This window comes from Pseudoclavibacter helvolus, from assembly GCF_014191305.1.
GTDB lineage: Bacteria > Actinomycetota > Actinomycetes > Actinomycetales > Microbacteriaceae > Pseudoclavibacter > Pseudoclavibacter helvolus.
In genome coordinates, this window is sequence record NZ_JACHWJ010000002.1 from 56,237 (window position 1) to 113,907 (window position 57,671).

The 57,671-nt window shown below is 66.3% G+C and carries 44 protein-coding genes and 1 rRNA gene (2 of these 45 running past the window's edge); 27 read left to right on the forward strand and 18 right to left on the reverse strand.

The features are described from left to right. Nucleotides 1-103: the 3' portion of a PH domain-containing protein gene (locus FHX72_RS07260; RefSeq protein ID WP_183624117.1), read on the forward strand. Its footprint begins 641 nt before the window's first position; the window shows 103 of its 744 coding nt (coding positions 642-744); its start codon lies off the left edge, out of view; the stop codon is at nt 101-103. Here the strand turns inward: FHX72_RS07260 and FHX72_RS07265 are convergent. After that, on the reverse strand, nt 90-719 hold the full coding sequence (locus tag FHX72_RS07265; protein WP_183624119.1) for a GtrA family protein: 630 nt from the start codon (nt 717-719) through the stop codon (nt 90-92). The genes FHX72_RS07260 and FHX72_RS07265 overlap by 14 nt on opposite strands. A 164-nt stretch (nt 720-883) precedes the next feature. Here FHX72_RS07265 and FHX72_RS07270 point away from each other — a divergent pair, with 164 nt between their 5' ends. The 3 genes from FHX72_RS07270 (at nt 884) to FHX72_RS07280 (ending at nt 4,189) form a co-directional block, all read left to right on the forward strand. Next, nucleotides 884-2,086 (forward strand): 5-(carboxyamino)imidazole ribonucleotide synthase, encoded by a 1,203-nt coding sequence (locus FHX72_RS07270; RefSeq protein WP_276510480.1) that lies wholly within the window; start codon nt 884-886, stop codon nt 2,084-2,086. Nucleotides 2,087-2,192: 106 nt separating this feature from the next. Next, nucleotides 2,193-2,741, forward strand: a complete 549-nt coding sequence (gene purE / locus FHX72_RS07275) for a 5-(carboxyamino)imidazole ribonucleotide mutase (protein ID WP_068476518.1) — start codon at nt 2,193-2,195, stop codon at nt 2,739-2,741. 59 nt (nt 2,742-2,800) lie between these two features. Further along, nucleotides 2,801-4,189 (forward strand): LCP family protein, encoded by a 1,389-nt coding sequence (locus FHX72_RS07280; RefSeq protein WP_183624123.1) that lies wholly within the window; start codon nt 2,801-2,803, stop codon nt 4,187-4,189. A gap of 189 nt (nt 4,190-4,378) precedes the next feature. On the opposite strand, the gene FHX72_RS07285 is transcribed toward FHX72_RS07280, so the two are convergent. The 6 genes from FHX72_RS07285 to FHX72_RS07310 form a co-directional block, all read right to left on the reverse strand. Continuing rightward, nucleotides 4,379-5,344 carry an endonuclease domain-containing protein gene (locus FHX72_RS07285; protein ID WP_183624125.1) on the reverse strand — a complete coding sequence of 322 codons (966 nt, stop codon included), beginning with the start codon at nt 5,342-5,344 and terminating at the stop codon, nt 4,379-4,381. 305 nt (nt 5,345-5,649) lie between these two features. Then, nucleotides 5,650-6,141, reverse strand: coding sequence for a hypothetical protein (locus tag FHX72_RS07290; protein ID WP_183624127.1), 492 nt, complete (start codon nt 6,139-6,141; stop codon nt 5,650-5,652). A 253-nt stretch (nt 6,142-6,394) separates the two neighbouring features. Continuing rightward, nucleotides 6,395-7,552, reverse strand: a complete 1,158-nt coding sequence (locus FHX72_RS07295; protein WP_183624129.1) for a glycosyltransferase family 4 protein — start codon at nt 7,550-7,552, stop codon at nt 6,395-6,397. Beyond that, a complete protein-coding gene (gene rfbD / locus FHX72_RS07300) occupies nt 7,552-8,451 on the reverse strand; it encodes a dTDP-4-dehydrorhamnose reductase (RefSeq protein ID WP_338110076.1) in 900 nt (299 codons plus the stop codon). Before rfbD ends, FHX72_RS07295 begins: the two co-directional genes overlap by 1 nt. Beyond that, nucleotides 8,448-9,431 carry a dTDP-glucose 4,6-dehydratase gene (rfbB, locus tag FHX72_RS07305; protein ID WP_068484209.1) on the reverse strand — a complete coding sequence of 328 codons (984 nt, stop codon included), beginning with the start codon at nt 9,429-9,431 and terminating at the stop codon, nt 8,448-8,450. The genes rfbD and rfbB overlap by 4 nt, the downstream gene beginning before the upstream one ends. A 122-nt stretch (nt 9,432-9,553) precedes the next feature. Next, entirely contained in the window at nt 9,554-10,495 is a 942-nt protein-coding gene (locus FHX72_RS07310; RefSeq protein WP_183624131.1) for a glycosyltransferase, read from the reverse strand. Nucleotides 10,496-10,625: 130 nt separating this feature from the next. Between FHX72_RS07310 and FHX72_RS07315 the strand changes: the two genes are divergently transcribed. Together FHX72_RS07315 and rfbA are read left to right on the forward strand one after the other, a co-directional pair. After that, nucleotides 10,626-11,240 carry a dTDP-4-dehydrorhamnose 3,5-epimerase family protein gene (locus tag FHX72_RS07315; protein ID WP_068479667.1) on the forward strand — a complete coding sequence of 205 codons (615 nt, stop codon included), beginning with the start codon at nt 10,626-10,628 and terminating at the stop codon, nt 11,238-11,240. A 2-nt stretch (nt 11,241-11,242) separates the two neighbouring features. After that, complete coding sequence (gene rfbA / locus FHX72_RS07320; RefSeq protein WP_068479669.1) at nt 11,243-12,103, forward strand: glucose-1-phosphate thymidylyltransferase RfbA; 861 nt, start codon at nt 11,243-11,245, stop codon at nt 12,101-12,103. 71 nt (nt 12,104-12,174) lie between these two features. Here rfbA and FHX72_RS07325 read toward each other — a convergent pair whose 3' ends face one another. After that, a complete protein-coding gene (locus tag FHX72_RS07325; protein WP_183624133.1) occupies nt 12,175-13,218 on the reverse strand; it encodes a glycosyltransferase family 2 protein in 1,044 nt (347 codons plus the stop codon). Between the two features lie 159 nt (nt 13,219-13,377). On the opposite strand from FHX72_RS07325, the gene FHX72_RS07330 reads away from it, so the two are divergent. From FHX72_RS07330 to FHX72_RS07370, 9 genes are all read left to right on the forward strand, one after another. Next, nucleotides 13,378-15,096, forward strand: coding sequence for a rhamnan synthesis F family protein (locus FHX72_RS07330; RefSeq protein ID WP_068479673.1), 1,719 nt, complete (start codon nt 13,378-13,380; stop codon nt 15,094-15,096). A gap of 68 nt (nt 15,097-15,164) precedes the next feature. Next, nucleotides 15,165-15,797, forward strand: a complete 633-nt coding sequence (locus tag FHX72_RS07335; protein ID WP_068479675.1) for a hypothetical protein — start codon at nt 15,165-15,167, stop codon at nt 15,795-15,797. Between the two features lie 168 nt (nt 15,798-15,965). Next, entirely contained in the window at nt 15,966-17,183 is a 1,218-nt protein-coding gene (locus FHX72_RS07340) for an acyltransferase family protein (protein WP_068493722.1), read from the forward strand. Then, nucleotides 17,180-18,463 (forward strand): alginate O-acetyltransferase AlgX-related protein, encoded by a 1,284-nt coding sequence (locus FHX72_RS07345; protein ID WP_068479679.1) that lies wholly within the window; start codon nt 17,180-17,182, stop codon nt 18,461-18,463. The genes FHX72_RS07340 and FHX72_RS07345 overlap by 4 nt, the downstream gene beginning before the upstream one ends. Before the next feature lie 27 nt (nt 18,464-18,490). After that, nucleotides 18,491-19,558 (forward strand): NAD-dependent epimerase/dehydratase family protein, encoded by a 1,068-nt coding sequence (locus tag FHX72_RS07350; RefSeq protein ID WP_068479681.1) that lies wholly within the window; start codon nt 18,491-18,493, stop codon nt 19,556-19,558. A 174-nt stretch (nt 19,559-19,732) separates the two neighbouring features. Beyond that, nucleotides 19,733-21,724 (forward strand): acyltransferase family protein, encoded by a 1,992-nt coding sequence (locus FHX72_RS07355; RefSeq protein WP_338110100.1) that lies wholly within the window; start codon nt 19,733-19,735, stop codon nt 21,722-21,724. A gap of 171 nt (nt 21,725-21,895) precedes the next feature. Next, on the forward strand, nt 21,896-23,890 hold the full coding sequence (locus FHX72_RS07360) for an acyltransferase family protein (RefSeq protein WP_338110101.1): 1,995 nt from the start codon (nt 21,896-21,898) through the stop codon (nt 23,888-23,890). 120 nt (nt 23,891-24,010) lie between these two features. Continuing rightward, a complete protein-coding gene (locus FHX72_RS19625) occupies nt 24,011-25,996 on the forward strand; it encodes an acyltransferase family protein (RefSeq protein WP_338110102.1) in 1,986 nt (661 codons plus the stop codon). 275 nt (nt 25,997-26,271) lie between these two features. Continuing rightward, entirely contained in the window at nt 26,272-29,589 is a 3,318-nt protein-coding gene (locus tag FHX72_RS07370; protein WP_068477316.1) for a hypothetical protein, read from the forward strand. Between the two features lie 298 nt (nt 29,590-29,887). On the opposite strand, the gene FHX72_RS07375 is transcribed toward FHX72_RS07370, so the two are convergent. The 3 genes from FHX72_RS07375 to FHX72_RS07385 all read right to left on the reverse strand — a co-directional run bounded on the left by FHX72_RS07375 (nt 29,888) and on the right by FHX72_RS07385 (nt 33,889). Beyond that, complete coding sequence (locus FHX72_RS07375) at nt 29,888-31,090, reverse strand: ABC transporter ATP-binding protein (protein ID WP_156475534.1); 1,203 nt, start codon at nt 31,088-31,090, stop codon at nt 29,888-29,890. Then, nucleotides 31,090-31,956 (reverse strand): ABC transporter permease, encoded by an 867-nt coding sequence (locus FHX72_RS07380; RefSeq protein WP_183624141.1) that lies wholly within the window; start codon nt 31,954-31,956, stop codon nt 31,090-31,092. Before FHX72_RS07380 ends, FHX72_RS07375 begins: the two co-directional genes overlap by 1 nt. A gap of 82 nt (nt 31,957-32,038) precedes the next feature. Beyond that, nucleotides 32,039-33,889 (reverse strand): rhamnan synthesis F family protein, encoded by a 1,851-nt coding sequence (locus FHX72_RS07385; RefSeq protein ID WP_068476430.1) that lies wholly within the window; start codon nt 33,887-33,889, stop codon nt 32,039-32,041. 127 nt (nt 33,890-34,016) lie between these two features. On the opposite strand from FHX72_RS07385, the gene FHX72_RS07390 reads away from it, so the two are divergent. Beyond that, entirely contained in the window at nt 34,017-35,309 is a 1,293-nt protein-coding gene (locus FHX72_RS07390) for a glycosyltransferase family 2 protein (RefSeq protein ID WP_156475533.1), read from the forward strand. A gap of 21 nt (nt 35,310-35,330) precedes the next feature. On the opposite strand, the gene FHX72_RS07395 is transcribed toward FHX72_RS07390, so the two are convergent. Beyond that, entirely contained in the window at nt 35,331-36,188 is an 858-nt protein-coding gene (locus FHX72_RS07395; protein ID WP_068476428.1) for an NAD-dependent epimerase/dehydratase family protein, read from the reverse strand. Nucleotides 36,189-36,329: 141 nt separating this feature from the next. Here FHX72_RS07395 and FHX72_RS07400 point away from each other — a divergent pair, with 141 nt between their 5' ends. Continuing rightward, the gene (locus FHX72_RS07400) at nt 36,330-37,718 is read left to right on the forward strand and encodes a hypothetical protein (RefSeq protein ID WP_068476426.1); all 1,389 of its coding nucleotides are present in this window, start codon (nt 36,330-36,332) and stop codon (nt 37,716-37,718) included. Here the strand turns inward: FHX72_RS07400 and FHX72_RS07405 are convergent. Both FHX72_RS07405 and FHX72_RS07410 read right to left on the reverse strand, forming a co-directional pair. Then, on the reverse strand, nt 37,715-39,418 hold the full coding sequence (locus FHX72_RS07405; protein ID WP_183624143.1) for a rhamnan synthesis F family protein: 1,704 nt from the start codon (nt 39,416-39,418) through the stop codon (nt 37,715-37,717). The genes FHX72_RS07400 and FHX72_RS07405 overlap by 4 nt on opposite strands. Continuing rightward, a complete protein-coding gene (locus FHX72_RS07410) occupies nt 39,415-39,717 on the reverse strand; it encodes a coiled-coil domain-containing protein (protein ID WP_183624145.1) in 303 nt (100 codons plus the stop codon). Before FHX72_RS07410 ends, FHX72_RS07405 begins: the two co-directional genes overlap by 4 nt. Before the next feature lie 62 nt (nt 39,718-39,779). On the opposite strand from FHX72_RS07410, the gene FHX72_RS07415 reads away from it, so the two are divergent. Beyond that, entirely contained in the window at nt 39,780-41,096 is a 1,317-nt protein-coding gene (locus FHX72_RS07415; protein ID WP_183624147.1) for a hypothetical protein, read from the forward strand. Between the two features lie 5 nt (nt 41,097-41,101). Here FHX72_RS07415 and FHX72_RS19630 read toward each other — a convergent pair whose 3' ends face one another. Together FHX72_RS19630 and FHX72_RS07425 are read right to left on the reverse strand one after the other, a co-directional pair. Beyond that, the gene (locus FHX72_RS19630; RefSeq protein ID WP_183624149.1) at nt 41,102-42,574 is read right to left on the reverse strand and encodes an O-antigen ligase family protein; all 1,473 of its coding nucleotides are present in this window, start codon (nt 42,572-42,574) and stop codon (nt 41,102-41,104) included. A 78-nt stretch (nt 42,575-42,652) separates the two neighbouring features. After that, on the reverse strand, nt 42,653-43,840 hold the full coding sequence (locus tag FHX72_RS07425) for an acyl-CoA dehydrogenase family protein (RefSeq protein WP_183624151.1): 1,188 nt from the start codon (nt 43,838-43,840) through the stop codon (nt 42,653-42,655). Nucleotides 43,841-44,076: 236 nt separating this feature from the next. On the opposite strand from FHX72_RS07425, the gene manA reads away from it, so the two are divergent. From manA to FHX72_RS07445, 4 genes are all read left to right on the forward strand, one after another. Then, nucleotides 44,077-45,408 (forward strand): mannose-6-phosphate isomerase, class I, encoded by a 1,332-nt coding sequence (gene manA, locus FHX72_RS07430; RefSeq protein WP_244964106.1) that lies wholly within the window; start codon nt 44,077-44,079, stop codon nt 45,406-45,408. A 217-nt stretch (nt 45,409-45,625) separates the two neighbouring features. Further along, complete coding sequence (locus tag FHX72_RS07435; protein ID WP_068476412.1) at nt 45,626-45,943, forward strand: WhiB family transcriptional regulator; 318 nt, start codon at nt 45,626-45,628, stop codon at nt 45,941-45,943. Nucleotides 45,944-46,133: 190 nt separating this feature from the next. Next, nucleotides 46,134-49,115 carry a glycosyltransferase gene (locus FHX72_RS07440; RefSeq protein WP_183624153.1) on the forward strand — a complete coding sequence of 994 codons (2,982 nt, stop codon included), beginning with the start codon at nt 46,134-46,136 and terminating at the stop codon, nt 49,113-49,115. Beyond that, nucleotides 49,102-50,586: a DUF5719 family protein gene (locus FHX72_RS07445; protein WP_183624155.1), complete on the forward strand. Its 1,485-nt coding sequence runs from the start codon at nt 49,102-49,104 to the stop codon at nt 50,584-50,586. Before FHX72_RS07440 ends, FHX72_RS07445 begins: the two co-directional genes overlap by 14 nt. A gap of 16 nt (nt 50,587-50,602) precedes the next feature. Here FHX72_RS07445 and FHX72_RS07450 read toward each other — a convergent pair whose 3' ends face one another. Further along, nucleotides 50,603-51,064: a hypothetical protein gene (locus FHX72_RS07450; RefSeq protein WP_183624157.1), complete on the reverse strand. Its 462-nt coding sequence runs from the start codon at nt 51,062-51,064 to the stop codon at nt 50,603-50,605. 35 nt (nt 51,065-51,099) lie between these two features. Here FHX72_RS07450 and FHX72_RS07455 point away from each other — a divergent pair, with 35 nt between their 5' ends. The 3 genes from FHX72_RS07455 (at nt 51,100) to ahcY (ending at nt 54,294) form a co-directional block, all read left to right on the forward strand. Next, a complete protein-coding gene (locus FHX72_RS07455) occupies nt 51,100-51,306 on the forward strand; it encodes a DUF3499 family protein (RefSeq protein ID WP_082774968.1) in 207 nt (68 codons plus the stop codon). After that, nucleotides 51,303-52,745 (forward strand): phosphomannomutase/phosphoglucomutase, encoded by a 1,443-nt coding sequence (locus FHX72_RS07460; protein ID WP_068493315.1) that lies wholly within the window; start codon nt 51,303-51,305, stop codon nt 52,743-52,745. Before FHX72_RS07455 ends, FHX72_RS07460 begins: the two co-directional genes overlap by 4 nt. 76 nt (nt 52,746-52,821) lie before the next feature. After that, on the forward strand, nt 52,822-54,294 hold the full coding sequence (ahcY, locus tag FHX72_RS07465) for an adenosylhomocysteinase (RefSeq protein ID WP_068476405.1): 1,473 nt from the start codon (nt 52,822-52,824) through the stop codon (nt 54,292-54,294). Nucleotides 54,295-54,441: 147 nt separating this feature from the next. On the opposite strand, the gene FHX72_RS07470 is transcribed toward ahcY, so the two are convergent. Further along, complete coding sequence (locus FHX72_RS07470) at nt 54,442-55,308, reverse strand: RDD family protein (protein WP_235812567.1); 867 nt, start codon at nt 55,306-55,308, stop codon at nt 54,442-54,444. A gap of 16 nt (nt 55,309-55,324) precedes the next feature. Between FHX72_RS07470 and FHX72_RS07475 the strand changes: the two genes are divergently transcribed. Then, nucleotides 55,325-56,320 (forward strand): stage II sporulation protein M, encoded by a 996-nt coding sequence (locus tag FHX72_RS07475; RefSeq protein WP_183624159.1) that lies wholly within the window; start codon nt 55,325-55,327, stop codon nt 56,318-56,320. Nucleotides 56,321-56,958: 638 nt separating this feature from the next. Further along, a 16S ribosomal RNA gene (locus FHX72_RS07480) occupies nt 56,959-57,671 on the forward strand; it runs 807 nt beyond the window's last position.

Below are 57,671 nucleotides of genomic sequence, written 5' to 3' on the forward strand. Positions count from 1 at the left end.
AACGATCGTCATCACGTCCGTGTCCGGGCACCGCTTGCGACTCGTGGACGTGCCGAGCGCCAACAGCGTTGCCGCGTGCATCCGGGAGCTCAGCGGGCCGTGACGTCCGAGTCGTTCTTCTCCTGCATCTCGGCAACGCGCTTGGGGGAGAAGACCCAGAAGCGGTAGAGGATGAAGCGGAAGATCGCTCCAAGGCCGATGCCAACGAGGTTCGCGATGTTGTAGGCCACGAGCGAGTGGTTGTCGAGCACTGCGTTCGTGAACCAGATCGGCAGGAGTCCGATGCCGAGGCCCACGAGACTGACCCCGAAGAACTCGATGGCCTCGCGGAAGTTGTCCTGTCGTTTGTGCTGGCGGAACGTCCAGATGCGGTTGCCGATCCAGTTCGTCACGATCGCCGCGCAGGTCGAGATGACCTTGGCCCAGAGCGCTCCGTGCGCGACCTCGCTCGGGTTGAGGACCGTGAGCATCAGGATGTTGAAGAGTCCCGTGTCGACGATGAAGCCGACCCCGCCGACAAGCCCGAAGTTGATGAGCTGAGCCATCATGCCCTTCGACGCGGCGATGCGTCTGAAGACATTCGTGACCCGGCCCCAGAGCGTGCGGGACGTGCGCTGTGCAGGAAGATCGAACTCGGCCGTCTCGGCGGCGACGAAGCCGACGAAATCCTCTGGCTCAGAGTGATGCGGCTCTGCGTGCTTGTGGGAGCGATTGGTCAAGCGCTCGACCTCCATCGTGGGGCACTTGCGGGGATGAAGTTGCCGCAAGCAAGATAAAGTGTTGGGGAGTTGTGACCCTCGTCGGAGTATAGACACGTCAGAGCAAAAGGCACGGAACTGCCATAGCAACGCCCTCGGGCAGAACTCCCCTGGCGTCGAATTCGATGCGAGCGCACAGACTTCTCACGGCAGCAGACTGCCGGCAGCACTTTCGAACGGAGCGAACCATGGGTCAGGTCGTCGGCGTCATCGGAGCCGGGCAGCTCGCGCGAATGATGCTCCCACCCGCAATCGAGCTCGACGTTGATCTGCGCGTCTTCGCCGCAGGCCGCGGCGAGAGCGCAGACCGGGCGGTCACAGCCGTCGGAGACATGCACGTGCTCGAGGAGGTGCTCGAGTTCGCGCGGGGCGTGGACGTGGTTACGTTCGACCACGAGCACGTGCCCCAGGACGTGCTGCGCGGACTCGTGGATGCGGGAATCGCCGTGCGCCCAGGGCCGCACGCCCTCCAGTACGCGCAGGACAAGCTCCTCATGCGCCAGCGCCTCGCTGAACTCGGCATCCCCATCCCCGAGTGGGCCGAGGTCCGCGACGAGACGGAGCTGCAGTCCTTCATCGACGCCAACGGGGGCGTCGCGGTGCTCAAGACCCCGCGAGGCGGCTACGACGGCAAGGGGGTGCGCATCGTCCGGTCCGGCGCAGAAGGCGCCGACTGGTTCGCGGACGGCAACCCGCTGCTCGTCGAAGAGCGCGTCGACTTCCGCCGCGAGCTGGCTCAGCTCGTCGCCAGGCGTCCATCAGGCGAGATCGCATTGTGGCCGATTGTCGAGACCGTGCAGCGCGACGGTGTCTGCGCAGAGGTGCTCGCCCCGGCCCCAGGTGCGGAAGGCGCGGACGACCGCCTCGGCTACGTCGCCGCGACGATCGCACAGTCTGTCGCCCTCGGTCTCGACGTGACCGGCGTGCTGGCCGTCGAGCTCTTCGAGACGACCGACCAGCGCATCCTCGTCAACGAGCTCGCGATGCGCCCCCACAACTCGGGGCACTGGACGATCGACGGGTCCATGACTAGCCAGTTCGAGCAGCACCTCCGCGCCGTGCTCGACCTCCCGCTTGGCGACACCGGCATGACCGCGCCGCACGCCGTCATGGTCAACGTGCTCGGCGGCCCTCAGGAGGGAAGCTACGGCGACAGGTACGAGAAGGCGATGCACGAGCATCCCGACGCGAAGATCCATAGCTACGGCAAGTCCGCGCGGCCCGGGCGGAAGGTCGGCCACGTGACGGTCGCTGGCCAAGACCTCGACGACGTCACCTACCGCGCGCGCGCCGCCGCGGGTGCCTTCGACGACAACAGCGCCTCCTGAGGCGAACCGGAGGAGCCGGGGAGGCTCAGCGAAGCGCGCTCTCGAGGCGGAACCTCACCGGCCAGCCTCAGCGTTGCCTGGCGCACGCGCGTCTACGCTTGCACCCATGAGCGACCACCCCACCGCATCGCCCGCGCCTGCGCCCGTGGACGCGGCCTCGCCGACCGGGCCGCTCGTCGGCATCATCATGGGCAGCGACAGCGACTGGCGCGTCATGCACGAGGCCCGGGACGTGCTTGCCGAATTCGGCGTCCCGGTCGAGGTCGAGGTCGTCTCGGCCCACCGAACCCCCGAGAAGCTCGTCAGCTACAGCCGCGAAGCACGAGACCGCGGCATCCGCGTCATCATCGCCGGAGCCGGAGGGGCCGCACACCTCCCCGGCATGGTCGCCTCCCTCACGACGCTCCCCGTCGTCGGCGTGCCGGTGCCGCTCAAGTACCTCGACGGCATGGACTCGCTGCTCTCGATCGTGCAGATGCCTGCAGGCATCCCAGTCGCGACCGTCTCCATCGGCGGAGCCAAGAACGCGGGAATCCTCGCCGCGCGCATCCTCGCCACAGGCGATCAAGCGCTCGCGGCCAGACTCGCCGACTACAGTGACGGACTGCGCGACGCCGTCGAAGCCAAGAACGACGCCCTCAAGCAGTCGCTCTAGCCCGAGAACCCTTCGGCCAGACCGTCGCAGCTGCCCTTGCTCCTCGACCGCAGGACCCCATGACACTCACCCTCCCGCTCCGGTACCCGGACGCCAGCTCGCCGCAGCTTATGACCAGGCGCGCCTGGTGGCTGCTCATCGCGAACTTCTTCCTGCCAGGGACCGCGCAGGTGCTCGCCGGGAACCGCAAGCTCGGGCGCTTCATGCTGTCCCTCTGGCTCGGCGGAATCGCGGCGATCCTCGTCCTGGTGATCCTCGCCTTGGTGCTCCGCGGGCCCCTGCTGTTCGTGTTCTCCACGACGCTCGGCATCACGCTTGTGCACCTGGTGCTGCTCTTCTACGTCGCCATGTGGGTCGTCAGCGGTCTTGATGCGCTCCGCCTCGTCCGCATCATCAAGCTCGAGCAGGTTGCGCGCCCGCTTATCGCCATCGTCGGCGTGGTGCTCGTCACCGTGCCGCTCGTCTTCGCCGCCGTCACCTCGCAGATCGCCAACCAGGGCAAATCCGCCATCGAAGGCCTGTTCGGCGGTGCCTCGAACGGCATCCAGCTCCCCGCGGACGGCCAGCTCAACATCATGATGCTCGGCGGTGACCGCGGCGACGACCGAGAGGGCCTCCGCCCCGACTCCATCAGCGTCATGAGCTTCAACGCGTTCACCGGCAAGCTCACCACCATCGGCCTCCCACGCGCCATGGAGAGCTTCCCGTTCTCCGAGGGCCCCATGCAGGACCTCTACCCGAACCTCTACGAGGGCTGCGCCGTCGACGCCTGCTACCTCAACTCCGTCTACACGGAGGCGACGATTTCCGAAGACGGCGGCTACGCCGATGCCGCAGAGCATGGCTCAGAGCCAGGCATCGAAGCGATGCGCGACGCCGTCGAAGGCATTACCGGGCTGAGCATCCAGTACTACGTGCTCGTCGATATGGCCGGGTTCACCGAGCTCATCGACGCCCTCGGCGGCGTCGACATCAACGTCACCGAACGCGTCGGCATCGGCATCAACGATGACGGGTCACCCGGATGGGCGCCCGCGACGGAGTACATCGAGGTCGGGCAGCAGCACATGGACGGCTCGACGGCGCTCTGGTACGCCAGGTCCCGCTACGAGACCACCGACTTCGCGCGCATGGAGCGCCAGCGGCAGCTGCAGGAGGCCATGGTCGCGACCATGACCCCGGGCAATCTGCTCGGCAAGATCGGTCCGGTCACGGATGCGCTCGAGAAGGTCGTCCAGACCGACATTCCCGAGGGCATGATCGGCTACGTCGGCGACCTGCTCCTGAAGTCGCGCAGCGGCAACAGCGTGCGCCTCGACATCGTGCCGCCCAACTTCGACCAGGGCAACCCCGACATCCCGGGCATCCACGCCGCGGTCCAGGACGCGATCGCCTCCGACCCGCCTGAGACGACCCCGGCCCCCGAGGAAACCGCCCCCGCCGAGTAGCGCCGCGCCCGCCCGGCTCGCCGCCCCCCGCGCGCGCCCGCGCAGTCTCAGGATGGGTTCGACGCTTCGGGATGGCTTGCAAGCCATCCCGAAGCTTGCAAGCCATCCCGAGTCGAAGCCGCGGGCGACAGCGAAGCGATTTTGGGCGCGAAGCGACTCTGGGCACCAAGCCGCGGGGAAGCCGTTGCATTAGGACGCGCGGCTGCGTCGCAGTGCCGTGCGCAGCTGTGAAAAGAATGCGGTCGGGTTGGCGAGGTCTCGGTTGGTGACGCGGATCACCGTCCAACCAGCTTGCTGGAGACGATTGATCCTGGCGAGGTCTTCCATCGCCTGCTTCTTCTCCCAGTGGTACTCGCCGTCATATTCGACCGCGACTTTCGCCTCGGGATAGGCGAGATCAACGCGTCCGACGAATGCGCCCCCGTCGAGTACGCGATACCCGACTGCTGGTTCTCGGAAACCTGCATCGAGGATCAGGAGCCGGGTGAGCGTCTCCATGGGGGATTCGGCTCCGGGGCGGATCAACGTGAGGGCTGCCCGCATCCGGGTCGCGCCGACGGTGCGCCCCCAGGAATCGGCCACGGCTTGCAGCTCGACGAGTTCGGCGAGCGGCGGAACGGGGTCGTAGGGATTCTCGGAGACCGTTGGGTCGTATGGCCGGTTGATGCCCCTGTAGCTGCGGGAGGAGGTCACAAGCGCGTCGCCGACGGTGACGAGCTCTCGAGCCGTCAGCACGCGCGCGAGGAGGGCCCAAGTGAGTGGAGGAGTTGCGAGTGAGACCCCGAACTCCATCGTTCTGGCCCAGTTCGAAGCCTGGATGCTCCTCGCCCGGATGCCGGCCCCTCGCGGCTTGTTGCGGCCGGACGGAACGACGATGTGCACTGTCGTCTCGGCATCGAAGCGACGTGTGAGCGGGAGGCCCCAGAGGCGCGCGGCGGTCGTGTCGCCGAGTGCATGCCAGTCGCGCATTCGTGGGGAGAAGGCACGGGCGTAGTCGACTGCCGACTCGACTGGACGAGTCGTGAAGACACCGCGGTGTGGCCGCCCGTAGTCGCCGCCGTAGAGTTCGCGCGCACTGATGCCGGCGTTCTGGCCGTCGCGTGTCGTGAACGCATGCATTCGTGCATCCGCGCGGTCGTGTTCCTGCGATTCCATGTCCGCCACAGTAGGGATCCATGAGTGAGTGACCGGGACTTATCCACAGGTGGCAGGTGCCACGTGTCGAGCGCATGTGCCCGGTCGCAGCATCCGCTAGCGCAACTCGCTGACGGTCGCCACTCAAGAGCCTGATCTCGGGATGGGTTTCACGCTTCGGGATGGCTTGCAAGCCATCCCGAAGCGTGAAACCCATCCCGAAAAGTCGGGCGGGTGGCGGCGACGCGGAGGGGCGACGCGGAGTGGCGGAGTGGCGGAGGGGCGACATGGAGGGGCGGCGGGCGTCGAGACGGCGCGCAGCGGCGTCAGAGGCCGCGAGGGGCGAAGAACGCGAGCCAAAGGAAGAGAAGGCCCGCGACGGCGAGCAGGATCGCCAGGGTGCGACGGTAGTCCCACGTGGCGGCCTTGGAGTAGAAGCCGACGACGCGCGCCGTGACCGACGGGATCTTCGTCCAGATCCAGGCGAGTGCGAGGAACGGAGCGGCCAACGCGACGAGGAAGACCGCGTAGGCGGCGATGCGCAGCAGGTCGTCAGGCGTGAGGCCGTGGATGAGACGACCGGTGAGGTACATGATCGGGAGCGTCGTGAAGCCGACGCACGCCCCGAGCCCCAGCAGGAAATACGCGGTACCGGATGCGCGGGGCTTCGACGGCGCCTTGGCCTTCTTAGGAAATTCCAGGATGCGCGCACGCCAGACAAGCACCACCGCGGCGGAGACCAGGAAGATGATGCCGACGACGAGGTCGATCGTCCGGTTGAGGAGCGCCGCGTCGAGGCTCCCGCGGAACCTGGTCACGAGTCGTGGGGTCGAAGCTCCGGAAGACGAGTAGGAGCGTCGTGGTGCCGACCGCGAGCCCGAGGAGCATCCACGCGAGCCGCTTGGAGACGTCGACGTTGCGGGCGAGCACGTCACCGGTCGCGGCGTAGAGGGCTGGGTTGAGACCCATGGCGAGGCCGAACCCGCACAGCGTGAGGAGCGAGGTTCCCCAGCGCAGCACTTCGTCCAACGTCACTCCAAGTCTCGCGCCGGGACAGCCTCGCTGGTGCGCCTAGAGGTCGGCGTGGAAGTTCCAGATCTGGTCTGCCGAGATCTCCCACGAGAACATTCCGCCGCGGTCCTTGCCTGCCAGGCGCAGTCGGCGCTCGAGATCGCTGTCGGCGAGGACTCCCGCGATGGCGCCCGCGAGACGCTCAGGGTAGCCGGCGTCGGCGATGCCGTCGCCTCGCTCGACGACGAGGGTCGCGTCGAGTCCTACCTCGACAAGCGCCGGGTCGTCGGAGGTGATGACCGGGGTGCCGAACTTGAAGGCCTCGATGATGGGCAGGCCGAATCCGGCGCTGAGGCTCGGCACGACGAGGGCGCTGGCGCGCTGCAGTGCGACGGCGAGCTGCTCATCGGTGATGACGCCAACGGCGACGACACGTTCGCTTTCGATTCCGGACTCGCTGACCAGTGCGTCGAGGGTGACCTCGCCGCGTTCGGTCGGGCCGACGACGACGAGCTTGACGCCGTCGAGGCCCTTGTCGCCGAGCGCCTTGAGGAGCTGGGCGAGGCCGTGGCGCTTGTGCAGCGACGCGAGCGTGATGATGTACTCGTCAGGCAGGCCGAGGGACTCTGCGATGGCGTCCCCTGCCTCCTCTGAACCCGGGAGTTGGATGCTGGCTGCCGCGGCCGGGCTCATGACTCGCACGCGGTCGCCGAAGTCGTAGTGCTCGATGACCTGGTCAGCGACGGCATTGGTGGGCACGACGATCCCGCTTGCGTAGCGGAACGCCCGGCGCAGGAGCGCCTTGTGATGCTTGGTCGTGTGCGCGCTGACGAGCTCTGGGTGCGTGAACGCCGTCATGTCGTGCCAGGTGACCACGGTCTGGTCGATGCCCTGGCTCAGCGAGATGTCGCGCATCGGCGCGAGCGGCGTGAAGCTGTGGATGAACCCGCCGCCGACGGAGTTCGTCAGCAGCCCGCGGGACCAAGAGGACTCGAGGCGCTCCGGGCGGAGCGGAGCTTGAACGACGCTGCTGAGCCCGGGGACGCGCTCCTCGAGGAGGGCGACCTCCTCGCGTGAGCGCTTGGGGATGATCGCCTCCACGTCGCAGCCGCGGGGCGCGCGCGTGATGAGCTGACGCCCAAGCTCTTCGCTGTAGCGCCTGGTTCCGCCTGGGCGCTCGTCGGCGGCGCGATCGAGCAGGACACGAAGGGTAACCATCAGGTGTTGAGGACTCCTTGGGCGGCGGCGTCTTCGAGTGCTTCGAGCCAGGGCCGCATGGGTGGAACCCCCGCGTTCGTCCAGGCGTCGTGGCCGAGGACGGAGTACGCGGGGCGAGGGGCCGGACGCACAAAGGCGGTGCTGTCCGTCTTCTTCACGTTCTCGGGATCGAAACCCGCGAGGCGGAAGATCTCTCGGGCGAAGTCGTACCAGGACGCGACCCCAGCGTTGGTGCCGTGGTACGTGCCCGCGGGCGCGTTCGCGTCGACAAGCGCGACGATCTGCGCCGCGAGATCCGCCGAGTACGTTGGCTGGCCGAGCTGGTCCGACACCACGGACACTTCCGGCTTGCTCGCCGCGAGGCGCGCCATGGTCTTCGCGAAGTTCGGGCCGTCCGCGCCGTACAGCCACGCGGTGCGCACGATGTACGACGCGTCTGGCAGGGCGTCACGCACTGCCGTCTCGCCGGCCGCTTTCGTGCGCCCGTACGCCGAGATCGGGTCGTGCCCGGCATCTTCCGCGTACGGCGAGGTCGCGTCGCCTCGGAACACGTAGTCCGTGGACACGTGCACAAGCCGCGCCCCGTGCCTCGCGGCAGCCGCGGCGAGCACGCCGGGCCCGGTCGCGTTCACCGCGAACGCGGCCTGCTCGTCGGTCTCCGCGCCGTCCACGTTCGTGTACGCGGCAGCGTTGATGACGACGTCCATCCCCGCCACGGCGGCATCCACCGCAGCAGCGTCGGTGATATCGAGCGCAGCGCGACCAAGAGCCGTGACTTCCCGGCCCGCGAGGGCACGCTGAAGGTCACGGCCGAGCATCCCGGATGCACCCGTGATCAGGAACCGCGCGGCGACCGCAGGTGCGGCCGCCGCGGCGGGGACAGACGTCGATTCGGTCACAGGGCAGCGCGCTCCTTCAGCGGCTCCCACCAGGTGCGGTTGTCGCGGTACCACTGCACCACGTCAGCCAGACCCTGCTCGAACGGAACCTTCGGCTCGTAGCCAAGCTCACGCTGGATCTTCGAGATGTCCACCGAGTAGCGCAGGTCGTGGCCGAGGCGGTCCTGCACGCGGTCCACGTACGACCAGTCCTTGCCGGTCGCGTCGAGCAGCAGCTGCGTGAGCTCCTTGTTCGTGAGCTCCGTGCCGCCACCGATGTTGTAGATCTCGCCAGCCTTGCCACCGACGAGCACCATCGCGATACCGCGGCAGTGGTCGTCCACGTGCAGCCAGTCGCGAATGTTGTTGCCTTCGCCGTACAGCGGGACATGCTTGTCATCGATGAGGTTCGTGACGAACAGCGGGATGACCTTCTCGGGGAAGTGGTACGGGCCGTAGTTGTTCGAGCAGCGCGTGATCGACACGTTCAGGCCGTGCGTGCGGTGGTACGAACGCGCGATGAGGTCGGACGACGCCTTGGATGCCGAGTACGGCGAGTTCGGCTCGAGCGGGAACGTCTCGCTCCAGCTGCCCTCCTCGATCGACCCGTAGACCTCGTCGGTCGAGACGTGCACGAACCGAGGCAGCTCGTGACGAAGCGCCGCGTCGAGCAGCTTCTGCGTGCCGACGACGTTCGTCTCGATGAACACGGACGCGTCGCGCACGGAACGGTCGACGTGCGACTCGGCCGCGAAGTGGACAACCGCATCCACCTTCGGGATCCACTCGTCGAGCACGACGTCATCCGTGATGTCGCCCTCCACGAACGTGAAGCGCTCGGAGTCGGAGACTGGCGCGAGGTTCTCGAGGTTCCCCGAGTAGGTCAGCTTGTCCAGGACAACGACCTCGACGCCCTCCAGACCCTCGTACTGGTCCTGGAGCGCGCGGCGCACGAAGTTCGAGCCGATGAAGCCGGCCCCGCCGGTCACGAGAAGTTTCATACCTGTCCTGTTCAATCGTCGGCCGGGCTGTGCCGATGGAAATTTGCCGATGGTTGTGTGGTTCGAGAGGCGCGGGCTGACCCGCGCACAGTCGGAGCTACTCTAGCGCGGCCCCAACCGTGCTACCACAGTCGTGCAGTGATGAGCGTGGCGAGGGCGGCGCGGTCGCGGGGGCGGCGCCGGAGCTGGCGCCAGCGCCGCACGAGCCGCAGCGCGTCCCGATAAGTGAATTCCGCGAGGATCTCGTGCAGCCACTGCAGCCTCGGCAGCTCGTCAGCGGAGGCGACGTGGATGCACGCCTCGACGGTCAGCTGCACCTGCCCGCGGTGCCACCGGTTCGAGGTGAGCTTGAGGCGCTTCCAGGCCTGTGAGAGGCCGGTGTTGGCGCCGACGGCGTTGGCGACGTGCTGGCGGTAGTCGACCGTCGACTCGCCGTCGATGACCCAGCGGAGGCCGGCGGAGCGGGCGAGCGCGTAGATGAGCCAGTCGTGGGCGAAGGCCTCGCGCGCGGGGGAGTGTGGGTTGTCGAGCTGTTCCGCGACGAGACGCGCGAAGCGCTGAGTGAGGAGGAACGTCGAGCCAGGGCCAGGGGTCTCGAAGAGGTGATCGACGAGGCGCTGCGGGTAGTCCTTCTTGATGAGGATGCGAGTGCCGTCCTCCGAGAAGGCGGTCACGTTCGAGGAGATGCCGTCTGCGCGACCCTCGGCGAGCAGTCGAATGTGGCGCTCGAGTTTGGCTGGCATCCACACGTCGTCCTGGTCGGCGAATCCGACGTAGTCGTACTCTGCGATGGGAATCGTCGTGAGGAGGCGGAAGAAGTTGGGTGCGGGTGCGCCGAAGGTCTCCGGCGGCAGGATCGTGATGCGCGCGTCGGCATCCGCTCGCTCGGCGAGGAGTTCGAGGGTGCCGTCGGTCGATCCGTCGTCGGAGACGAAGATGTGGAGGTCGGCACCCGCCTGGTCGAGGATCGAGTCGATCTGCTCGTCGAGGTAGGTCCTGCCCATGTGCGTCGCGAGGAGGACGGCGACGCGCGGCAGCGTGCGCGGCTCTGCCTGTGTGTGCATCCCGTCGTTCCTTACTCTCTGTGCGAGCACTCTCTGTGCGAGTCGTTCGCGGCGAGGCTTCGCCAGCCATCCAGTATGGCCGAGTGGGTCGGAGAGCGTTCGCATTCCTCGCCGCACTAGACTTCTCGGCATGGAGATTCGCGAACTCAGCATCCCAGACAGTTACGAGATCACGCCGAAGCAGTTCGGCGACGACCGTGGCGTGTTCCTGGAGTGGTATCGCTTCGACAAGCTCGCAGAAGCTGTCGGGCACTCGATTGACCTCAAGCAGGCGAACACCTCGGTGTCGACGCGCGGCGTGGTGCGTGGCATCCACTTCGCGGACATTCCGCCGAGCCAGTCCAAGTACGTGACGTGCACGCGCGGCGCTGTCCTCGACTTCGTCATCGACATCCGCACGGGCTCGCCGAAGTTCGGCGAGTGGGACTCGGTGCGTCTTGATGACGTCGACCGCAAGGCCATCTACCTGTCGGAGGGCCTCGGCCACGCGTTCGTCGCGTTGACCGACGACGCCACGGTCAGCTACCTCGTCACCGACACGTACCACGCAGAGCGTGAGCACGGCATCAACCCGCTCGACAAGGACGTCGACCTCCGCTTCCCGGAGGAAGCCGGCGAGCTGCTGCTCTCCCCGAAGGACACGGATGCTCCCTCGCTGGCCGAGGCAGCCGCATCCGGTCTACTCCCCAGCTGGGAAGAGGCTCGCGCCTACTACGCCGAGCTCAGCGCGAAGGCGGGTGCGTAGCCATGAAGGGAATCATTCTTGCTGGCGGTTCCGGCACGCGTCTGTGGCCCATCACCAAGGGCATCTCAAAGCAGCTCATGCCCATCTACGACAAGCCGATGATCTACTACCCGCTGTCGACGCTCATGATGGCGGACATCCGCGAGGTGCTGATCATCACGACCCCCGAGTACAACGACCAGTTCCGCGCCCTGCTCGGCGACGGCTCGCAGTTCGGGATGCGCATCGAGTACGCCGTGCAGCCCTCCCCGGACGGGCTCGCTCAGGCGTTCATCATCGGTGAGGAGTTCATCGGGGACGACTCGGTCGCGCTCGTGCTCGGCGACAACATCTTCCACGGCTCCGGCCTCGGCTCGTCGCTGCGCGGCAACAACGTGCTCGACGGTGGCCTGATCTTCGCGTACCACGTGTCGAACCCGGTCGCGTACGGCGTCGTGGAGTTCGACGAGAACAACAAGGCCGTGTCGATCGAGGAGAAGCCGGAGGTGCCGAAGTCGAACTACGCGGTGCCCGGTCTGTACTTCTACGACAACGACGTGGTCGAGATCGCGAAGAACGTCGAGCCTTCCGCGCGCGGCGAGCTCGAGATCTCGAGCGTCAACTCGGCATACCTGGACGCGGGCAAGCTGCAGGTGCAGGTCCTCGACCGTGGCACGGCGTGGCTCGACACGGGCACGTTCGAGTCGATGATGCAGGCGAGCGAGTACGTGCGGGTCATCGAGGACCGCCAGGGCTTCAAGATCGGCTGCATCGAGGAGATCGCCTGGCGCGCCGGGTGGATCAACGACGAGGAGTTCGCGGCGCTCGCGAAGCCGCTTCAGAAGAGCGGATACGGACGCTACATGCAGGGACTCCTCGCGTAGGGAGCCCCGCGTGATGACGAAGGCCGTGACTCGATCGAGTCACGGCCTTCGTCGTTCGCTCAGCCTGCGATTCAGTCGCTGTCGCGTTCCTTCAGCGACTGGAAGAGGTCGCGTGCGATGTCGTAGCTGCCTCGCGAGTAGGTCGCATAGCGTCCGCGCAGCGTCCATTTGAGGATGCGGGGGAGACGGCGGATGCGCGAGGTGGGCAGCTGGAGCCGTTGCCGTTCGTGGGCGACCTTGCGCCTCACGTGGGCTTCCTGTTCTGGTGTGCCGCCGAGCTCGCTGACGCGCTTGAGGAGGGCGACGGTGCGGCGGTAGCGGCGCAGCTGGTCGGCGGAGCCGTCCTTGGTCGCCTGCGCGATCTTGACCTGGAGCGTCGGTGCAGTCTGCCCGATCTGGTTGTCGCTGTGCTGCCGGTAGTCGATGAGGGGTTCCTTCACGACGCGCAGCCCGTTGACGAGGGCCGCCGTCGTCGCGAGCCACTCGTCGTGGATCCATGGTTCCGGGGCGTTCCCCGCCCGGAAGACGAGGGAGGCGCGGAGCATCATGGTCGCGCCGGTGACGAAGTTGCGGGCGGTGAGGGCCTCGAGCTGCCGCCCGTTCTCGTAGTCGCGCCACTCGGTCGCCGTGATCTCGAGCGAGTCGAGGAGGGTGCCGCCGATGGGTTCTCCGTCCTCGTCGACGAGGAGCGCATCGGAGTGGGCGAGCAGCGCCTGGTCGTCGCCGACGAGGGCCGCGAGGAGGTGCTCGACCTTCTTGGGGTGCCAGACGTCGTCTTGGTCGCTCGTCGCGAGGTAGTCCGTTCGAGCCTCGCCGAGCGCGAATTCGAAGTTCCCGCTCACGCGAAGCGGCTTGTCTCGCGTGTAGATGCGATAGGCCCGGTCTGAGTCCTCCAATAGGCGGCGCGCGAGCTCGACGGTCCCGTCCTGCGAAGCGTCGTCGGAGATGATGACCTCAGCTACCGGGTGGCTCTGCGACAGGATGCTGAGCAGCTGCTGCTCGAGGAACCTCTCGCCGTTGTAGGTGCACACGACCGCGGTGACGGCGGCGTCGCCGAGCTGCTGCTCGCGTGCATCCTCTGGTCGGCGTTCGGCAACAAGTCGCGAAGCTGGCATCGGGTCTCCCTTTCTTCGGCGGGGCGCGGAGGCCGGGCTTCCTTCGGCGGGGCGCGTGCGCCTGGTGCTAGCTTGGCACGAGTCTGCACGCGCTCAGGTGCAGTTCGCTTGGTGCGTACCTGAAGGGGGAACGGCAGGCCTCGTTGGCTGCCTACGAGCATGAACCGACTCATCATCTACTTGCTGTTTGACAAGGCGGGCATCGCCGATTCTGGGGTGCTGCGGGCTCTGCGTGGGCTTCGCCCGCACGCGAGTGAGCTTTTTGTTGTGGTGAACGGTTCGGTGACGGACGAGTCAAGAGCGTCGCTCGACTCGGTCGCCGATTCGGTGTTTGAGCGCCCGAACGAGGGCTTCGACGTCGGCGGTTATCGTGCCGCCCTCGACGAGATCGGCGCTGAGCGGCTTGCCTCGTTCGACGAGGTTGTGCTGGTGAACTACACGTTCTTGGGCCCTATGACCTCCTTCGACGAGACGTTCAGCTGGGCGGATGCTGCCGGCTACGACGTGTGGGGCCTGACCGAGCACGGCGAGCTCACGCCAAACCCGTACACCTTCAGCGGTTCCTTGCCCGCGCACCTGCAGTCGCACTGGCTTGCGGTCAGGCGCTCGGTGATCGTGAGCGACGCGTGGCGCGAGTACTGGGCATCCATGCCGCAGATTCGCTCGTACGACGACTCGGTCCGGCACCACGAGGCCCGCTTTTCGCCGTTTTTTGCGGAGCGCGGCTTCTCGAAGGGGGCGCAGTTCCCGGCGGGCAACTTCAGTGTTGACGGCAGGGTCATCGCGAATCCGAGCATGGAGGCGCCGGTGATGCTGCTGGAGGCCGGGGCTCCGATCGTGAAGCGGCGCCTGTTTGCCCACAACCCAGTTGAGCTTGACCACCGGGGCGTTTCGCCGCGCGACGTGGCCCTCGAGGTTGAGCGCCGCGGCTTCCCGGCTGGTGTGTTGGTCGAGAGCACAAGCCGGTTTGCGCCGAGCCGGGTGCTGGCGGCCGGCGTCGGAGCTGGCCCGCGCGTGCTCCGTCGGGCCTCGACCGCGGTCACCCACGATTGGCGCCGCGACGAGGGCAGTGACGACGAGGTCGCGACCATCTCGGGACTGCACGTGCGCATCGTGCGCGGTGGTTTTTGGCCGAGGCTCATCGCGGGGGACTCGCGGGTACAAAGCGCCGATTTGGTCCTGGTCGAGTCTGACGAGGCCGCTTCGCTGGCAGAAGTGCCACCGAGCGCCGCCATGCTGGCGCGGCAGCGCGGCAGGCGGGTCATCTTCGAGCGCGCGGAGCCGCTCGCGTGGGAGTTCGCTGACCACCAGACGCTTGGCATGTTGGTGCCCGTCGCACCCCCGGTTGGCACGGGCCTGCTCGCGGATGGCTGGCGGGGGAGCCGCAAGAGGGTCGCCGAGCTGGCTGCCGTGCTTGGTGTGGATGCGCCGCTCGACACCAACACCCCCGTCGCGCCGTTTGCCGGGTTTGCGGCGTACCGAGTGGATGCGCTCCAGCACCTCGCGCGGGCGTGCGAGGTGCACGGGGTCGCGGAGCTGGAAGAGAAGTTCCCGGACGGGGAGCTGGCGAGGCTCCTCGACCTGCTTGCCAGCCGTGTTGTCTTCGACGCGGGGTTCGCCGTCTCGGAGGCGGAGACCGCCGACGGGCTCGCGAGCGACTACGCGCTGCTTGCCGCGAAGTTTGAGGACCTGGTGGCTCAGTTTGGGGACGACCCGCGCGGGCCGCACCGCCGCTTTGCTGGGGTCAGGGCGCGGAGCGGAGCCGAGTGGATGCTGTTCAGCAGGTTCATGGTGAAGTTACGCCGGTTCCCCGCCCTCGAGCGGGGCATTCGGCGCCTGGCCGCCCAGTCGAAGCTGCTGATCGCGCGCTTCCGCTGAGACCAGCGGCGCGGCATCGATGAGCGCAAACGCGGGCCGGGTACCGTGTCTGCGACTGGAGGTGGCTGATGACTGGTGGCGAAACACCGCTTGGCGGCAAGTACGACCCTGACGAGCTCGAGGAACTGGAGAGTCAGGCCGAGCGCCGTGGCGCCGGTCGCGGGTTGGTCATTGGCCTTCTGATTGCCGCGGCCGTTGCGATCGCCGCGATCGTGTTTGTGCTTATGAACCCGCTTGGCCAGCAGGCGCCGCCGGACAACACCACCCCGGTGACGACGCTGCCGCAGGCGACTGAGGTCGCCGTCCCGGAGACCCTGATTGTCACCGCCACGCCGGTGCCAACCGTGACGGTGACCGAGACCACGACGGCGCAGCCAAGCGAGCCTGCTGGCGAACCCGCCGTGCAGGTTTCCCTGAGTCGTGTGTACTGGGTGCCAGACCAGAGCGTCATCTCGGCGGCCGCGCTGGTGTCGACGACGGAGCCAGGCGGCACGTGCACGCTGGTCCTCCGAAACGGGCCGGAGACGTTTATCGCGACGGCGGCTGTCACGGCCCCCACCTCCGCGGACACCGAGGCGTCGAGCTGCATCGTCAACCTGCGCGACCCGGCGATCCAGGCGGGCGACTGGGAAGCCGTCATGCAGTACGAGGGTCCAGAGGGTGACGGATTCAGCGAGCCAATGACGGTGACGGTCGGCTGACCTCACGGGGCCTCACGCGCATCCGCCGTGAAGGTCAGGCCTGAGGTCACGCTGGAAGCCCAGATCAGCGGCCCAGGCTTCTGCTGACGGAGTCGAGTTACGATACTGTGCGGCGCGGACCCACGCGCTTCGCTGTCGTGACCACTTTCCGACTCTCCCGAGGACCCCATGCCGCTGATGCTCGATAAGGCGTTCGACCCTCGGGCGAACAGCATCGGGTTTCTGCGCTGGCTGCTCGCGTTTGCCGTGATCTTCGCGCACGCCGGTCCGCTTGGCGGCTTCTACGGCGGCCACGACCTCGGTACGCAGGTGTCGTCCGAGCAGTCCATCGGCGGCGTTGCCGTCGCTGGTTTCTTCTTCTTTTCCGGCTATCTGATCACGCAGAGCAGGCGCGGGAAGTCCACGATCTTCCGCTTCTTCTGGCGTCGTGTGCTGCGCATCTTCCCTGCGTTCTGGCTGGCGCTGCTGACGACGGCCTTTGTGCTGGCGCCAATCGCGTGGTTCCAAGAAGCAGGCACGATGGATGGCTTCTGGAACGCCACCTCGCAGTCTCCGTACACGTACTTCCTCAACAACATGTGGCTCGATCTTGGGCAGCGCAACATCGCTGGCATGGGCGGCTCCCTGCCGCTGGGACAGCTGGGCGGCTTCGACTGGAACGGCTCGGCCTGGACACTCATGTACGAGTTCCGCGCCTACATCATGGTCGGCGTACTTGGGCTGTTTGGCGTTTTCTCGAACCGCATCGTCGGCGGCATCATCGCGGTTGGCATCATCGGGGTCAACTTCCTCACGTGGAGCGGCTGGGTGGACATGCTGTCGATCAGCCCGTTCCTCACGAACCCGTTTATGCCGATGTTCTTCGCCCCGTTTGCGTTTGGGATGCTGTTCGCGCTGTTCGGGGACAAGATCCCGATCGACGACCGGCTCGCCGTGCTTGCGGTCTGCGTCGCGGCGTTTACGTACGCGTCCGGCGGCTGGAACATGTGGGGTCAGTACTTCCTCATGTACTTCCTCATGTGGTTTGCCATCCGCACCCCGCGCCTCAACCGGTGGGAGAAGCACGGCGACCTCTCCTACGGCATCTACATTTTTGCGTGGCCGCTCATGCAGTTTGGCGCCTACTTCGGGCTCCAGGACGCCGGCTGGTTTGTGTACCACCTGGTCATCGCGATCGCGGCGCATATCTGCGCGTACCTCTCCTGGCACCTGATCGAGAGCCCGGCCATGAGCCTGAAGAACTGGACTCCGAAGTGGCTCGCGTGGCTGCTCGCGAAGGGGAAACCGCGTGTTGACGCGGTGAAGCGCAGGCTCGTGAACCCCGCGTATTCGTCGTCGAACTTCGCGGCACGTCTCCGCTCCGAGAACGATGGGGCGGGCGCGTGACCGCCGTTGGCCCAGGGGGCCTGCGCCCAGACGACGGCTTCACCGAGCCCAAGTCGGAGGACGGGCGCCGCACGTGGGCCCAGCGCTGGCATCGTGTGCGCCTGGTTCCGCTGATCCTCTTGGTTGTTGCCGCGCTGATCGCAACCATCACGGGCGTCGTCACGGCTCGGGATGCTGCCAAACAGGTTGTGCCGCCCGGTGCCGTGCAGGAAACGCAGACGGCGCAGCCCGTGACCGTTGAGACCTCCGCGACCCCAGCATCCACAACCTCGACTGCCGACGTGTGCGCGCCGAAGCCCGTTGACGTCGTGACCGGTTCGCCGTGGACGGGCGAGGCGAGGGAGGCGAGCGAGGCCGTCTACTCCGCCGAGCTCGCGAAGCTCGAGACCCCGCGGGTCGCGGTTGCCGGCGACGACAACTGGATGTTCTGGGGCGACATCGAGGCCAACAACTTCTCGCAGTCGCTCGGGCGGTCGTTCCTCAGCGCCGATGAGGCCGACGAGTGGGCCGGCTACTTCACCGAGCTGCGCGGCGAGCTCGACGAGCGGGACATCGACCTCGTGATCCAGGTGGTGCCTGCTGACTGGTCGGTGTACCCGGAGATGCTGCCGGATTGGGCCGAGGAGTTGCGCGGGCCCACAACGCTTGAATACTTGATCACCTCGTATCCGGAGCTGCCCATCATGGACATGCGGCAGGCGCTTCGCGACGCGAAGTCTGGTGGCCCCGTCTACGCGCCTGGCAACAGCCACTGGAGTCCCTACGGCGCAGCGATCGGCTGGGAGCAGCTGGCGGCGTGCCTCGGCTCCGTCGATGAAAAGTACGCGTCATTGAGCCCACTCGAGTTCTCGGAACTGGAACCGGTTCCCGCCGATGACTCGCAGCCAGAGCCGGGGCTTGCGCTCAGCGAAGCTCCCGTCGATTGGGCGCAGCCGGTGCTGCAGTCGCCGGCATCCAAGATGCTCCTGACCTCCGGCGACGGCACGGTGGTCGAAACAACAACGGCCGAGCGGCTCGACATGCTGGAGCTCCCCGCCATGACCGAAACCCTGGACCCGCAGTCCGAGGCGACGGCGCTCATCGTGCGCGACAGCCAGGGCAACAGCATCGGCCCCGCCTGGCAGGCGGGCTTCGCTTCGACGAAGCAGATCGGCCATAATCTTGGCTCGGCGGGCCCGCCCGCCGATATCGTTGCGGAAGCCGATGAGTTTCAGCCAGACGTTGTGGTCTTCGAGATCACCGAGCGCTACCTCAATTGGATTCCAACGCTCCCCGAGTGATCTCGGGGCGGACAGAGAAGGACACCCATGTCGACTTGCCTGATCACCGGCGGCGCCGGATTCATCGGAACCGCACTCTCCACGCGACTGCCGGAGCACTTCGACCGCGTGGTCGCCTCCGACAACCTGCACCCGCAAATTCACCCGAGCGCTGAGCGCCCGGCCGCACTTGATGAGCGCGTCGAGTTTGTGCAGGGCGACGTGACGGTGCCCGCCGATTGGGACAGGCTGCTGGCCGACGTGAAGCCAGACGTGGTCATCCACCTCGCCGCGGAAACGGGCACGGGGCAGTCGCTCCTCGAGGCGAGCCGCCACGCACGAGTGAACGTTGTTGGGACCACCGAGATGCTCGACGCCTTTGTGCGTGCGGATGCGCTCCCCAAGAAGATCGTGCTGACCTCGAGCCGCGCGGTGTACGGCGAGGGCGCGTGGGCCGACGACGAGGGGGCCGTGAGCTACCCGGGTCAGCGTTCGGCGGCGATGCTCGAGCGCGGGGAGTGGGACTTCCCCGGGCTGTCGGCGCTCCCGTTCCTCTCGTCGCGGGTTGAGCCGCGCCCGACCAGCGTGTACGGGGCCACGAAGCTCGCGCAGGAGCACATCCTGAGCTCGTGGTGCCTCTCGCTTGGGGTGACTCCGGTGCTGTTCCGGCTGCAGAACGTCTACGGGCCTGGCCAGTCGCTCATCAACCCGTACACGGGCATCGTCTCGTTTTTTGCCCAGCAGGCGAAGGCTGGCAAGACCATCCCGGTCTACGAGGACGGCGAGATCGTGCGCGACTTTGTTTTCATCGACGACGTCGCGGACGCGCTGGTTTCCGGGGTGCTGACGTCAGGCGAAAACAAGCACGCGTACGACATCGGCTCGGGTGAGGGCACCAGCGTGTTGGCGTTGGCGCAGCTCATCGCCAACTTCTACGGCGCACCGGCGCCGGTGATCAACGGGAAGTTCCGCAACGGAGACGTGCGTCACGCGTCCTGCGACATCGCGGAGGCCGAAGAGGCCTTGTCGTGGCAGCCGAAGGTGATGGTGGATGCGGGAGTGCGCCAGCTGTGCACGTGGATCGATGCGCAGGAGGGGTCCCCGGCGCTCAGCTGAGGCGGGTGCCGCGCCGCGGCCTCGCACGAGTGAACCGGTCAGTAGCATGGTGCCGTGCCAGATCTCTCCAAAGTCGCTCCTGTGACGAACACCTCTTTGGCGACCTCGGGCACAGCGGTGACCACGAAGGGCTCGTCGAACGCGGGCGCCAGAACGCAGCGCCTTGATATTCAGGTGTTGCGTGCGGTCGCGGTTGGTGCGGTGTTGTTGTATCACTTGTGGCCGAATCGGTTTACGGGTGGCTATGTCGGCGTTGACATTTTCTTTGTGATCTCTGGCTTTTTGATCACGGCGCACTTGTTGCGGCATGCGCAGGATCACGGTCGGATTTCGTTGGCGAAGTTCTGGGCGAACCGGAGCCGGCGCTTGTTGCCGATGGCGTGTGTTGTGCTGGTGTTGACGGCGGTCGCGTCGGTGGTGTGGTTGCCGGCGTCGAGTTGGGGGCCTGCGCTTCGGGGCGTGTTGGCGTCGACGTTTTATGTGCAGAACTGGAACCTTGCTGGCGAGTCGGTCAGTTACTTGGCGCGGGATTACATCGTTGGTCCGACGCAGCATTTCTGGTCGTTGTCGGTGGAGGAGCAGTTCTACATCCTCTGGCCGCTGCTGTTTGCGGCGTCGACGTGGGTTGCGGTGCGTGCGTTGCGCCGCAGGCCGCCGGTTGGTTCGAGCGAGGCTCGCGCGCACGTCACGCGGGTGGTGTTGGTTCGCCGGTACGCGCTCCTCGCGGTTGCCGCGGTTTTTGTTGCGTCGTTGGCGTATTCGTTGTGGGTGACGGCGGCTGAGCCGTCGCTGTCCTATTTCTCGACGTTCTCGCGGGCGTGGGAGTTCGCGGCCGGTGCGCTGTTGGCGGTGCTGCCTGGGAAGTTCGGGGCGGATGCGTCGAAGTTGACCTCGCTCCCGACGCGCGTGGTGGCGTCTTGGCTTGGCTACGCGATGCTGGGCGCGACGATCATGCTCCTCCCGGAGGGTGTCTCGTTCCCGGGAGCGACGGCCCTGCTTCCTGTCGTTGGTACCGTGCTGGTGATTTGGGCGGGGGATGTCCGTGGCGCGTTCACGCCAGCGCTCGTCTCGCGGATCCGCCCCGTCACGTACCTCGGCGACATCTCGTACTCGGTATACCTCTGGCACTGGCCGATCATCGTGATCCTGCCCTACGCGCTGGAGCGCAACTTCGCGACGGTTGACAAGCTGATCGTGATTGCCGCATCCATCGGCCTGGCCGCCCTCAGCAAGCCCCTCATCGAAGACCGGTTCCGCCAGGGCATGCGCTGGACCGCCACCTCGTGGCGCGGCTTTGTGCCCGGGGTTGTTGGCATGGTGGTGTCCGGGGCCGTCGCCGCCACCGCGCTGTTTGTGCTCGTGCCACCTGCGCCAGACGCCGATGACGTCTCCGAGGTCATCGCGAGCGCAGACAAGGCCACCGACCCCACCCTGCCGCTGACGCCGGACCTCTCCGTGCGGGCCGACGACCGCACGGAGATGTACGACTGCTTCGACTACTACAACGAGGGCCTCGAGCGCTGCGAGTACGGAGTGGAGGACTCCGAGGTTCGGATCGCGCTGATCGGGGACTCGCACGCGGCGCACTTCATCCCGGCCCTCATCGACATGGTGGATGCGCAGGGCTGGGCCCTGACGACCTACGTGGGTATGAACTGCGACGCCGGTCCAACTCCGCTGTGCGCCGGGGCGCAGGACACAATCGCTGGGCTGCAGTCCGGGGACTACGACCTGGTACTGGTCGGGGCCTTCCGCAACTCGGCGAGGGAGCCGGCGGAGGTCGAGGCGTACTGGACGTCGTTGGTTGAGATGGGCATGCCGCTGGTGCCGATTGTGGACGTGCCCTTCAACCCGGAGTCCACCTTCGACTGCCTGGACGAGAGTGGCGGCGACCCCCTCAAGGCAAACACGTGCGAAACGTCGCTGCAGGAGGCACTGGAAACGCACCCCGACCGGTCAAAGCCCATCGCGGACAAGCTGGGGCTGCCGGTCATCGACCTCACGGCGAGCTTCTGCACGGCGGAAGCGTGCCAGATTGTCATCGGTAACACGATTGTGTACCAGGACTCGACGAGCTCACACATGACCACAACGTTCTCGAAGACGCTGGCCGAAGACCTCACGGCGCAGGTGACGGCGCTGCTGGTCCGCGAAGGCGTACTTTAAGGCGACATTCGGATCGCGAGATCGTGCGCGGCGATTCTCGTGAAGAGTGAAGCGCACATTGAAGGCGCCTACCTCTACTGTTGTGCTGTGCCGGAGATTGTCGAACCTCACACGCAACGCCCGCTGGAGGAGGCTTCCCCGGGGCGTCGCCGCGTGCGCCTTGATATCCAGGTGTTGCGTGCCGTCGCCGTTGGTGCGGTGTTGTTGTATCACTTGTGGCCGAATCGGTTTACGGGTGGCTATGTCGGTGTCGATATTTTCTTTGTGATCTCTGGCTTCTTGATCACGGCGCACTTGTTGCGGCACGCGCAGGATCACGGCCGGATTTCGTTGGCGAAGTTCTGGGCGAACCGGAGCCGGCGCTTGCTGCCGATGGCGTGTGTTGTGTTGGTTTTGACGGCGGTGGCGTCGGTGGTGTGGTTGCCAGCGTCGAGCTGGGGTCCGGCGCTTCGTGGTGTGTTGGCGTCGACGTTCTACGTGCAGAACTGGAACCTCGCTGGCGAGTCGGTCAGCTACCTGGCGCGTGACTACATCGTTGGTCCGACGCAGCATTTCTGGTCGTTGTCTGTGGAGGAGCAGTTCTACATCCTCTGGCCGCTGCTGTTTGTCCTGACGACGGCGCTTGCGGTCCGCGCGATCCGCCGTCGCGGGAGCGCGGAGAGCCGGGGCACGGCCCTGGCCCACGTCTCGCAGGTGGTGGGGGTGCGCCGCGCCGCAGCGGTCGCCGTTGCCCTCATCTTCGTCGCCTCGTTGGCCTACTCGTTGTGGGTCACGGCCGCGGAGCCGTCACTGTCCTATTTCTCGACGTTCTCTCGGGCGTGGGAGTTCGCGGCCGGCGCGCTCTTGGCGGTGCTGCCAGGCAAGTTCGGGGCGGATGCGTCAGAGCTCACGAAGCTCCCCACCCGCGCTGTGGCGTCGTGGCTTGGCTACGCCATGCTGGGCGCGACGATCGTGCTGCTCCCCGTCGGGGTGCCCTTCCCCGGCGCAACGGCGGCGCTGCCCGTTGTTGGCACCATGCTCGTGATCTGGGCTGGGGATGTTCGTGGCGCCTTCACGCCGGCGCTCCTGTCGCGGGTCCGTCCCGTCACGTACCTCGGCGACATCTCGTACTCGGTGTATCTCTGGCACTGGCCGATCATCGTGATCCTGCCGTACGCGCTCGAGCGCAGCTTTACGACGGTTGACAAGCTGGTGGTGATTGCCGCATCCGTTGGCCTGGCCGCCCTCAGCAAGCCGCTCATTGAGGACCGGTTCCGCCAGGGCATGCGCTGGACCGCTACCTCGTGGCGCGGCTTTGTGCCCGGGGTTGTTGGCATGGTTGCGGCCGCCGCGGTCGCAGCAACCGCGTTGGTGATGGTTGTGCCCCCGGCCCCTGACCCGGATGGCGTTTCCGAAGAAATCGTGAGTGCCGCGAAGGAGACAGACCCCACCCTGCCGCTGATGCCCGACCTGGCGGTCAGGGCCGAAGACCGGGCCGGGATGTACGACTGCTTTGATACGGCGAATTCGGGCATGGTGCCCTGCCAGTACGGGCCAAAGGGGGCGGATGTCCGCATCGCGCTCATCGGCGACTCGCACGCGGCCCACTTTGTTCCGGCCCTGACCGACATGGCCGAGATCGAGGGGTGGTCGCTGACGACGTACCTCGGCATGAACTGCGACGCAGGGCCAACGCCGTTCTGCGTTGGTGGCGAGGACACCATCGCGGCGCTCGAGGAGAACAACTACGACCTTGTCTTGGTGGGAGCGTTCCGTTTCTCGGGCGGCAAGCCGGAGACGGTCGAGTCGTACTGGACCCGCCTTGTTGAACTTGGCCTGCCCCTCGTGCCGATTGTTGACGTGCCCTTCAACCCCGAGACCGCACACACGTGCCTCGACGAGAGTGACGGCGACCCGCTGGCGGCCAACAAGTGCGAGATCTCGCTGAAGGACGCGTTTGAGGTGCATCCAGACCGGTCGAAGCCCATCGCCGACAAGCTTGGGCTGCCGGTCATCGACCTCACGTCGCATTTCTGCACGGCCGAGGCCTGCCAGGCAGTCGTGGGCAACACGATCGTGTACCAGGACTCCCCAAGCTCGCACCTCACAACAACGTTCTCGCGAACCCTCGCGGAGGACTTTGGCGTGCAGATCTCGAAGATCCTCGAGGAGCGGGGGATCGGCTGAGGATGCTCGGGCCCTCCCGCGACTTAGCATGATGGCGTGCCAGGTACTCGGAGGAGCTCAACCTCGCCCGCAGTGGGCGGCGTGAACGGCTCCCGTGCACCCATCCGCCTTGATATTCAGGTGTTGCGTGCGGTCGCGGTTGGTGCGGTGTTGTTGTATCACTTGTGGCCGAATCGGTTTACGGGTGGCTATGTCGGCGTTGACATTTTCTTTGTGATCTCTGGCTTTTTGATCACGGCGCACTTGTTGCGGCATGCGCAGGATCACGGTCGGATTTCGTTGGCGAAGTTCTGGGCGAACCGGAGCCGGCGCTTGTTGCCGATGGCGTGTGTTGTGCTGGTGTTGACGGCGGTCGCGTCGGTGGTGTGGTTGCCGGCGTCGAGTTGGGGGCCTGCGCTTCGGGGCGTGTTGGCGTCGACGTTTTATGTGCAGAACTGGAACCTTGCTGGCGAGTCGGTCAGTTACTTGGCGCGGGATTACATCGTTGGTCCGACGCAGCATTTCTGGTCGTTGTCGGTGGAGGAGCAGTTCTACATCCTCTGGCCGCTGCTGTTTGCGGCGTCGACGTGGGTTGCGGTGCGTGCGTTGCGCCGCAGGCCGCCGGTTGGTTCGAGCGAGGCTCGCGCGCACGTCACGCGGGTGGTGTTGGTTCGCCGGTACGCGCTCCTCGCGGTTGCCGCGGTTTTTGTTGCGTCGTTGGCGTATTCGTTGTGGGTGACGGCGGCTGAGCCGTCGCTGTCCTATTTCTCGACGTTCTCGCGGGCGTGGGAGTTCGCGGCCGGTGCGCTGTTGGCGGTGCTGCCTGGGAAGTTCGGGGCGGATGCGTCGAAGTTGACCTCGCTCCCGACGCGCGTGGTGGCGTCTTGGCTTGGCTACGCGATGCTGGGCGCGACGATCATGCTCCTCCCGGAGGGTGTCTCGTTCCCGGGAGCGACGGCGCTGCTACCAGTTGTCGGGACCATGCTCGTCATCTGGGCGGGGGATGTGCGGGGCGCCGTCTCGCCAGCACTCCTGGGCCGGGTGAAGCCCATCGTTTACCTCGGCGACATTTCCTACTCGGTGTACCTCTGGCACTGGCCGATCATCGTGATCCTGCCCTACGCCCTCGGGCGAGGCTTCACGACGGTTGACAAGCTCGTCGTGATTGCCGCATCCATCGGCCTGGCCGCCCTTAGCAAGCCCCTCGTCGAGGACCGGTTCCGCCGGGCGTCGCGGCGCTCAGCTGCAACGTGGCGCGGGTACGTGCCTGGTGCGATCGGGATGCTCGCGGCCGGCTCCGTCGCCGCGGCGTCCCTACTCCTCTTTGTTCCCACCCCGCCTGACTCGGACGGCGCCTCCACGGTCCTGACCGGACCCGACATGGCAACCGACCCCAACGCCCCGCTGGTCCCCGGCCTGTCTGTGCGTACGGAAGACAAGGGCGGCATGTATGACTGCTTCGCCCCCTCCCACGGGCCCCTCGAACGCTGCGACTACGGCAACCCAGACGGCGAGGTGCGGATTGCCCTCATCGGCGACTCGCACGCGGCCCACCTCATCCCCGGCCTGATTGAGGCGGTGGATGCGCGCGGCTGGTCGCTCTCGACGTTTGTGGGTATGCGCTGCGATGAGGGACCGGCCGAGCTGTGCGCAGGCGCGCCCGCCACCATCGACGCGTTGCTGTCGGAGGACTTCGACCTCGTGCTTGCGGGGGGCTACCGGGCGTCCGACAGCCCGATCGAGAACGTCGAGGCGTACTGGTCGTCGCTGGTTGAGCAGGGAGTGCGGCTTGTGCCGGTTGTGGATGTGCCGCTCATCCCCGAATCCGTGTACGCATGCCTGGATGCGAGCGGCGGCGACCCGCTGGTCGCCAATCGGTGCGAGATCTCGTTCGCCGACGGTCTCGAGGCGCATCCAGACCGCGCAACCCTCCTCGCCGACCGGCTTGGCCTTTCGACGATCGACGTGACGGACCAGCTGTGCACCGCGGAGGTGTGCCAGGCGGTTGTTGGCAACCTGGTCGTGTACCAGGACTCCCCAAGCTCGCACCTCACAGCGACCTTCTCCAGGGCGCTGGCGGGGGAGTTCGGCTCGCAGATGGACGAGCTGCTGCAGGCAACCAACTGACGCGCTGACCGCCATTACCCCCTGGTTCGCAATTTCCCGGGTATTTCTTTTTGCGGCGTGTCGCGTGTTGCGTGTGCTGGTGGTCGCGCCGCCTGCCCCGCAATGGCGGGGGAGGAGCTCCCCGCCGGTGGGTCGATGTTACTTATGTGACTCATGTGAAAGTTGGGACAGGTGTGGAGTTCCGTGACGCATGTATGCATACTTGGAAACTGCTGAGCCTTCTCGGTGTACTCCGTGAATGCCCAGTGCCCAGTCGACCGACGTGTTGGGAACTCATGTTTCGCCGTACTCTTGCCATTTTTGCTACCGCAGCGGTAGCAGCCTCCGGGCTGCTCGGGCTGCAACTCATCGCCTCGAACCCGACCACGGGCGGCATCGAAGCTGCTTCTGCGGCCGACGCCAGCGCGTTCGACCCGGGCAACCTCATCAGCGATGAGAACTTCTACAACGGCAATGCGCTGTCGTCCGCCGAGGTTCAGCAGTTCCTCGTCTCGCGCAACAGCTCGTCGTCGTCGACGGCGCTGCGCAACTACACGCAGGCAACCCCCAACATGCCGGGCACGCAGTACTGCTCGGCCTACTCGGGTGCCGGTGGCGGCGAGTCCGCGGCGGACATCATCGCCAAGGTCGGGCAGGCCTGCAACTTCAGCCAGAAGGCAATGTTGGTGCTCCTCGAGAAGGAGCAGAGCCTCGTTTCGATGTCCAGCCCGACTCTCGGTCGGCTCGCGGCTGCGACCGGATTCGGCTGCCCTGACACCGCACCCTGCGACCAGAGCTACGGCGGCTTCTTCTACCAGGTCTACAACGCGGCTCGGCAGTTCCAGTACTACAAGGCCAACCCGTACAGCTTCAACCACATCCCGTTCGCGACGAACAACGTGCTGTACAACCCCAACTTCTCCTGCGGCTCGTCCGCAGTGCAGATCTCGAACTACGCGACGGCCGGTCTCTACAACTACACGCCGTACCAGCCCAACCAGGCTGCACTGAACAACATGTACGGCGAGGGCGATGGATGCTCCGCGTACGGTAACCGCAACTTCTGGAGCATGTACACCGACTGGTTCGGTGACCCGAAGGGTGCCGTGAGCGTGCCGTGGCTGGTGAAGGCCGAGGGTGACTCGCAGGTCTACTTCCTCTCAGAGGAAGTCCGCTACCCGGTGAGCGCATCCAAGGTTGCTGACTTCGCCTACGCACTCGGCGCCGTCTCGACGGTTCCGTCCTCGACCTTCGACGGCTACTCGACCGGCGTGAGCGTCGGCGAGATCCTGGTTGGCCCAGGCGGGCAGCCCTACTACATCGACGATGGGGTGTTCCGGAAGGTGCGCAACTGGGTTGTCGCAGCAGACTTCGGTTACCCACAGGGTTCCGACCTCGCGAAGATCACCCAGGAGCAGCTTGACCGCTTCAAGAACGGCGGACCGCTCGAGAAGTTTGTGCAGAACCGTAGCGGCCAGATGTTCTTCATCGAAGGCACCACCAAGCGCGAGGTCGCGGACATCGCGCAGCTCGGCACCGAGGGTTACTACATCGGAACGACGAAGCTCAAGGACGACAAGATCGACTTCCTGACCGAGGGGGAGCCGCTGCTCAGCCCAGGCGCTGTTGTCGAGAACCTCGAGGGCACCTCAAAGGTTGTGCTCGACGAGAAGTTTGTGGCGCACCCGGTTCCCGCGGCGCTCACCAACTTCAACGCGTTTGAGCCGACCGGCACCTTCGGTGCGGCCTTCGACAGCCTCACCGAAGGGGAGCCACTCTCCGCAGAGCCCCTCGTGACCGACGGCTCCTCGTACTACGTCCAGACGGACGGCGGACTCCTCGGGGTTCCCGCCTCCACCTACGGCGCGTCGAAGTTCGTGACTGTCTCGCCCGAGATCCTCGGGGTGCTTGGCAAGAACGGCGCCGTCTACGGTGCACACTTCGTGCAGGAGGAAGACTCCTCGAAGTACAACCTCGTGGTGGGCGGCGAACGCGTCGAATTCTCCTCGAAGGCAGACGTTGAGGCCGAGGCCAGCAAGCGCGGCATCTCCGACACCGTCTACACGGTGCTGGAAGGCACGCTCGAGGGCATCGACACCGGCAACGGCATCACCAACGGTGCGCTCCTCAAGAGCCCAAGCAGCGACGACCTGTACGTCCTCGACGGCGCTCACCTGACGAGCATCGCGTCACTGGAACTGGCGAAGGACATGGGCTTCGGCTCGGCGCCCTCCGTTATCACGCAGGCCTCGTTCGACCGCATCCCGGTCAGCGACACGGTGATCACCTCGAACGCCGTCCGCTGCGGCGACACCGCCTACATCTCGACGAAGGGGCAGGCGCACGCGCTCACCCCTGAGCTCGAAGCGAGCTACGGCCTCGAGTTCACCTCGATCTCGAGCCAGCTCTGTGGGGTGCTCCCCGTCTCCGGCGATGACATGACTGAGTTCATCCGCGCCGCCAACGGCAAGATCTTCCTGGTCTTCGAGGGCGAGCGACGCCACATCCCGTCAGACGAGCTCCTCGACGCACTTGGCGCACGGGAACGCGGCATCATCGCCGTCTCGGACAACTTCGCGGCGAGCACCAAGCGTGGCGAGCAGTTGACCGAGGTGCCTGCCGGCTACGGCACGCCGACGGCAACGCCGACGCCAACCGCGACACCAACGCCGACGGCTACAGCGACCGCTACACCGACGCCAACGGCCACACCAACGCAGACGGCAACGCCGGAGCCAACAACTTCGGTTGAGCCAACGGTCTCCGTCGAGCCGACGCCAACGTCGACGGCCACACCAACTGGCACGCCAGAGCCAACGGAGACGGTTGCTCCAGAGCCAGCGGTGCCGCTCACCGCAGGTGAGGTCATCACGAACCGCGCCGGTACCGGCACGTGGGTTGTGAACGGTGACCAGCTGCTGCAGGTTGGCTCTCCCGAGGTTGCCGCCCAGCTTGGCCTCGACATCAGCAACCCGCGCAGCGTGCCAAACGCAAACTTCGCGGAGTTCGGTGAGAAGACAGCACCGCTGTACACCTCGGCAGTGACGGTCGGCGGCGTCTCGTACATCGGAGTCGACGGGGAGCTTGTGCCCTTCGCGACACCGGAGCACGCCGCGGCGTTTGGCCTCGAGTTTGCACTCATCTCTCCCGAGGTTGGTGCGGGACTCACCGTCTCGGCCACCGCAGAGCCCATCACCGACCGGGTCTTTGGCCCTGACGGCAAGCTCTACCTCGTGAAGGACGGCGTGCTGCACCCGATCGACCCGTCGCTCGCCTCGCCGACCGTGACGCCCACTTCCACCGAGGAAGCGGAGCCCACGACGGAGGAGCCAGCTCCGACGGAGACGACGCCGGCCGAGAGCGCCCCGGCGCCCGAGAGCACGGTCGGTGTCGACGGCAACCCGACGGCACGCCCGGACGCAACCGAGTCGGCTTCGGCCGAACCCACGGAAACGCCGGCCGAGACGCCAAACGAGACCCCAGCTGAGTCTCCAGCCGCCACGGCTGACGACGAGGCCGAGGCTGAGCCGACGCCGACCAGCGAGCCGACAACGTTCACCCTGTCCCGTGAGCTCTTCTCCACGTTCCGCATCGGAGAGCCTGTCGCCGGCTAGCCGGTGACGGCCAGGCGCTCAGGCGCCAGGCAGCACACGCAGAACGACCCCCGCTTCGGCGGGGGTCGTTCTGCGTTCGCCCGCGCTGCGTTCGCCCGTTCTGCGTTTGCCCGCGCTGCCGCCGACGCAGACCTGGGCCTCGCGCATCCGTTCCCTGTCATCCGGATGCGCAACCCCCAAGTCTGCAGAAGACGCCACAGGCGGCCGGGCTCCGTGAGCGGCCTGCCAGCGGATGCGCTCGGCTAACGCAGAAGGACCCCGCCGCGGCGGGGTCCTTCTGGTGTAAAGCGCTAGTGACTTACTGGCCTGGGAGCTTCGCGATGACGTGTGAGTCCATGGCGAGGAGTCCCTCGAGCGCAAACGGGTTACCGAAGTGCACGGCAAACCGGTACGAGCCGGTGAGGCTGTCGATGGGAGTAGTGCTGTTGTCGCGCCACACTTCGGCGTTCAGCACGTACTCGCCTGGTGCAAGCGCGAGGCCCTCCAGGTGGAAGTCCATGTGGCCCTGACCCGGCTGGACGGTCTCCGGCTGCCAGCCGAGCTGCTTGATCGACGTGCTCCAGATGCGGACGCCCTCAAGCGTCTCGATCGCGAGCTTGAAGTTGGGGCGCTCGACCATCTTGCGTGCCTCGAAGTTGAGGCGCACAACGGGCGATTCGCCCGTCTTGACCTCGTTCTTCGAGACGCCCTCGGCGCTCAGCATCTCAATGCTGTCGATGTAAAGCTCGCCGCTGCCGTGGCGCTGCCCGCCGCCGTCGATCGTCTCCGTGACGTTGCCAGAGTCGCGGTACTTGTCGACGATGGCCGTTGCTGGGCCAACCTCCTGCAGCTCCCCGTACTCGAGCCAGGCGGCGCGGTCGCAGAACTCTCGCATGCCTTCCAGGCCGTGCGAGACAACAACAACGGTGCGTCCGCTTGCCTTGAAGTCGGTGAACTTCTCGCGGCACTTCGCCTGGAAGTCCATGTCGCCGACGGCGAGGACTTCGTCGACGAGGAGCACGTCGGGTTCCGTGTGGATCGACACGGCGAAGCCGAGGCGCACGTACATTCCGCTCGAGTAGTTCTTGACCGGCTGGTCGATGAACTTCTCGATGCCGGAGAAGTCAACGATCGAGTCGAAGCGCTGGTCGATCTGCTGCTTGGACATGCCAAGGATCGCGCCGTTCAAGTACACGTTCTCGCGCCCCGTCAGCTCTGGGTGGAACCCGGAACCAACCTCAAGCATGGCGGCGATGCGCCCGCGGGTCGTGATGCTGCCAGACGTGGGGGTGAGGATGCCCGCGATGCACTTCAGGAGGGTTGACTTCCCGGAGCCGTTGCGGCCCATGAGTCCGAAGGTGCCACCTTCCGGCACCTCAAACGAGACGTCGTCGAGGGCCTTGAATTCCTCGTACAGCGCCCGTCGTCCCTTAAGCACGGTCGCCTTGAGCGACTGGTTCCGGTCCTTGTAGATACGGAACGACTTCGAGATGTTGTTGACGTCGACTGCTGTGCCGGCCATTAGAGCTCCTCCACGATGTTCTTCGAGAAACGCCTGAAGACGAGGATGCCGATTGCAAGCATCACAACAGCCCAAGCGCCGATGTACAGCCAGTCGGCCAGTTCGGGCACCTTGTAGTCGTAAATGATGTTCCTGATGGCCTCGAGCATGCGCGCCGTCGGGTTCAGTTCGAAGATTTTGAGCAGCGGGAACCGCTCGCCGAACGGGCGGAAGCCGTCGTCGAAGAGCTTCTGCTCCGCACCGGCGACCATCGTGAGCGGGAACATGACACCGGATGCGTAGAGCCACAGCTGCGTGAGGATGCCCCACAGGTGCTCGATGTCGCGGAAGTAGATGACGGTCACCGACAGGATGAGCCCAAGACCGAGCACAAACATGATGATGAGCACGATCAACGGAAATATGAGTGGGAAGTACATGAGCCCGCGGAAGCTACCGACAAAGCACATGATGAGCGTGATGACGGTGATCTCGATCAGGTAGGTGAAGGCGTTGGCCAACATCTTCGAGAGCGGAAGCACCCAGCGAGGGAAGTAGACCTTGCGGAGCAGGTCAGCGCTACTGAGCAGCGACCCCATGCCTCCGTTGACGCAGTTGGAGATGAAGCCCCAGCTGACGACGCCGATACCGATCCAGAGCGGGAAGAAGTGCACGCCCGAGTTGATGCCCGGTGCTGCAGTGATGTTGAAGAGCAGGCCGAAGACCAGCGAGAAGGTCGCGATCTGAGCGAGCGGGTTGATCAGCGACCACAGACGACCGAGCACGGAACGCTTGTATTCCGAGCGGATCTCTCGCAGCGTCAGGTTGATCAGCAAGTTGAAGGTGAGTCCGAAGTTCGGAGACCCCACCTGAACGGCCTTTGACATTGTCCTCCGCACGCTTATGAAACTTGCCCCGGCCAGGGGCTGGCCAAGACTAACACCCGCTTCGCGCGGGGCTTCTGTAGGGCTAGCCGCGGTTGCGGATGGCCCGTGCGACGCCTCGCAGTCGGCTGTAAGCGGGGCGGAGAGCGTCGGCGAGGCCTGGGTTCTTCGTCAGGATCGACGACTTGACCCTGCCGAGCGGCGAAGATGCCTGGCTCTCGAGGTACTTGCGCACGAGTGCCACCTGTACCGGGAAATAGCCGGGCACATCCGCCGTGATCTCCTGCAGCTTGTACTCGAGCATGGTGTGCGAGATTTCAGCATTATGGATGGTCATAACCGTGCGCAGGTGGAAACCCTCGCTCACGGCCGAGTAGCCGAGGAGGCGCTCGAGGACGTGGGGGAGCCCACCGTCTTCGTAGCCGCCTTCGTCAGGGAACTCGTCCCAGTGGAATCCGGCCTGGACAAGCGGTTTGAGGGCCTCGGGCCGCGCGATGAACATGGAGCCGAACGGCGCGAGGGGGCTTGTGTCGTCGAAGGTCACGCGCATCCCGAGCTTCGCGGCGAGCTCCTTGGCCGGGTCGAGGTTCGCAAACCAGGCACGCCCGACTGTCGGGAAGCCGATGTGGATCATCGGCGGGAAGACCATGCCAAGCGTCGGATGCTTGACAAAGAGGCGCAGCAGGTTGGTCGTGTAGCCGGGCGAGTTGAGCAGGTTCTCGAACAGGTGCTCTTTGAAGTGCCTGCTCGAGTTGAAGCCGTTCTGCGGGCTCTTCTTCGAGTGGATCTTCACGACGATGTCGTAGCGGTCTGACTCGAGGACGTCGCGGCAGGTGATGAGGAACGCCGAGATGTCGCGGCCGCGGTTCGACGCGACGACCCGCACGTCGTCGTCTGGGCGGCCAAGCTGCTCGAGGCGGGCCCGGATATACGCCTGCTTCTCCTCTGAGGCGGTTGTCACGACGAGGTCGTAACCGCCGGGAATGGTGTCGGCCCGTTCGACGATCTCGTCGATCATCTCTTCGTAGTAGACGTGCGCGACGACGACGACGCGCAGCCCGCTCGGATCCTCACCGCCGAGGTCGACGTCGGGCATGATCTCCATGAGCCCGGCGTTCGCGTTCAGGACGCGTGGCTTCGCCGTGGAGGCGATGTCCTGCCAGAGCAGGTCGACGGGGTAGCCCTTCGCTTCCAGGAGGTCGAGCACGCGTTTGCCGATGATGGCGTTGTGGTCGAGGTAGACGGGGTCGTGGAAGAAGAAGCGTCGCTTCACGATGGGGCAGCCGTCGGCGATGAGGACGTCGGCAAGGTTGAAGATGGGGTGCTGGTCGCCGTACTTGGCGGCGGAGTACGCGACCCAGGAGCTGAATCCGGCGTCCTCGAAGTACTTCGTGAAGCGGGACTCGTGCTGGAGGATCGAATCGTCATAGCTGACGATCGGCGGCATCTCGTCCCAGTAGGTCCGCCACGCCTCTGACGTGAACATGTGCCGACGGACACCGATCCAGTGCGACTGGATGTGGCGGGGCATGACGCCTGAGTAGGTGATGGGGTTCGGGACAACCTCTGCGTGGTCCGTGATTCCCCAGAAGTCTGCCCTGGTGTCTTCTGCCTCCGCGAAGAGCGCATCGAAGGAGCCGATGGGCCCATAGAAGGTGTAGTTCGCGAGGATGAGCTCGTCGTAGTCGCGCAGCCTTGCCTCGCCGAACTCCCGGAGGGCGTCGCGGTAAGCCCAGACGTCGTAGCCCACGTTCTGGCGTTCCCAGACCGTGTCGGCGATCTGCTCGAGTCGGTATCTGGAGTCGGTCGTCAGCGGCGAGTTCGAGACCACGAAGACGTGGTCGACATGCTTCCGCAGCTCGCGCAGGCAGTGCTCGACGTAGCCGCCGACGTGTCCCTTGGAGTCGTAGACGAGATAAAACGCAACTCGACGCATGAAGTGGGCGTCCTCTTCTTCTCAGCTTTCAGCAGGACCGGCGAGGCGCCAGTCGATGCTGATGGATGCCCGTGCGCTGTGCCTGGGCTGACATCCGATGGTACTCGCCGCGCGGTAGCCTTGCCCCATGAAGATCGTCATGACCATGATGGTGCGCGACGAGGCCGACATTATCGCGGCCGTCGTGGAGCACTCCCTCGCCCAGGGCATCGACCACCTGATCGTGACCGACAACGCTTCAGTTGATGGCACGCGGGAGATCCTGGAACGCTACGAGGAACGCGGCGTGCTGACCCTGCTCCACGATGCGGAGCACAAGAAGCAGCAGGCGCAGGTCGTCACCCGCATGGCCAGGTCGGCGTTCACCGACCTCGGCGCGGATTGGGTCATCAACGGGGACGCGGATGAGTTCGTCTTCGCGGTCGACCGGTCGATCACGATCCGGCAGGCGCTCGAGCACTATGACCCGAGCATCCGCATGTTCACGGTGCCCGTGACCAACATGGTCGGCTCGTTCGGCCGCACGGGGAGCGGGCTCAGGCGGTTGCGGTTCCGCGACGAGCGCGAGCTCGCGGAGCTCAACGGGGTCGGCGTCTTCGCGCATCCGACTCCCAACGCTATCCACGTCGGTGATGCGGAGGTTGAGGTCGCGCACGGCAACCACTTCGTCTCGATCGAGCCGGGCGGCTCGGTCCCTGAGGGGTTCGAGCTCGAGGTCCTGCACGTGCCGTGGCGATCGTGGACGCAGTTCGAGCGCAAGACCGTGTCGATGGCCCTCGGCTTCGAGGCCAACCCGGGGTTGCGCCCGAGCGCGAACCACCATGGCATGCGCGATTGGCGTCGCCACAAGGGTGGGGTGCTCGAGGCGTTCTTCGCGCTTCGCATGCCGCTGTCCTCTGAGCTGGCGGTGAGCGCCTACGTCGAGGACGACTCGATCGTGCGTTCCCTCGAGGGCCTCGGCGAGGACGCGGTCGTCCCCGACCTCGTGCGTGGCGCGCTCGCGGACGCGAACGACGACGTCTACTCAGATGATGCGCTGACGGCTCTGCGGGAGACGGCGGAGCTGTTCCGCCGTTTCGACGACGCGATCCACGAAGAGGTGCGCACCCTCCGCGTCGAGGTTGATGAGCGGAACACGACGCTCTACAACAAGGACCGGGAGCTCAGCGCGCTCTGGATCAGGTACGGCGAGTTGCAGCAGCGACTCGCGGCGGCCGATGCGCACGTCGCGGCGCTCCTCGAGCGTGAAGACCGGACTGCCGCGGCCGAGCACAGCGCCGCTGACGCTCGCGCTCAGACGCTTCGCCTCGAGGGCGAGCTGGCGGGAGTCAAGGGCCAGCTCCAGGCGTTGCAGGGCTCGAGAGGGGTTGCGCTGGAGCGTCGCGCCCGAATCGCGGCCAAGCGCGTGCTCCGTCGCTGACGGGCACGCGCCTGGCGCGGCTCAGCTGCGCGGTGAGCGCGCCATGAGGTCGAGGATGTCCGTCGCGTCGCCGTAGATCTCCTTGGAGTCGTACGGGCGGTCGGGGAAGGCCCCGTACTGGAGCGCGATGTCCAGGTTGTTCTCGCTGATGAACCGCTCGACGTGCTCGCCCAGCGAGACGGGCACGCCGGAGCCGACGTTCACGACGCCGCGCAGTTCATCCTGCAGTGCTGCAGTGGCGATCTGCCTGCCCAGCTCTTCGACGTGGATGAAGTCGAACTTCGCCTTGCCTGAGGTGAAGGGGAACTCCGTCTTCCCTGCATCAGCGGCCTCGAGGAGCTTGGTGAAGATCGACTGGTTGTTCCGGTCGTCGCCGTAGATGTAGTAGGCGCGAAGCCACTGCAGCGTGACCTTGTCGCTGAACGCGAGGAACGACGACTTGCGAAGCGCGTCTTTGGCGATGCCGTAGAGCGACAGCGGGTTCGTCGGAGTCTCGGCGGTGATCGCGCCTTCGTGCCTCCCGACCTCGTGCATCGTCCCGAGCACGGCGAGGCGCTTCGTGCCAGCTTCGACGGAGGCGTTCAAGAACCTGAAGTGCTCGGAGAGCTTGAGCATGTGCACGGGGGAGTTATGGGCGAAGCCCGCTTCCCATGCGAGGTGGATGACGGCGTCTGGCGCCGGGTCGAGGATGCTGGAGAACTCCGCGCCAGCGGCGAGAAGATCGAGCTCGACGACCTGTGCGCCGGCGGGAACCCGCCCTGCTCCACCGGGTCGGACCACTGCGGTCACGTCAGCACCGGCAAGCAGCAGCGCCTGCACGACATGACGTCCGATGTACCCGCCTGCCCCCGTGACGAGCACTCGTTCGCGTTGTGTCATCTCGTTCCTTTCCAGAGAAGTGCCCAGCCTAACGGGAGAGGCCAGCCTCACGTGTGAGGCTGGCGGGGAGGCTGACGCTGCGTGAGCGAGGGCCATGGCAGGATGACTCGGGCGCAGGGGTCGTTCGGCGGAGGGAAAAGCGTGAAAGCACTCGAAGAGGCAGCGAGTCCTCGCGTGGACGGCGAAGTGCTGGTTCGCCGGCGGCTGCCCTCGGTGATGAGGAACGAGTGGCTCTGGAGCGCGGTCGTGCTCGTCGTCGTGACGGTTGCCACGTGGCTCCGCGTCTCGCCAGAGGATCAAGACGTGGTGTGGGCGGAAGACGGCCTCATCTTCCTCGTCGAGCAGCTCGACCTCGGCACGCTCGGCGCGCTGTTCCAGCCGTACGCCGGCTACCAGCATTTCCTGCCGAGGCTCTTCGCCGCGGGTATCGTCGAGTTCGTCCCGCTCGAGTACTTCAACAGGGCCGTCTTCGCGGCGTGCGCGGTCTTCGCCGGCCTCGTGGCCGCTGGCGTGTTCCGGCTCACGCGTGACATTCTGCGCTGGCTTCCTGCCCGTTTCTTCATGGCCCTCGTGACGGTCGTCGTGCCATTGCTCAGTCTCGAGATCATCGGCAACCTCGCCGATCTGCACACGTACTGCCTGTGGCTGGCGGCGTGGATCGCCGTGGCGAAGGTGCGGACCAAGGGCGAGGGGGTGTTCTGGGCCGCCGTCATGCTGATCGCCTGCTTGACCGAGGTCCAAGCGCTGCTGCTCATCCCGGTGCTGCTCGTTCGGCTCTTCTGGGACAGGAGCTTCCAGACGCTCGCCGTCATCGTCGGCGCGTTCATCGGCGTCGGGGCGCAGCTCGCGACGTGGGTGGGGTTCCCGCGGCCGATGCCCTCCGACGCAGTCATCACCGCGTGGGACGTCGTCGTCGCCTGGCTCGTCAATGCGGTGATGCCGATCTGGAACGGCTCGAGCTCGTCCAACACGGCATTGCTCGCAGAGCACGGCGTCGGCGTCGCGTTCCTGGCGCTGCTGCCGTTCGCGGTGGCGGCCCTCACGGTGCTCGTGTTCGGGCGAGGTCCACAGCGCTTCGCGCTCATCGTGCTGCTGTTCGTCTCGGCGGGGACGTTCGGCGGGTCGCTCATGCTGAATCCGGTCGAGCTGTTCCAGTACGGCAGCTACTCGGGCGACGAGTGGCTCTCGGTGCCGGTCAACTTGCGCTACGGCGCGGCCGCGGCGCTCTTCGTCCTGGCGACCATCCCGTTCGCGGCGTCGGTGCTCGTGACCCGTTTCAGCGCGAATGCCCCGGTCGTCGCGCGATCGCTTGCGTGGGCCGGGATGCTCGCGACGTTCGTGTTCGTCGGCCTGCAGGGCCCTGAGGTCGGGTCGGCGAAGACCGCCACCGACCTGTGGGAGCCACAGGTGCGGTCGGCACGCGAGCAGTGCGCGATCACCCCTAACGGGGCGGCCGAGTTCGAGGCCGCACCAGGGGTGCGGCTCTTCGAGCTCGACTGCGCCGACGTCATGGCTCGGGCTGGCGGCTAGCGGAGCGCGCGCATCCGCTTCACGAGGGACATCGCGGTTGCACCCTCAGCCTGACCGGCCGCATCGCTGATGGTGCGAAGCAGCGTCATGGACAGCGAGAGCAGGTACTTCGCGAGACGAGGCGTCACGACGATGCGCGGAGTGAAGCCGGAGCTCTGCACCGCGAGGGCGACGAGCTTCTGCCAGTCGTCTTGGGAGAGCTTCCTGAAAGTCCCGTACGGCGCTGCCGCCACGAGCGCTCCGAACTGGTGCAGGGCTTCCGTGCGCACGATCGAGATACCGCCTGGCCCCTGCACGGTTGGTGTGGAGCGGGAGAACGGGGCAGTGATGCCGAGCGCGTCGGCAAGCGTCTCGAAGTCGCTCGTCGTATCGCGCCATTCGAGGCCGAGTTCCTGGAAGTACTCGCTGTGCAGGACGGGGGGCGCGACGAGCATGCCGAGCTCTGGGGTGCGACGGAACGCATCGATCGCGTCGTTGGGCGTCGGCAGGTCGAACGCTGACTCGACGAGGGCACGAGCATCGCGGAGCGCTGCGGCGTAGTAAGGCGTGTGGAAGTTGTCGGGGCCGAGCACAAGCGTGACGCCTTCCGCGATGTGAGGCATCGCCTCCGTCCAGTGGTGCTGGGCCTCGAGCGCGTGCACGGGTTCGTCGACGAAGTGGCCTCTCGCCTCACCGAGACGAGTCCGGGGCCCGCACACGTAGACCTGGGCGTCGGTGAACGCGAGCGCCTGCTGCAGGCGCTCGGAGAAGCGCTCACCGAGCGGCACGAGCGCGGCGTAGCGTTCGACCTCCGGCTGGGCGCCCGTTGTCATCTCCCAGTCGTGCAGCGTCGTCGAGACCATGTACTGGTTCATGCTGCGGTTCATGTGAGTACGCAGCTGCCGCATGTCGAACCGGCCGGACGTCTCGAGGTAGTCGAGCAAGCGGCGGGCGTTGAGGCTCGACGACTCCTCGATGATGGAGGGAACCCCGGCGAAGAGCGTCTTGCGCTTGAAGATGGGGCAGTTGCGGTCCCGCACGAGCTCAAGGGCGTAGGTGTTGAGCGGGTACAGCGTGTCCGACTCGAGATCGCTGGTATCGACGTACGGTGCCCACGTGAATCCCAGACGTTCGAAGAACCAGGTGAACTTCGCCTCGTGCTTGGCGACGGCATGCGCGTAGTCGGGGATCGCCGGAAGCTCGTCCCAGTACTGCTGGAAGGGTTCGGAGAGGAACATCGAGCGACGCACCGCGATGAAGTGCGACTGCAGGTGGATGGGGAGCGTCGGTGTCTCGAGCGACCCGAACGGGTCGAACGGTGCTGCATGGTGCACGGTGATGCCCCAGAAGTCGAGGTCACGCGAGTCCATGGTGTCGAACATCAGCTTGAGGTCGGCGACTGGTCCGACGATCGTGAAGTTGAACATCACGAACTCGTCGAACTCGGCCAAGCCGGCCCAGCCGATGGAGTCGATGCCGGTCTTGTAGGCCCAGGAGTCGAAGCCCTCGTTCTCGCGCACGATGAGGTCGGTCTCGGGTCGCGAGCGAAACAGCTCGGCTCCGGCTTCGTCGAGTTCGCCGTTGACGACGACGATGAGCTTGTCGAAGTGGCGTTGCATGCCGTCGAGCAGTGTCGTGACGTATTCGTCGACGACGCCTTCTTCGTCGAAGAAGAAGAAGATCCCGAGCCGTCGAGGTGACCTCAGATCGCTGAGCTTCACTTGGCTCCTCCGAGGATGCGGCGGGGAATCGATAGGGCTGCTCGGACGAGGCGCTTCGGGATCGAGAGGAGGCGCCGAGCCTTGCCGCGAACGCGCGTGAGCGTGCTGGGGCGGAGCCGCAGGTGATGGTGTGCGTCGTCGAGCGAGTGCTGCAGCGAGATGTTGCGGGCCTTCAGCGCTGCGAGCTCTGACTTCTCGTCGGCGCGCTCGCGAGCGAGGACGTCGAGGCGCTCGCGGAGCTCCTCGTTGTCCTTGCGGATGGTCTCGAGGTCATATTCTTCTGCTGCACTGCTAGGCATGCCCAGAGTTTAGTGGTCCGCCGGGTGGGGCCCGAGCAACGCGCAGCGGTAGATTCGACCGTATGAGGGACCGGTTCTGGATGCTCGCCGTGTTCGCGGTCGCCTTCGTCGTCGCCTGGTTCAGGGTCCCCAGCGGGAGCACGGAAGTGCTGTGGGCTGAGGACGGCGACACGTTCCTGCGGGAGCAGCTCGAACTGGGGAGTATCCAGGCGCTCTTCCATCCCTACGCCGGGTATCAGCACTTCCTGCCGCGTATCCTCTCGGTCGTCGCAGCCGAGCTTGTGCCGCTCGAGCGGTTCGGGGTGGTCGTCTCGCTGTTGAGCCTGCTTGTGGCCGCGCTCGTGTGTGCTGGCACGTTCCGCCTGGCCATGGGAATCGTCACGTGGTTGCCGGCGCGCGTTGGCGTTGCGCTCACGCCGCTGCTCGTCCCGCTCGTCAGCCGAGAGGTGCTCGGCGACCTCGCCAACCTGCACACCTACTGCCTGTGGCTTGTTGTGTGGATCTTCCTCTCCAGAACGGACACCAGTCGCTGGGAACGAGCCCTCTGGGCTGTGGTCACGCTCGCCTGCTTCCTGACGGAGGTGCAGGCGTTGGTTGCGCTCCCCATCCTGCTTGTTCGGCTGTTCTGGGATCGCAGCCGCGGCACGCTGCTCATTCTTGGTGCAGCGCTTGTCGGGGCGGCGGGCCAGCTGGCCACGTGGATGCTCAACCCCCGCCCCGAGTACAACGCGCCCCACGGTCCCATCTCGCTCGCGGACATCGTCGTCGGCTGGGCCGCCACGACCGTGCTGCCGATGTGGAGCGGGGACACCGCGCGGAACGCTGAGTTGCTCGGCGAGCACGGCATCGCCATCCTGATGCTGGCCGTCGTTCCGTTCGCGCTCGCGGTGACTGTCGTGCTCGTGTTCGGGAGGACCTCGGATCGCGTGGCGCTGCCGGTGCTGCTTGTGGTGGCCGCGGCAGCGTTCGGCGGGTCGATGCTCGTCAACTCGCTGACGATCTTCCAGTACGCCGGGTTCTCCGGCGATGGCTGGGCGACTGCGCAGCTCGGCAATCGCTACGGGGCCGCTGCAGGCATCTTCGCCCTCGCGAGCCTCCCGTTCGCCGCGTCGGTGATCGTCGAACGCTGGGGAAGGCGCGCGCCCCGGGCCTCGCGCGTCGTTGCGAGTGCGGTGCTGCTGGGCGTTGGCGCGGTCGTGGCCCTGCAGTGGGGCGCTGTGCCAACGGACCGCCTCGCGGCCGAACCCTGGGAGGCCCAGTACCGTGACGCGGTCGCCGCGTGCTCGGCTGAGCCCGCGGGGGAGCGCACCTTCGCGGTCGCTCCCGGCAAATCGTTTGCGCTCGCCTGCGAGCACCTGCTGCGCTCAGCGGGGAAGTAGGCGCGTCAGAGTCCCTCGAGCTTGTTGCGCTCGATGATGGGAAGGGGGCCGGTCTTGGTGGAGATCGTGCGCCTCGGGAGCGCCGGGAGGTCCTGGATGCGCAGCTTCGAGTAGATCGCCAGGTAGCAGAGCAGGAGCCAGTTGCCCTCGACGAGCAGGCGTGACTCCGTGAGCGACTGCACGGTGAGCGCCACCATGAGCAGGAACGCGAGCATGGCGGTCGGCGGGAAGTCGCGGGGTCCGCTCGCGTCGGTCTGCGGCCGGTCGACCGCGAGCCACCAGGTGCGGATGAGGGTCGACAGCACGATGCCGACGAAGAAGAAGGCGCCGATGAGGCCGGTCTGCATCCACACATCGAGGTAGGCGTTGTGGGCCTGGAGGAAGTGCACACCGTCGACGACGAGTAGGCCCTTGAACGGCTCCACCCAGGGAGCCCAGTAGCTGATCCACCCCATGCCCGTGAGCCAGTGCTCGCTGCCGAGGCGGCCGACCTCAGCCCAGATGTCGCCGCGGCCAGACATGTCGCTCGAGCGGTTGATCAGCCCGAAGAGCTGCGTGTTGAACTGCAGCACGATCCAGCCCATCACGAGCATGACCGCGAAGACAGCCCCGTACATCCCCCATCGCTGTGCGTTGCTGAGTGGTCTGGCGATGAAGACGAGGGCGACGGCGAGCAGCACGACCGCGCAGCCGACGAAGACCGTGGCGGACTTGCAGAGGAGGATCGCGATGAGGCCGAGGACGATCCAGGTGATCGCCGGCCAGCGCTTCATCTGCTTGGCGTACCACTGGACAGCGACCGCGATGACGCAGAGGAGGGCAGCCATCGCGAGCAGGTTGCGGTTGCCGAGGATGCCTTGGATCGCGCTGCCGGCGAAGATGTGCCCCTGGCTCCAGAGGAACGCAGCAGGCACAGTCTCGGCGGTGGCGCCCGGAATGCCGGTGACGCGCTCGAGCTGTCCCGGGATGAGCAGGGCGAGCGGCAGCACTCCGCCAGGGAAGAAGATGGCCACCAGGACCTCGAACGCCAGCGAGAGTCCGAGGATCCAGCGCATCGCCGCGCTGAAGGCGCGCAGGAACTGCGGCTTCGTGAGGGAGACCGCGAGGGCGAGCGCCACGAGCGCGGTCACGAGCTGGATGCCGAAGCCCAGGAGCGATTCGGGCCGGTACACGGACCAGATGATCGAGAGGGCGCACCAGGCGACGAACGCGATCAACGCGGAGGGCAGATGCATGATCTTGGGCAGCGGCTTCTTGCTGGCGAGGAGCCAGATGGCCCCGGCGACGATGATCGCGACGATGACGCCGAACCCGTACCAGGTCAGCAGGTTCCGCCAGAAGTCGCCTGCAAACGCCGTAAAGAACGTGAAGGTCGCGAAGGCGGTGAGGCCCGGGCTCCCTGGAACCCGAGCGGCGAGACTGCGCCAGGGGGCGCGTGCGGTCTCGGCAGAGTCTGCGGGGATTCGGGTGGAGCTCACCGGCCTATTCTCGCTCACTCGCGCGAGTCCCCGGTTCTTCGTCTCGGAATACGGGGTCTGCGTGGGGCAGGGGGAGCGTCACACGAAGGCCGCATGGCCCGTGATCGACCTGCCCACGATGAGGGTGTTCATCTCCCTCGTTCCCTCGTACGAGTAGATGGCCTCCGCGTCCGCGAAGAAACGGCCGACCCCGTAGTCGGCGACGATCCCGTTTCCTCCGCACACCTCTCGCGCAAGCGCGACGACCTGACGCATGTTGCTCGTCGCGACCGCCTTCGCGAGCGCGGAGTGCTCGTCCCTCTGCGCATCAGCGTCCCCGAGCTGCGAGATGCGAACGCAGAGGGTGATGCTGGAAGTGATGAGCCCGAGTGCGTCGACGAGACGCTCCTGGATGAGCTGACGAGCGGCGATGGGCCCGCCGAACTGCATCCGCTCCTTGGCGTAGGCGAGCGCGGCCTCGTAGGCTCCGACGGCGATCCCCGTTGCGAGCCAGGCGACCTCGGCCCTGGTCTGGCGAAGCACGCGGGCGGTGTCCTTGAAAGTGTTGGCGTGCTCCAGCTTCGCGTCGGCGGGGACGCGCACGTCGTTGAGGGTGATGTCGGCGTTCTGCACGATGCGCAGCGAGACCTTGCGTTCGATCTTCGTCGCGGTGAAGCCGGGGAGCGAGGTGTCGACCACAAACCCCTTGACCTGCCCGTCCGCGACGTCTTTCGCCCAGATCACGACGATGTCGGCGAAGGTCGCGTTTCCGATCCACCGCTTCGCGCCGTTGAGCACCCACTCGTCGCCCACCAGCTCGGCGGTCGTGGTGAGCCCCCTGGCGGAGTCGCTGCCGGAGCCGGGCTCGGTCAGGCCGAAGGCGCCGACGATCTCGCCGGAAGCAAGCGCTGGCAGCCACCGCTCGCGCTGCGCGGCTGAGCCGCACAGCCCGATCGCGCCGAGGGCCAGGCCGTTCTGCACGCCGACGTAGGTAGCGACGCTGGCATCCACGCGAGCGAGCTCGAGGGCGGTCCACCCCCGGAAGACCGCGGAGTTCACAAACGGGCGGGTCTCCTCGAATGCCAGGCCGACGACTCTGGCGGAGGCGAGGCCCGCGACGATCTCGCGCGGGAAGGTCGCCGCCTCCCAGTGCTCGTCGATGACGGGGCGCACGTCACGCTCGAGATAGCTGCGGAGGTCGGTGATCAGGCCCTTCTCCTCGGGGGTGAGGTCTGCCTCGAGCCCCGTGAAGTCGCCTGGCAGCAGCTGAAACTCGTTGTGGTCCATGACCGTCCTGTTCCGATTCGCGCGGGTGATGGGCGCTCCGTGATCGTCAGGCCGGCGACATTGCCTCTGGCGACGATGAGGGCGCTCCGCGAGCCTACGAACTCGCGACCGGGATGCGCCAGCGGCTTGGCAGAATCCGTGAATTCGGGCCCCCACTCCGGGCAGGCCGTTGTATCTGCCCTGCAGTTCCGCCAGCCACTCCCACAGTCGCACCGAGATTCGGTAGCCTTCGCGTGATGTTTCTGCCACTGAAGAATGCGCCCCGTGACTACGCCTGGGGTGCCCCCGGTTCGATCTCGCAGTTGCTCGGCACCACGGGCGCCTGCACCCTCGACGACGCCGATTGGGACGGGGTGCCACAGGCCGAGCTCTGGCTTGGCGCGCACCCTGGCGCCCCCAGCCGCATCGTCGAGCCTGAAGCCGCCGGTGGTGCGACGACCCTCGACGCCTGGATCGCGCAGGAGCCAGTGGCCACGCTCGGGCGATACGCCATGGGCCTGCGCGAGGGTGACGGGCCGAGGCTGCCGTACCTCCTCAAGGTGCTCTCCGCCGCGGCTCCCCTGTCGCTCCAAGTGCATCCGACGCTGACGGATGCGCGTCTCGGGTTCGACCGCGAGAACGCGGCGGGCGTCCCGCTCGGTGCGCCCGAGCGCAATTACAAGGACCCGCTCCACAAGCCCGAGATGCTCTTGGCGCTCAGCGAGACGATGGATGCGCTTGCGGGTTTCCGAGACTTCGCCGAGGTCGCGGCCGTGGTCGGCGACTTCGCACTGCGCGCATCCGCGGACGAGGCGCACCCGGAGTCGGGCCGCGCGGCGCTCGCGGACTTCACGGCACGAGTCGCTGCGCTCTCCACTGGGGAAGACCTGCGTGCGCTCGTCACCTCGCTCCTCGAGGGCGGCGAGTCCGTCGATGAACTCGTCGTGGCGGTGTCGAGGGTTGCGCTTGCGGGCGGTGAGCCCGGCGACCCGACCGAGCGCTTCGCCCGAGAACGCGGCATCATCGCGACGCTGGCGCGCATGTATCCGGGAGACCCCGGGATCGCGCTTGCGCTCCTGCTCAACCACATCACCATCCGCAGGGGCGAGGCGATCTTCCTCCCTGCGGGGAACATGCACGCCTACGTGCGCGGGCTCGGCATCGAGATCATGGCGGCATCGGACAACGTGCTCCGCGGGGGTCTCACGCCGAAGCACATCGACATTCCCGAGCTTCTGGCGCGGCTCGACTTTGCGCCCGTGCCGCCGCCGTACATCGCGGCCACGCGCATCCAGGAGGGCGTGGAGGAGTACAGGCCGGAGATCCCGGACTTCCGCCTCGTGAGGGTCGTTGCCGGCGAGGAGGAGACGGTCAAGACCATCCACCTCGACGGCCCGACGATGTTGCTGTGCCTTCAGGGGGAAGCCCAGCTCGAGGGCGCCAAGTCGACGGCGACCATCACGGCGGGTGAGTCCGTCTTCGTGACCCCGGACGAACTGCCGGTGCGGGTCATCGGCTCGGTCGACCTCTTCGCTGCTGGCCCGGGTCTCGACAGGCGCGACACGGTGCCGATGCGACACGCCGACTAGCTGGGAATTTCTGTCACGCCGGATTCGAGGGGCTCCACCCCGGCCCGGCGGGGGATCCTCTGCGACACGCCGCCGCGAATCGCGCGCGGCTTCTCCGAAAAGTCTCAAGACCGGGCTTAGTGTTGAGGGCTTCCGACTTGACGCGGGGTGAATTACAACGATGTAATGATTCCGACGCGCGGGCAGGTGCCCGCAAGCAACGTGGGGAGAACGTGATATGGCAATTCCAGGGAGGAACCCCTCGGTTCCCGAAGACTGGTATGTCGACCCGGTCAACCTCGGCGTCCCCGGAGTTCGCAGGAATGTCGGCGACGACAACCCGCTCGCCTGGCAGGCAGACGCGCTGTGCGCGCAGGTCGACCCAGAGGCCTTCTTCCCGGAGAAGGGCGGATCGACGCGCGACGCGAAGCGGATCTGCGACTCGTGCGAGGTTCGGAGCGACTGCCTCGAGTACGCGCTGTCGAACGACGAGCGCTTCGGTATCTGGGGTGGGTTGAGCGAGCGAGAGCGGCGCAAACTGCGCAAGATGGCATAAGCAGTGGGACGCCCGGCCAGGAGGCCGGGCGCAGCAAGCAGACGGGGCCTCGTCGCGACTTCGGTCGGGCGGGGCCCTTCGTGCACCATGCTGGATGCGGTCCGACGCTCGGCCGTGGGGCGCGGTGCGTGTTCGCGGCTTGCCGCCCGCAATGCGACAACGCCCGGGGGAGCCGAATACCATTCGTTCAATGCGTCCTGGAGTCACCGCAATCCTTGTCGCGCGAGATGCGTCGCGCGCGCTCGAGCGCACCATCGCCGCGCTCGAGAGCTCTTCGCGCGTCCCAGACCGCGTCATCATGGTGAACCTCGCGTCGAAGGACTCCACGCTCGACGTCATGCGCGCGGCAGGGCCAGACATCCTGCTGACGCTCGAGACCGACACGACCTTTGGTGGTGCCGTCGCCGAGGCGGTGACTGTGCTCGAGGAACAGGGCCTCCAGGCTGAGGGGGACTGGCTCTGGCTGCTGGCGGCCGATAACGCTCCCGAACACGATGCCCTCGAGCAGCTCCTCGCAACCGCGGAGCGGAACCCGTCCCTCGAGGTGACGGGCCCGAAGCTCGTTCGAAGCGACGACGCGGCGACGCTCGTGGAGTTCGGCCAGTCGATGCTGCAGAACGGCGAGAGCCTTCGCCTCCGCGAGGACGAGCTGGACCAAGGGCAGTTCGACCAAGATTCCGACGTGCTCGGCGTCGCGGCCGGCGGGATGCTCGTCCGCCGCGAGCCATGGCTGGCGCTCGACGGCTTCGACCCTGGGCTTCCCGCGGTGGACGATGCGCTCGACTTCTGCACGCGCGTGTGGCTTGCCGGCGGTCGCGTGCTGCTGACGCCGTCCGCTCGGGTCGCCTGTGACCCTGAGGCCCCCGGTACCGCCGCGATGAACCCCGGCATGAGTGCATCCGCGGTCGATGCCGCGCGTGACACCGCACGGGTGCACCGCAGCCTCACGAAGACCCCGGCGGCTGCCTTTGCCGTGCTCCGGGTGCTGCTCATTCCGATCGCGCTCCTAAAGGGCATCTGGCATCTCGTCAGGAAGCGCCCTGGGCGTATCCTCGCCGAGCTCCGTTCCGCGTCTCGCGTGACCTTCGGCAAGACGGGGGCTGCCCGCTCGCGGGCGCAGTTCGCGAAGACGAGGACGGAGCCCTGGACCGTCATCGAGCCGCTGCTCGTGAGCGCCGAGGAAAACCAGAAGACGCTTGGCCTGCAGCGCGAGGAGCTCCGCGCGCTCACGCACGAGGAACGCGAACGCTACTCGCTCGTCGGCTCTGGCGGGCTCTGGGTGCTGCTCATCTCGACGGTCCTCGGTCTCGGTCTTGCTCTGCCGCTCATCGGACAGTCGACGCTTTCCGGCGGTGGCCTGCTGCCCCTCACGGACTCGATCGGAACGCTCTGGGGGAGGACGGGCTACGGCGTCCGCGACGTGGGTGACGGTGCCTTCGGCGTCGCGGATCCCTTCACGTACGTGCTCGCCGTGCTCGGCACGCTCACCTTCTGGTACCCGAGCCTGAGCATCGTGCTCGTCTGGCTGTTCGCGCTGCCCCTCGCGGCCATGGGCGCATGGCTCCTGATGGCGCGTCTGACCAACAGGGCCGGGCTCCGCGCGTTCGCGGCCTTTGCGTGGATGCTCGCACCCCCGCTGCTCGTGGCCCTCGCGGAGGGCAGGGTTGCTGCGGTCATCGCACACCTCGTTCTGCCCTGGCTTATCTTCTCCGCGCTAAGCGCTTCGAGGAACTGGTCTCGTGCGGCGGCCACCGGCCTACTCGCGGCCGTCGCGATCGCATCGGCGCCGCTCCTGGCCGTGCCCCTGGCGGTTGTCTGGCTCGTGTGGCTCGTCATCGGCGGTCCAGGCTTCGTGCAGCGACTTCTGACGGCGGCGCCGACGCTGGTGCTCTTCGCACCTCTCGCGGTCGCGCAGTGGAACCGAGGACGACCGCTCGCGCTGTTCGCGGACCCGGGCGTTCCGCTGGCGAGCACCGCGCCCGACGCCTGGCAGCTGCTCCTCGGATTCCCCAGCTCCCTTGTCGCTGATCCCAGCTGGGCCGGTGGGCTTCTGGACGCCTACCCCGCCGTGCCGTTCGCCGCGGCTGGCCTCCTGGTGCCGCTCTTCCTGCTGGCTGTCCTCGCCCCCGGGTCTCGGAACTGGCGAGCCGCGCTGTTCGGCCTCCAGCTCCTCCTGCTCGGTTTCGTGACTGCTGCTGCGGCGACCCGGTTCGGCTTCGCCCATGTCGGCGTCGAGAGCATCTCTCTCTGGCCGGGCAGTGCGCAATCGCTCATGTGGCTCGGCGCCGTCATCGCGGCGGCAGCGATGCTCGCCGCCCTTCGCCCACGCGCCTCGCAGATCTCGGCCGGGATCGCGCTCGCCGGAATCATTCTCGTAGCGGCCCTGCCTGCAACCGCGATGCTGCGCGGAGACGCGCTCGTCGGCGCGGGCGACGGCCGATCGCTGCCAGCCATCGTCGACGCGCAGGGGCGAGCGTCTGACGAGGTCGGCACCCTGGTCATCGTGCCGCTCGCGAGCGGCGCCGTCGAAGTCAGGCTCGAACGAGGCACCGGCGACAGCCTCGACTCTCAGTCGACGCTGCGCACGACGAGCGTGGGGTTCTCCGCGGGTGACCAGCGGCTGGCCGAGCTCGCCGTGAACTTCGCGTCAGACTCGCTGTTCCGACCGACGGAGGAGCTGCACGCACTGGGCATTTCCTACCTGCTTGTGCCTGAAGGGGCCAGCGACGCCGCCACTATGGAAGGCCGGGTCGTCTCCACGCTCTCCGCCAACTCCGGTCTGCGTCCGGCCGGTTCGACGGAGTTCGGCACGCTGTGGCAGGTCGTCGGGCCGACCCTCGAGCCGACCGATCCAAGCGTGGCCGGCCCCCTAGATACCGCGAACACGGGAACGACGCTCGGGCGCTCGATGCTCATCGTCCAGGGAGTGCTTCTCGCGCTGACGCTCCTCACTGCCCTGCCAACGGGTGGCCTCAACGCCAGGGCGGCCGACGTGCGGCGTCGAGAGCGGACGATCGGACGTCCCTGGTACGACCTCGACGGCGACGGTGCAGGCGGTGACGAGCGCGTGCTGAGACGCGATGTGACGTCGCTCACGGTCGATGACTTCGAAGCAGACGACGATGACGTGCTCGGCACGGGTGCACGAGGAGGCGACCATGACGCTCGATGAGTCGAAGGTGATCGCCGAGGCTCGCGCAGCAGACGACGCGGCCCGCGAGGCGCCAGGCAAGCGGCGGGGCAGGCGGCCCGTCTGGCGCGTGCTGAGTGTGGGCGCCGCGATCGTCGCCGTCGGCGGAGTCGTCGCAGCAGTGCAGCTTGCGCCGGAGGGTGCTGTCTCGAGTCCCGCGAACTCCGTGCTCGTGAGCCCGGTGGCGAGCGCGCAGGACCGAGTGTGCCCAGGCCCGCTCACGCTGCTCGGGCTCGCCACCGACGACCCGACGCTTCCCTCGACGCTCGGAACCACGAGCATCCGCCTCGCTGGCGACCAGGATGAGCTCGAAGTTGCCCCCGTCGTGGAGTCGACGCCTGCGGCCGACGAGCAGCAGGCGCTCGCCCCAGTTCGCTTCGCCGTTCCCGGACTCACGGGGGAGGGTGCGCCGACCGTGTTCGCCGCCGCGCAGACGCTTGAGTTGAACCAGCCCTCCGCCGCTGGCTTCGCGGCAACAGCGTGCCGCATGCCTTCTGCTGAGCAGTGGCTTGTCGGGGGAAGCACTGCCGAGGGCAGCAGCACGCAGCTGGTCATCGTGAATCCCGCAGCTCGGCAGGCGGAGGTCCGAGTCACGGTCACCACTGCGGACGGCACGGTGCAGGCGCCGACGATCCGCGAGATCGTCGTGCCGGCGAGCAGCCGCGAGATCGTGAGCCTCGAGGGGGTCGCGCCGGACCGGGGGGACCTCGTCGTGCAGGTCGAGGCCGTCTCAGGCAGCGTCATCTCGACGCTGCACCAGACGCGCACCTCCGGAGCCACGCCGAGTGGTATCGAGATCGTCGGTGCCCAGGATGCACCGAGCACCTCGCTCTCGATCGTCGGGGTCCCGTCGACAAGCACCGCTTCCGAGGCGGAGGGCACCCTCGTACTCGAGCGCGGAGCGATGCTCCGAGTCCTTGCCCCCGGCGATGAGGAGACGGAGCTCGCCGTCGAGGTCCGCGACGCCGCTGGCGTCGCCCTCGAGCCGATCTCGCTGACGATCCAGGGCGGTCGAACCACGGAGATCCCGCTCACCGGCTACCCGATCGGCCAGTACACGCTGCAGATCGAAGCGAGCCACCCGGTCGTGGCAGCGGTGCAGACGACGGCGACAGCAACATCATCAGACCTGGCCTGGTACCTGCCCGTGCCCGCGTTGAGCGGCAGCCAGGTCGTCGCCGTGCCGAATGGCCCTTCGCCCAAGCTGCAGCTCGCCGACGCTGATGGCGTCGAGAAGACCGCGACCCTGGTGGCGGACGACGGCACGGAGACGGTCGTCACGATCCCGGCCCACGGCACGGCATCCGTCGACGTCGAGGCGTCACGCGAGTACAGGCTCGAAGGGCTCGACCGAGTCTCGGTCCAGCTCGCCTACGCGGGCGACGGGCAGCTCGCGGCCATCCCGAGCTATGCGAGCAACCCGCTCGCCGAGGTCATCACCGTCTACCGCTAGTCGCGCGAGGCGACCGTCACTCGTCGCCGAATCGCTCCGGTGCGATGTCCCACGGGTCTGATCCGAGTAGCTCGGCGACCGCCTGCAGCACGCACCGCTCTACGAGCATCCGGTAGTGCACCGGGTCCTCGCAGTGCAGTCGCGCGAGTCGGTCGATCGCGACGCGGTACAGGATGATGCGGTTGGGCGCCTCGACGTGCCAGCGGTCCATGCCGTCGGCGTGCTGCAGCGTCTTCGGAACGTTCGCGATATCGACCTGCACGTTCGCGAGCCGCTCCGGGTTGGCGGCGCGCAGGTAATTCATGGCGTCGGCGACGTGGTTCTCGAACCTGACGACACGACCCGTCAGCATCGGCAGGTATGGTCCCGCGACGCTCGAGCGGATGCCCCTGCCGTGCCTTCCGCGGGCGAGGCCACGTTCAGGGCGCGCCTGCCTCCTGGCATTCTCGGACTTCTTCTCCCGGCGGCGACGTGGCATGCCTGCGAGTTTACGCCCGGCGTAGACTTGCGCCGATGTCCAATCGACCATGCTCACGAGTCGCGTGCACCCGCAAAGCGGAGTACACGCTGACCTTCGACTACGAGGACAAGCTCGCCGTCATCGGCCCGCTTGCGATCGCAGCCGAACCGCACAGCTACGACCTGTGCGCGCGCCACGCAGAACGCTCGACCCCTCCGCAGGGGTGGAGCATGATGCGTCCGGTAGTTTTGGGTTCATGACTTCTGTGGCTATCGCACCCGCTTCGACTGACGAGCGGGGTTCTCTCTCTAGTGTCGTGAAGAGCTACGACGTTCGGGGGCTCGTGGGCAGCGAGCTCACCGAGACGCTCGTGACGGCACTCGGCGCCGGTTTTGTCGACGAATTCGCTCTCGCCGGGCAGACGGTGGTCGTGGGCCACGACATGCGGGACTCCTCACCAGGGTTCGCGGCGGCGTTCGCCCGGGGTGCAACAACGCGGGGCGCCAACGTGACCCACATCGGCCTGTGCTCAACCGATGAGGACTACTTCGCGTCGGGCCGCTACGACGCGGCGGCCGCGATGTTCACGGCGAGCCACAACCCGGCCGCCTACAACGGCATCAAGCTCTCGCTCGCCGGCGCCAAAGCCCTCAGCTTCGACACGGGTCTCTCCGCGATCCGTGACCGTGCCGCGGCGTTCCTGGACGATGGCATCGCGGCCGTCGAGCAGCCGGGCGAAGAGCAGCGCATCGACGTGCTCGCCGACTACGCCGCCTACCTGCGCGAGCTCGTCGACCTGTCGAGCATCCGGCCGCTGAAGATCGTCGTAGACGCGGGCAACGGGATGGGCGGGCTCACGGTTCCCGCTGTGCTCGGTGAGGCGGCGGGTCTCGGCGCGTTGCCGCTCGAGATCGTGCCCATGTACTTCGAGCTCGACGGCACGTTCCCCAACCATGAGGCGAACCCGCTCGACCCCAAGAACCTTGTCGACCTGCAGGCGGCCGTCGTCGAGCACGGCGCCGACCTCGGACTCGCCTTCGACGGCGACGCCGACCGCTGCTTCCTGATCGACGAGCTTGGCGAGCCCGTCTCGCCGAGCGCGGTCACGGCGATCGTCGCTCGCCGCGAGATCGCTCGCGTCCGTGCGGCGGGCGAGACCGAGCCAACGATCCTCCACAACCTCATCGTCTCCCGTCACGTGCCGGAGGCCATCAGCGCGGAAGGCGCGAAGGCTGTCCGCACGAAGGTCGGCCACTCGCTCATCAAGGCGCAGATGGCGACGACAAACGCGGTCTTCGGCGGCGAGCACTCGGCGCACTACTACTTCCGTGATTTCTGGAGTGCAGACAACGGCATGCTCGCCGCGATGCACGTGCTCGCCGCCGTCGGCGGGTCCGACAAGCAGCTCTCTGAGATCGGTGGGCTCGAGAACCCGTACTTCGCCTCAGGCGAGATCAACTCGACGGTGGCGGATGTCCCCGCCGCGCTCGCGCGCATCGTCGATGCCTTCGCGGGCACAGCCGAGTTCGATGAGTTCGACGGGCTCACGGCTCGCGGTGCAGACGAGACCGGCTTCTGGTGGTTCAACGTGCGAGCGTCCAACACGGAACCGCTCCTGCGCCTGAACGCCGAGGCCAAGGACGAGGCCCGCCTGCAGTCGCTCCGCGACCAGGTCCTCTCCCTCATCCGAGCGGAGTAGCCGCCGGAGTGCGGCCCGTTTCTCGCGGGCCGTCGCAGCAGCATCCACCAACCCCCGTAGCAAGGAAGCAGCAGTCATGGCATCTCCGTCAGGTATCGAGCTCTCCACCGAGCGTCCGTTTGTCGTCGCCGATCTTGCGCTCGCGCCTTCTGGCCGACACCAGATCCGCCTGGCGGAGATCGAGATGCCTGGCCTCATGGCGCTTCGCGCGCAGTACGCAGGACAGAACCCGCTGGCTGGTGCGCGCATCGCCGGCTCGCTGCACATGACAGTGCAGACGGCCGTGCTCATCGAGACGCTCACCGACCTCGGTGCGGAAGTTCGCTGGGCGAGCTGCAACATCTTCTCCACCCAGGACGAAGCCGCCGCAGCAGTCGCGGTCGGTCCGGATGGGACGGTCGAAGACCCGAAGGGCGTGCCCGTATTCGCCTGGAAGGGCGAGTCGCTCGAGGAGTACTGGTGGTGCACCTCGCGCATCTTCGATTGGAGCGCCGAGGGCGCGGTCGGCCCCAACCTCATCCTCGATGACGGCGGCGACGCGACCATGCTGGTGCACCTCGGTCGTGAAGCAGAGATCGCGGGAGCCGTTCGCGAGGCGAACGAAGACGACAGCACGGAGATGCGCGTTGTCCTCGACACCATTCGCGAGTCGCTCGCCCACGACACCGGCCACTTCACCCGCATCGCCGAGGAGGTTCGCGGCGTCACGGAAGAAACGACGACCGGCGTCCACCGCCTGTACGAGCTTGCCGAGCGCGGCGAGCTGCAGTTCACGGCCATCAACGTCAACGACTCGGTGACGAAGTCGAAGTTCGACAACACCTACGGCATCCGCCATTCGCTGCCGGACGGGCTGAACCGCGCGACGGATGTGCTCATGGGAGGCAAGACCGCGTTTGTCGTCGGCTACGGAGACGTCGGAAAGGGGGCCGCCGAGGCGCTTCGCGGCCAGGGCGCTCGGGTCATCGTGAGCGAAGTCGACCCGATTTGCGCGTGGCAAGCCGCGATGGACGGCTTCCAGGTCGCCAAGGTCGAAGATGTCCTCGACCAGGTCGACATCTGGATCACCTGCACCGGCAACAAGAGCGTGCTGACACTCGAGCACATGCTCGGGATGAAGCACATGGCGATCGTCGGCAACGTCGGCCACTTTGACAACGAGATCGACATGGCGGGGCTCGAGACACTTGAGGGGGCGACCCGCGTCGAGATCAAGCCGCAGGTGCACGAGTGGCGCCTCCCGAACTCGCGTTCGCTGCTGGTCCTCTCGGAGGGTCGACTGCTCAACCTCGGCAACGCAACCGGCCACCCGTCGTTTGTCATGAGCAGCTCGTTCACGAACCAGGTCCTGGCGCAGCTCGAGCTCTGGCAGCGACTCGACGCCTACCCGCTCGGCGTGCACGTTCTGCCGAAGCACCTCGACGAGCAGGTCGCGCGCCTCCATCTCGACGCGCTCGGTGTGAAGCTCACCGAGTTGACGCCAGAGCAGGCCGACTACATCGGCGTTGCCGTCGATGGCCCGTACAAGGTTGATCACTACCGCTACTGACCAGCGCTCGCCGCGCCTTCGTCGCGCGCCGAGATCGACGCAGCCCGCCAGATTCTGTCTGGCGGGCTGCGTCGCATCCGGATCGAATCGGTTCGCGAGCGTTTCGCTTGACTCTTCTCGGATTCTCCCGGCCTGCGGTGTGGCCGTCTAGCCGCGGTCGGGGAAAGCGTGGGGCATGCCGTTCAGGGTCGGAGCAAGGGCAACTTCTCGACGACCGATCGCGGCGAGTGCCGCGAGTTCGCGATCGCGGCGCAAGACCGCGAGGCCGCGCAAGTAGGTGTCTGCGTCGACGTTCGGGATGGGATGCACGTGGGGGAGGGTCTCGCGCGCGATCTCTCCCGCCGCGCGATTCCGGTGAACGGGCGTGAGCTGCGCGGCCTGATCGAGATAGTCCAAGATGCGGCGTGACGTACGGTCGGGGAGTCTGCCCGCATCCGCGATGGCCGCCCACCCGACGAGCTGCGGCGGCATTGGCCCGAGGTGGCGGCGGAGCTTGGGCGCCCGCTCGCGCTGGCACGTGGTTCCCGCGAGGATGTCGCCGAGACGTTTCGCCCTGGCGTTCACCAAGCCCGTGATGATGGCGATGCCGCCCGCGGATCCGTAGATCTCGATGAACCCGAGCAGGGAGCGGATGAGTGCCTGGCGGAATCCGGAAGCGCCGCCGTCGTCGCGCACGATCCGCAATCCGGTCGCGAACTTGCCCACCGACCTTCCGTGCGTCAGCGTCTCGATGACACACGGGACGATGACGAGGCAGACGACAAGCAGCGAGATGGCGACAGCGCTCAGGAGCGCCTCATCGATCGCGATGGGGAAGTCGTCGCTGGACAGGATCGTCATCGTGAGGATGAGCAGGCCGATGTACCCGGCCATGTAGATAAGCGCGTCCAGGGCAGTTGAGGCCGCTCGGAGAGCGAAGCCGGCCGGCCTGACATCGAGATGCACGCCTTCGCCGGCGACAAGCTGCTCGTCGGTGACGCTCAGGCGTTCCCTGGGTCGCATCTGAGTGGCCATGGCAGTATTGAAACAGATGGATCTTGAAGCTCTCACAACCGCCCGTTCGGCGGAATGGCGGCGCCTGGGGGCGCTGGCGAGGCGCCGGAATCTCAGCGGCGCCGAGATTGACGAGCTCATTACCAGGTACCAGGACTCGTCGACGGAGTTGTCGGCCCTGCGGACCGGCTACGGCGAGACTCGTGAAGGGGAGTATCTCTCCGTGCAACTCTCGCGTGCACGCGGCCGGTTCACGGGAGCCGGAAGAAATATCCTGGTTGTTCTCGGCACATTCTTTTCTCTGGTCTTGCCTGCCGCTCTCTATCGCGTGCGGTGGTGGACACTTGGTGCGGCCCTATTCACGCTGATTGTTGCTCTGCTCAGCTATTGGTGGATTGTGGCGAATCCTGAGATTCTTGGTTTTCTCGGTTCTGAGGCGGCACTTGAGCAGTACGCAGAAGAAGACTTCGTCGGCTATTACTCTGAGTTCTCGGAATCAAGCTTTGCGGCGCGAGTATTCACGAACAACGCGTGGATCGCGGCTCAGTGCATCGCCTTCGGGATAACGGGGCTATGGGTACCGGTTGTCCTCGTGCAGAACGCGCTCGGGCTGGGCCAGAGTGCCGCGGTGCTCGGCGCGCACGGGCACCTCGACGCGTTCTTCCTCTGGATCGCACCTCACGGACTCCTCGAGCTGACCATGGTCTTCGTCGCTGCGGGTGCCGGCCTCCGCATCTTCTGGGCCTGGGTTGCACCTGGTGCCAAGACTCGGATGCAGTCGCTCGCCGATGACGGACGCGCGCTTATCGTCGTAGCCATCGGGACGACCATCTTCCTGTTCATCTCGGGACTCGTCGAGGGGTACGTCACTCGCCAGGACTGGCCGTGGGCGGTGAAGATCGGCATCGGGGCCGCAGCGCTCGCGCTCTACCTGGTCTACGCGCTCTGGCTCGGGGGCAGGGCCGTGCGCGCGGGCGAGACGGGCGCCCTGAACACCTTCGACGGTGGGGCGCAACGGGTCTACGCAGGCTGACTTCCCAGTTGTCCGTAGGCCAGTAGCCCCGAACTCGCCGAGTCGACACGCCCGGGATCTGGGTCAAGTTGTGCGCCGCTGTGTCTCTGCGTAATGTAATCACTCGTCAGGCCGACGGAGCGAAACGCGAGAGCGGGTCGCACAGGCCGGATGGTTCTGAAAGAAAGATCAGCATCTGCCACTTGTTCTTGCAAGTTGGAGCAACATGATCTACACTCGGAACTCCTGCCTCACTGGGTAGCAAGATCGGTGGCCTCTGGTTCTTCCAGTTGGTTGTGCGGAGGATGAGCTTCATGCTCACGGTCCGTGGTTCTTGTCCGGGGGATGCAGTACAAGCGATGGCTCCTTAGAGATGACCGTGAGGTTTGAAGAGGGAAGCGCTCGATTCTTGAGAACTCAACAGCGTGCACTATGTCAAATGCCAATTTGATCCCGTGCCTCTTCTTTTTGGAGGGGTGGCCTCTCTTTTTGAGGGGTAAGGATTCCTTTTGGAAACATATTTGGACAATACAAGTCAGTACTGAACTTTCGGGTTTGGTGTTGTTTTGTTTTTTGTCAGTTTCAAACTTGTCATTGCACTTTGGTGTGGTGGCGTGATGTTTACCGGCGAGTCTTTGGGCTTGTTTGGTTGTTATTCATTTACGGAGAGTTTGATCCTGGCTCAGGACGAACGCTGGCGGCGTGCTTAACACATGCAAGTCGAACGATGAAGCCCAGCTTGCTGGGTGGATTAGTGGCGAACGGGTGAGTAACACGTGAGCAACGTGCCCATAACTCTGGGATAACCTCCGGAAACGGTGGCTAATACTGGATATCTAACATGATCGCATGGTCTGTGTTTGGAAAGATTTTTTGGTTATGGATCGGCTCACGGCCTATCAGCTTGTTGGTGAGGTAATGGCTCACCAAGGCGACGACGGGTAGCCGGCCTGAGAGGGTGACCGGCCACACTGGGACTGAGACACGGCCCAGACTCCTACGGGAGGCAGCAGTGGGGAATATTGCACAATGGGCGAAAGCCTGATGCAGCAACGCCGCGTGAGGGATGACGGCCTTCGGGTTGTAAACCTCTTTTAGTAGGGAAGAAGCGAAAGTGACGGTACCTGCAGAAAAAGCACCGGCTAACTACGTGCCAGCAGCCGCGGTAATACGTAGGGTGCAAGCGTTGTCCGGAATTATTGGGCGTAAAGAGCTCGTAGGCGGTTTGTCGCGTCTGCTGTGAAATCCCGAGGCTCAACCTCGGGTCTGCAGTGGGTACGGGCAGACTAGAGTGTGGTAGGGGAGATTGGAATTCCTGGTGTAGCGGTGGAATGCGCAGATATCAGGAGGAACACCGATGGCGAAGGCAGAT

What these genes read in the sequence shown, in the direction of transcription:
- FHX72_RS07310 (WP_183624131.1), bottom strand. Translation starts at nt 10,495, where the DNA reads ATGCACACACAGGCAGAGCCGCGCACGCTGCCGCGCGTCGCCGTCCTC.
- FHX72_RS07375 (WP_156475534.1), bottom strand. Translation starts at nt 31,090, where the DNA reads ATGGCCGGCACAGCAGTCGACGTCAACAACATCTCGAAGTCGTTCCGT.
- FHX72_RS07415 (WP_183624147.1), top strand. Translation starts at nt 39,780, where the DNA reads ATGAGGGACCGGTTCTGGATGCTCGCCGTGTTCGCGGTCGCCTTCGTC.
- FHX72_RS07335 (WP_068479675.1), top strand. Translation starts at nt 15,165, where the DNA reads ATGACTGGTGGCGAAACACCGCTTGGCGGCAAGTACGACCCTGACGAG.
- FHX72_RS07285 (WP_183624125.1), bottom strand. Translation starts at nt 5,344, where the DNA reads ATGGAATCGCAGGAACACGACCGCGCGGATGCACGAATGCATGCGTTC.
- FHX72_RS07455 (WP_082774968.1), top strand. Translation starts at nt 51,100, where the DNA reads ATGTCCAATCGACCATGCTCACGAGTCGCGTGCACCCGCAAAGCGGAG.
- FHX72_RS07340 (WP_068493722.1), top strand. Translation starts at nt 15,966, where the DNA reads ATGCCGCTGATGCTCGATAAGGCGTTCGACCCTCGGGCGAACAGCATC.
- FHX72_RS07475 (WP_183624159.1), top strand. Translation starts at nt 55,325, where the DNA reads ATGGATCTTGAAGCTCTCACAACCGCCCGTTCGGCGGAATGGCGGCGC.
- ahcY (WP_068476405.1), top strand. Translation starts at nt 52,822, where the DNA reads ATGGCATCTCCGTCAGGTATCGAGCTCTCCACCGAGCGTCCGTTTGTC.
- FHX72_RS07410 (WP_183624145.1), bottom strand. Translation starts at nt 39,717, where the DNA reads ATGCCTAGCAGTGCAGCAGAAGAATATGACCTCGAGACCATCCGCAAG.
- FHX72_RS07395 (WP_068476428.1), bottom strand. Translation starts at nt 36,188, where the DNA reads ATGACACAACGCGAACGAGTGCTCGTCACGGGGGCAGGCGGGTACATC.
- FHX72_RS07380 (WP_183624141.1), bottom strand. Translation starts at nt 31,956, where the DNA reads ATGTCAAAGGCCGTTCAGGTGGGGTCTCCGAACTTCGGACTCACCTTC.
- FHX72_RS07280 (WP_183624123.1), top strand. Translation starts at nt 2,801, where the DNA reads ATGACACTCACCCTCCCGCTCCGGTACCCGGACGCCAGCTCGCCGCAG.
- purE (WP_068476518.1), top strand. Translation starts at nt 2,193, where the DNA reads ATGAGCGACCACCCCACCGCATCGCCCGCGCCTGCGCCCGTGGACGCG.
- FHX72_RS07325 (WP_183624133.1), bottom strand. Translation starts at nt 13,218, where the DNA reads ATGCCAGCTTCGCGACTTGTTGCCGAACGCCGACCAGAGGATGCACGC.
- FHX72_RS07450 (WP_183624157.1), bottom strand. Translation starts at nt 51,064, where the DNA reads ATGCCACGTCGCCGCCGGGAGAAGAAGTCCGAGAATGCCAGGAGGCAG.
- rfbB (WP_068484209.1), bottom strand. Translation starts at nt 9,431, where the DNA reads ATGAAACTTCTCGTGACCGGCGGGGCCGGCTTCATCGGCTCGAACTTC.
- FHX72_RS07390 (WP_156475533.1), top strand. Translation starts at nt 34,017, where the DNA reads ATGAAGATCGTCATGACCATGATGGTGCGCGACGAGGCCGACATTATC.
- FHX72_RS07435 (WP_068476412.1), top strand. Translation starts at nt 45,626, where the DNA reads ATGGCAATTCCAGGGAGGAACCCCTCGGTTCCCGAAGACTGGTATGTC.
- FHX72_RS07445 (WP_183624155.1), top strand. Translation starts at nt 49,102, where the DNA reads ATGACGCTCGATGAGTCGAAGGTGATCGCCGAGGCTCGCGCAGCAGAC.
- FHX72_RS07350 (WP_068479681.1), top strand. Translation starts at nt 18,491, where the DNA reads ATGTCGACTTGCCTGATCACCGGCGGCGCCGGATTCATCGGAACCGCA.
- FHX72_RS07270 (WP_276510480.1), top strand. Translation starts at nt 884, where the DNA reads ATGCGAGCGCACAGACTTCTCACGGCAGCAGACTGCCGGCAGCACTTT.
- FHX72_RS07385 (WP_068476430.1), bottom strand. Translation starts at nt 33,889, where the DNA reads ATGCGTCGAGTTGCGTTTTATCTCGTCTACGACTCCAAGGGACACGTC.
- FHX72_RS07315 (WP_068479667.1), top strand. Translation starts at nt 10,626, where the DNA reads ATGGAGATTCGCGAACTCAGCATCCCAGACAGTTACGAGATCACGCCG.
- FHX72_RS07425 (WP_183624151.1), bottom strand. Translation starts at nt 43,840, where the DNA reads ATGGACCACAACGAGTTTCAGCTGCTGCCAGGCGACTTCACGGGGCTC.
- FHX72_RS07295 (WP_183624129.1), bottom strand. Translation starts at nt 7,552, where the DNA reads ATGGTTACCCTTCGTGTCCTGCTCGATCGCGCCGCCGACGAGCGCCCA.
- FHX72_RS07330 (WP_068479673.1), top strand. Translation starts at nt 13,378, where the DNA reads ATGAACCGACTCATCATCTACTTGCTGTTTGACAAGGCGGGCATCGCC.
- FHX72_RS07440 (WP_183624153.1), top strand. Translation starts at nt 46,134, where the DNA reads ATGCGTCCTGGAGTCACCGCAATCCTTGTCGCGCGAGATGCGTCGCGC.
- manA (WP_244964106.1), top strand. Translation starts at nt 44,077, where the DNA reads ATGTTTCTGCCACTGAAGAATGCGCCCCGTGACTACGCCTGGGGTGCC.
- FHX72_RS07370 (WP_068477316.1), top strand. Translation starts at nt 26,272, where the DNA reads ATGTTTCGCCGTACTCTTGCCATTTTTGCTACCGCAGCGGTAGCAGCC.
- FHX72_RS07470 (WP_235812567.1), bottom strand. Translation starts at nt 55,308, where the DNA reads ATGGCCACTCAGATGCGACCCAGGGAACGCCTGAGCGTCACCGACGAG.
- FHX72_RS07460 (WP_068493315.1), top strand. Translation starts at nt 51,303, where the DNA reads ATGACTTCTGTGGCTATCGCACCCGCTTCGACTGACGAGCGGGGTTCT.
- rfbA (WP_068479669.1), top strand. Translation starts at nt 11,243, where the DNA reads ATGAAGGGAATCATTCTTGCTGGCGGTTCCGGCACGCGTCTGTGGCCC.